57 protein-coding genes and 5 pseudogenes (1 of these 62 cut by a window edge) are annotated in these 57671 nt (G+C 35.3%); 24 read left to right on the top strand and 38 right to left on the bottom strand.

Going from position 1 to position 57671, the window contains the following annotated elements:
* From AC625_RS27775 to AC625_RS27770, 4 genes and pseudogenes are all read right to left on the bottom strand, one after another.
* A pseudogene (locus AC625_RS27775) lies at nucleotides 1-140 on the bottom strand (IS5/IS1182 family transposase); its annotated part reaches 11 nt to the left of the window's first position; the annotation flags it as partial.
* A gap of 368 nt (nucleotides 141-508) precedes the next feature.
* On the bottom strand, nucleotides 509-709 hold the full coding sequence (locus tag AC625_RS12035; protein WP_049681486.1) for an alpha/beta-type small acid-soluble spore protein: 201 nt from the start codon (nucleotides 707-709) through the stop codon (nucleotides 509-511).
* 94 nt (nucleotides 710-803) lie between these two features.
* Complete coding sequence (locus tag AC625_RS12030; protein WP_049681485.1) at nucleotides 804-1019, bottom strand: helix-turn-helix domain-containing protein; 216 nt, start codon at nucleotides 1017-1019, stop codon at nucleotides 804-806.
* 471 nt (nucleotides 1020-1490) lie between these two features.
* Nucleotides 1491-1697, bottom strand: coding sequence for a LysR substrate-binding domain-containing protein (locus AC625_RS27770; protein WP_245644992.1), 207 nt, complete (start codon nucleotides 1695-1697; stop codon nucleotides 1491-1493).
* A gap of 288 nt (nucleotides 1698-1985) precedes the next feature.
* On the opposite strand from AC625_RS27770, the gene AC625_RS26765 reads away from it, so the two are divergent.
* The 6 genes from AC625_RS26765 (at nucleotide 1986) to AC625_RS26760 (ending at nucleotide 4943) form a co-directional block, all read left to right on the top strand.
* Nucleotides 1986-2132 carry a hypothetical protein gene (locus AC625_RS26765; RefSeq protein WP_156187518.1) on the top strand — a complete coding sequence of 49 codons (147 nt, stop codon included), beginning with the start codon at nucleotides 1986-1988 and terminating at the stop codon, nucleotides 2130-2132.
* A gap of 132 nt (nucleotides 2133-2264) precedes the next feature.
* The gene (locus AC625_RS28570) at nucleotides 2265-2429 is read left to right on the top strand and encodes a DUF255 domain-containing protein (protein ID WP_082191066.1); all 165 of its coding nucleotides are present in this window, start codon (nucleotides 2265-2267) and stop codon (nucleotides 2427-2429) included.
* A gap of 56 nt (nucleotides 2430-2485) precedes the next feature.
* The gene (locus tag AC625_RS12025) at nucleotides 2486-2833 is read left to right on the top strand and encodes a hypothetical protein (RefSeq protein ID WP_049681484.1); all 348 of its coding nucleotides are present in this window, start codon (nucleotides 2486-2488) and stop codon (nucleotides 2831-2833) included.
* A 438-nt stretch (nucleotides 2834-3271) separates the two neighbouring features.
* Entirely contained in the window at nucleotides 3272-3454 is a 183-nt protein-coding gene (locus tag AC625_RS12020) for a hypothetical protein (RefSeq protein WP_049681483.1), read from the top strand.
* Nucleotides 3455-3610: 156 nt separating this feature from the next.
* On the top strand, nucleotides 3611-4360 hold the full coding sequence (gene map, locus AC625_RS12015; protein WP_049681482.1) for a type I methionyl aminopeptidase: 750 nt from the start codon (nucleotides 3611-3613) through the stop codon (nucleotides 4358-4360).
* A 427-nt stretch (nucleotides 4361-4787) separates the two neighbouring features.
* Complete coding sequence (locus AC625_RS26760) at nucleotides 4788-4943, top strand: hypothetical protein (protein ID WP_156187517.1); 156 nt, start codon at nucleotides 4788-4790, stop codon at nucleotides 4941-4943.
* 456 nt (nucleotides 4944-5399) lie between these two features.
* On the opposite strand, the gene AC625_RS12010 is transcribed toward AC625_RS26760, so the two are convergent.
* Both AC625_RS12010 and AC625_RS12005 read right to left on the bottom strand, forming a co-directional pair.
* On the bottom strand, nucleotides 5400-6764 hold the full coding sequence (locus AC625_RS12010) for a cytochrome P450 (RefSeq protein WP_053178089.1): 1365 nt from the start codon (nucleotides 6762-6764) through the stop codon (nucleotides 5400-5402).
* Between the two features lie 165 nt (nucleotides 6765-6929).
* A complete protein-coding gene (locus AC625_RS12005; protein WP_049681481.1) occupies nucleotides 6930-7751 on the bottom strand; it encodes an alpha/beta fold hydrolase in 822 nt (273 codons plus the stop codon).
* A gap of 354 nt (nucleotides 7752-8105) precedes the next feature.
* Between AC625_RS12005 and AC625_RS12000 the strand changes: the two genes are divergently transcribed.
* The 3 genes from AC625_RS12000 to AC625_RS11990 all read left to right on the top strand — a co-directional run bounded on the left by AC625_RS12000 (nucleotide 8106) and on the right by AC625_RS11990 (nucleotide 11047).
* Complete coding sequence (locus AC625_RS12000; RefSeq protein WP_049681480.1) at nucleotides 8106-8873, top strand: helix-turn-helix transcriptional regulator; 768 nt, start codon at nucleotides 8106-8108, stop codon at nucleotides 8871-8873.
* Between the two features lie 4 nt (nucleotides 8874-8877).
* On the top strand, nucleotides 8878-9804 hold the full coding sequence (locus AC625_RS11995) for an MBL fold metallo-hydrolase (protein WP_049681479.1): 927 nt from the start codon (nucleotides 8878-8880) through the stop codon (nucleotides 9802-9804).
* A gap of 91 nt (nucleotides 9805-9895) precedes the next feature.
* Nucleotides 9896-11047, top strand: coding sequence for an acyl-CoA dehydrogenase family protein (locus AC625_RS11990; RefSeq protein ID WP_049681478.1), 1152 nt, complete (start codon nucleotides 9896-9898; stop codon nucleotides 11045-11047).
* Nucleotides 11048-11671: 624 nt separating this feature from the next.
* Here the strand turns inward: AC625_RS11990 and AC625_RS11985 are convergent.
* From AC625_RS11985 to AC625_RS11975, 3 genes are all read right to left on the bottom strand, one after another.
* Complete coding sequence (locus AC625_RS11985) at nucleotides 11672-11998, bottom strand: hypothetical protein (RefSeq protein WP_049681477.1); 327 nt, start codon at nucleotides 11996-11998, stop codon at nucleotides 11672-11674.
* Between the two features lie 907 nt (nucleotides 11999-12905).
* On the bottom strand, nucleotides 12906-13802 hold the full coding sequence (locus AC625_RS11980; RefSeq protein ID WP_245644991.1) for a carbohydrate kinase family protein: 897 nt from the start codon (nucleotides 13800-13802) through the stop codon (nucleotides 12906-12908).
* A 288-nt stretch (nucleotides 13803-14090) separates the two neighbouring features.
* On the bottom strand, nucleotides 14091-14270 hold the full coding sequence (locus AC625_RS11975; RefSeq protein ID WP_049681476.1) for a hypothetical protein: 180 nt from the start codon (nucleotides 14268-14270) through the stop codon (nucleotides 14091-14093).
* Between the two features lie 528 nt (nucleotides 14271-14798).
* On the opposite strand from AC625_RS11975, the gene AC625_RS11970 reads away from it, so the two are divergent.
* Both AC625_RS11970 and AC625_RS27285 read left to right on the top strand, forming a co-directional pair.
* On the top strand, nucleotides 14799-15917 hold the full coding sequence (locus AC625_RS11970; protein ID WP_049681475.1) for a tyrosine-type recombinase/integrase: 1119 nt from the start codon (nucleotides 14799-14801) through the stop codon (nucleotides 15915-15917).
* An 821-nt stretch (nucleotides 15918-16738) separates the two neighbouring features.
* Nucleotides 16739-16876 (top strand): hypothetical protein, encoded by a 138-nt coding sequence (locus AC625_RS27285; protein WP_180320096.1) that lies wholly within the window; start codon nucleotides 16739-16741, stop codon nucleotides 16874-16876.
* 258 nt (nucleotides 16877-17134) lie between these two features.
* Here AC625_RS27285 and AC625_RS11965 read toward each other — a convergent pair whose 3' ends face one another.
* The 4 genes from AC625_RS11965 to AC625_RS11950 form a co-directional block, all read right to left on the bottom strand.
* Nucleotides 17135-18718 carry a SagB family peptide dehydrogenase gene (locus AC625_RS11965; RefSeq protein ID WP_049681474.1) on the bottom strand — a complete coding sequence of 528 codons (1584 nt, stop codon included), beginning with the start codon at nucleotides 18716-18718 and terminating at the stop codon, nucleotides 17135-17137.
* Between the two features lie 24 nt (nucleotides 18719-18742).
* A complete protein-coding gene (locus AC625_RS11960) occupies nucleotides 18743-20683 on the bottom strand; it encodes a TOMM precursor leader peptide-binding protein (protein ID WP_049681473.1) in 1941 nt (646 codons plus the stop codon).
* Nucleotides 20683-22623 carry a putative thiazole-containing bacteriocin maturation protein gene (locus AC625_RS11955; RefSeq protein ID WP_049681472.1) on the bottom strand — a complete coding sequence of 647 codons (1941 nt, stop codon included), beginning with the start codon at nucleotides 22621-22623 and terminating at the stop codon, nucleotides 20683-20685. The genes AC625_RS11960 and AC625_RS11955 overlap by 1 nt, the downstream gene beginning before the upstream one ends.
* A gap of 172 nt (nucleotides 22624-22795) precedes the next feature.
* Nucleotides 22796-23020, bottom strand: a complete 225-nt coding sequence (locus tag AC625_RS11950; protein WP_049681471.1) for a heterocycloanthracin/sonorensin family bacteriocin — start codon at nucleotides 23018-23020, stop codon at nucleotides 22796-22798.
* Between the two features lie 568 nt (nucleotides 23021-23588).
* Between AC625_RS11950 and AC625_RS11945 the strand changes: the two genes are divergently transcribed.
* Together AC625_RS11945 and AC625_RS27765 are read left to right on the top strand one after the other, a co-directional pair.
* Nucleotides 23589-24308, top strand: a complete 720-nt coding sequence (locus tag AC625_RS11945; RefSeq protein ID WP_245644990.1) for a class I SAM-dependent methyltransferase — start codon at nucleotides 23589-23591, stop codon at nucleotides 24306-24308.
* Nucleotides 24309-24507: 199 nt separating this feature from the next.
* A pseudogene (locus tag AC625_RS27765) lies at nucleotides 24508-24783 on the top strand (IS110 family RNA-guided transposase); the annotation flags it as partial.
* Between the two features lie 718 nt (nucleotides 24784-25501).
* On the opposite strand, the gene AC625_RS11935 reads toward AC625_RS27765, so the two are convergent.
* The gene (locus AC625_RS11935; RefSeq protein ID WP_082191062.1) at nucleotides 25502-26518 is read right to left on the bottom strand and encodes a VanW family protein; all 1017 of its coding nucleotides are present in this window, start codon (nucleotides 26516-26518) and stop codon (nucleotides 25502-25504) included.
* A gap of 270 nt (nucleotides 26519-26788) precedes the next feature.
* On the opposite strand from AC625_RS11935, the gene AC625_RS11930 reads away from it, so the two are divergent.
* Nucleotides 26789-27007 (top strand): hypothetical protein, encoded by a 219-nt coding sequence (locus AC625_RS11930; protein WP_049681469.1) that lies wholly within the window; start codon nucleotides 26789-26791, stop codon nucleotides 27005-27007.
* 258 nt (nucleotides 27008-27265) lie between these two features.
* Here AC625_RS11930 and AC625_RS11925 read toward each other — a convergent pair whose 3' ends face one another.
* From AC625_RS11925 to AC625_RS25835, 6 genes and pseudogenes are all read right to left on the bottom strand, one after another.
* Complete coding sequence (locus tag AC625_RS11925; protein ID WP_049681468.1) at nucleotides 27266-27505, bottom strand: hypothetical protein; 240 nt, start codon at nucleotides 27503-27505, stop codon at nucleotides 27266-27268.
* A gap of 612 nt (nucleotides 27506-28117) precedes the next feature.
* Nucleotides 28118-28399: an ArsR/SmtB family transcription factor gene (locus tag AC625_RS11920; protein WP_049681467.1), complete on the bottom strand. Its 282-nt coding sequence runs from the start codon at nucleotides 28397-28399 to the stop codon at nucleotides 28118-28120.
* A gap of 240 nt (nucleotides 28400-28639) precedes the next feature.
* Nucleotides 28640-29179, bottom strand: coding sequence for a cysteine hydrolase family protein (locus tag AC625_RS11915; protein WP_049681466.1), 540 nt, complete (start codon nucleotides 29177-29179; stop codon nucleotides 28640-28642).
* A 323-nt stretch (nucleotides 29180-29502) separates the two neighbouring features.
* Nucleotides 29503-30504, bottom strand: a complete 1002-nt coding sequence (locus tag AC625_RS11910; protein ID WP_049681465.1) for an LLM class flavin-dependent oxidoreductase — start codon at nucleotides 30502-30504, stop codon at nucleotides 29503-29505.
* 933 nt (nucleotides 30505-31437) lie between these two features.
* Nucleotides 31438-32118, bottom strand: coding sequence for an HAD family hydrolase (locus AC625_RS11905; protein WP_049681464.1), 681 nt, complete (start codon nucleotides 32116-32118; stop codon nucleotides 31438-31440).
* Between the two features lie 232 nt (nucleotides 32119-32350).
* A pseudogene (locus AC625_RS25835) lies at nucleotides 32351-32467 on the bottom strand (recombinase family protein); the annotation flags it as partial.
* A gap of 178 nt (nucleotides 32468-32645) precedes the next feature.
* Here AC625_RS25835 and AC625_RS11900 point away from each other — a divergent pair.
* The 3 genes from AC625_RS11900 (at nucleotide 32646) to AC625_RS11890 (ending at nucleotide 34676) form a co-directional block, all read left to right on the top strand.
* Nucleotides 32646-33626 carry a hypothetical protein gene (locus AC625_RS11900; protein WP_049681463.1) on the top strand — a complete coding sequence of 327 codons (981 nt, stop codon included), beginning with the start codon at nucleotides 32646-32648 and terminating at the stop codon, nucleotides 33624-33626.
* A 52-nt stretch (nucleotides 33627-33678) separates the two neighbouring features.
* Nucleotides 33679-33876 (top strand): hypothetical protein, encoded by a 198-nt coding sequence (locus AC625_RS11895; protein ID WP_049681462.1) that lies wholly within the window; start codon nucleotides 33679-33681, stop codon nucleotides 33874-33876.
* A gap of 455 nt (nucleotides 33877-34331) precedes the next feature.
* A complete protein-coding gene (locus AC625_RS11890; RefSeq protein WP_049681461.1) occupies nucleotides 34332-34676 on the top strand; it encodes a hypothetical protein in 345 nt (114 codons plus the stop codon).
* 204 nt (nucleotides 34677-34880) lie between these two features.
* On the opposite strand, the gene AC625_RS11885 is transcribed toward AC625_RS11890, so the two are convergent.
* Complete coding sequence (locus AC625_RS11885) at nucleotides 34881-35336, bottom strand: hypothetical protein (protein WP_049681460.1); 456 nt, start codon at nucleotides 35334-35336, stop codon at nucleotides 34881-34883.
* Nucleotides 35337-35699: 363 nt separating this feature from the next.
* Between AC625_RS11885 and AC625_RS11880 the strand changes: the two genes are divergently transcribed.
* A complete protein-coding gene (locus AC625_RS11880) occupies nucleotides 35700-35915 on the top strand; it encodes a hypothetical protein (protein ID WP_049681459.1) in 216 nt (71 codons plus the stop codon).
* A gap of 515 nt (nucleotides 35916-36430) precedes the next feature.
* Here AC625_RS11880 and AC625_RS11875 read toward each other — a convergent pair.
* Complete coding sequence (locus tag AC625_RS11875) at nucleotides 36431-37018, bottom strand: LysE family transporter (protein WP_049683708.1); 588 nt, start codon at nucleotides 37016-37018, stop codon at nucleotides 36431-36433.
* 136 nt (nucleotides 37019-37154) lie between these two features.
* Nucleotides 37155-38060: a LysR family transcriptional regulator gene (locus AC625_RS11870; RefSeq protein WP_049681458.1), complete on the bottom strand. Its 906-nt coding sequence runs from the start codon at nucleotides 38058-38060 to the stop codon at nucleotides 37155-37157.
* Nucleotides 38061-38574: 514 nt separating this feature from the next.
* Here AC625_RS11870 and AC625_RS11865 point away from each other — a divergent pair.
* Together AC625_RS11865 and AC625_RS11860 are read left to right on the top strand one after the other, a co-directional pair.
* A pseudogene (locus AC625_RS11865) lies at nucleotides 38575-38869 on the top strand (IS66 family transposase); the annotation flags it as partial.
* Nucleotides 38870-39045: 176 nt separating this feature from the next.
* Nucleotides 39046-39336 (top strand): hypothetical protein, encoded by a 291-nt coding sequence (locus tag AC625_RS11860; protein ID WP_049681457.1) that lies wholly within the window; start codon nucleotides 39046-39048, stop codon nucleotides 39334-39336.
* Nucleotides 39337-39520: 184 nt separating this feature from the next.
* Here AC625_RS11860 and AC625_RS11855 read toward each other — a convergent pair whose 3' ends face one another.
* From AC625_RS11855 to AC625_RS11825, 7 genes and pseudogenes are all read right to left on the bottom strand, one after another.
* Nucleotides 39521-40054 (bottom strand): GNAT family N-acetyltransferase, encoded by a 534-nt coding sequence (locus AC625_RS11855; RefSeq protein ID WP_049681456.1) that lies wholly within the window; start codon nucleotides 40052-40054, stop codon nucleotides 39521-39523.
* Nucleotides 40055-40715: 661 nt separating this feature from the next.
* Nucleotides 40716-41774, bottom strand: coding sequence for a sensor histidine kinase (locus tag AC625_RS11850; RefSeq protein WP_049681455.1), 1059 nt, complete (start codon nucleotides 41772-41774; stop codon nucleotides 40716-40718).
* A complete protein-coding gene (locus AC625_RS11845; RefSeq protein ID WP_049683707.1) occupies nucleotides 41771-42457 on the bottom strand; it encodes a response regulator transcription factor in 687 nt (228 codons plus the stop codon). The genes AC625_RS11850 and AC625_RS11845 overlap by 4 nt, the downstream gene beginning before the upstream one ends.
* Nucleotides 42458-42695: 238 nt before the next feature.
* Nucleotides 42696-42950 (bottom strand): ribosomal protein L7/L12, encoded by a 255-nt coding sequence (locus AC625_RS11840; protein WP_049681454.1) that lies wholly within the window; start codon nucleotides 42948-42950, stop codon nucleotides 42696-42698.
* Between the two features lie 434 nt (nucleotides 42951-43384).
* Complete coding sequence (locus AC625_RS11835; RefSeq protein ID WP_049681453.1) at nucleotides 43385-44350, bottom strand: DUF418 domain-containing protein; 966 nt, start codon at nucleotides 44348-44350, stop codon at nucleotides 43385-43387.
* Between the two features lie 36 nt (nucleotides 44351-44386).
* Nucleotides 44387-44944, bottom strand: a complete 558-nt coding sequence (locus AC625_RS11830) for a class I SAM-dependent methyltransferase (RefSeq protein WP_049681452.1) — start codon at nucleotides 44942-44944, stop codon at nucleotides 44387-44389.
* A gap of 196 nt (nucleotides 44945-45140) precedes the next feature.
* Nucleotides 45141-45535, bottom strand: a pseudogene (locus AC625_RS11825) (tyrosine-type recombinase/integrase); the annotation flags it as partial.
* Nucleotides 45536-45693: 158 nt separating this feature from the next.
* Between AC625_RS11825 and AC625_RS11820 the strand changes: the two are divergent.
* A complete protein-coding gene (locus tag AC625_RS11820; RefSeq protein WP_049681451.1) occupies nucleotides 45694-45906 on the top strand; it encodes a hypothetical protein in 213 nt (70 codons plus the stop codon).
* Nucleotides 45907-46436: 530 nt separating this feature from the next.
* Here AC625_RS11820 and AC625_RS11815 read toward each other — a convergent pair.
* Nucleotides 46437-47516, bottom strand: a complete 1080-nt coding sequence (locus AC625_RS11815) for an NAD(P)H-dependent flavin oxidoreductase (protein WP_049681450.1) — start codon at nucleotides 47514-47516, stop codon at nucleotides 46437-46439.
* Nucleotides 47517-48093: 577 nt separating this feature from the next.
* Here AC625_RS11815 and AC625_RS11810 point away from each other — a divergent pair.
* Nucleotides 48094-49248 (top strand): FAD-dependent oxidoreductase, encoded by a 1155-nt coding sequence (locus AC625_RS11810; RefSeq protein WP_049681449.1) that lies wholly within the window; start codon nucleotides 48094-48096, stop codon nucleotides 49246-49248.
* A 365-nt stretch (nucleotides 49249-49613) separates the two neighbouring features.
* Here AC625_RS11810 and AC625_RS11805 read toward each other — a convergent pair whose 3' ends face one another.
* Nucleotides 49614-50003, bottom strand: a complete 390-nt coding sequence (locus tag AC625_RS11805; protein ID WP_049681448.1) for a YybH family protein — start codon at nucleotides 50001-50003, stop codon at nucleotides 49614-49616.
* Between the two features lie 814 nt (nucleotides 50004-50817).
* On the opposite strand from AC625_RS11805, the gene AC625_RS11800 reads away from it, so the two are divergent.
* Nucleotides 50818-51648, top strand: a complete 831-nt coding sequence (locus AC625_RS11800; protein ID WP_049681447.1) for an AraC family ligand binding domain-containing protein — start codon at nucleotides 50818-50820, stop codon at nucleotides 51646-51648.
* The gene (locus AC625_RS11795; RefSeq protein ID WP_049681446.1) at nucleotides 51648-52280 is read left to right on the top strand and encodes a LysE family translocator; all 633 of its coding nucleotides are present in this window, start codon (nucleotides 51648-51650) and stop codon (nucleotides 52278-52280) included. The genes AC625_RS11800 and AC625_RS11795 overlap by 1 nt, the downstream gene beginning before the upstream one ends.
* 1261 nt (nucleotides 52281-53541) lie before the next feature.
* Here AC625_RS11795 and AC625_RS11785 read toward each other — a convergent pair.
* The 6 genes from AC625_RS11785 to AC625_RS11760 form a co-directional block, all read right to left on the bottom strand.
* Nucleotides 53542-54132 (bottom strand): sugar O-acetyltransferase, encoded by a 591-nt coding sequence (locus AC625_RS11785; protein ID WP_049681445.1) that lies wholly within the window; start codon nucleotides 54130-54132, stop codon nucleotides 53542-53544.
* 288 nt (nucleotides 54133-54420) lie between these two features.
* Nucleotides 54421-54627: a hypothetical protein gene (locus AC625_RS11780; protein ID WP_049681444.1), complete on the bottom strand. Its 207-nt coding sequence runs from the start codon at nucleotides 54625-54627 to the stop codon at nucleotides 54421-54423.
* A 57-nt stretch (nucleotides 54628-54684) separates the two neighbouring features.
* Nucleotides 54685-55041 (bottom strand): hypothetical protein, encoded by a 357-nt coding sequence (locus tag AC625_RS11775; RefSeq protein WP_049681443.1) that lies wholly within the window; start codon nucleotides 55039-55041, stop codon nucleotides 54685-54687.
* Between the two features lie 1130 nt (nucleotides 55042-56171).
* Nucleotides 56172-56630: a putative iron-sulfur cluster-binding metallochaperone gene (locus tag AC625_RS11770; protein WP_049681442.1), complete on the bottom strand. Its 459-nt coding sequence runs from the start codon at nucleotides 56628-56630 to the stop codon at nucleotides 56172-56174.
* Nucleotides 56631-56643: 13 nt separating this feature from the next.
* Entirely contained in the window at nucleotides 56644-57060 is a 417-nt protein-coding gene (gene merR, locus AC625_RS11765; protein WP_049681441.1) for a mercury resistance transcriptional regulator MerR, read from the bottom strand.
* Between the two features lie 177 nt (nucleotides 57061-57237).
* The coding region (locus AC625_RS11760) for a group II intron maturase-specific domain-containing protein (RefSeq protein ID WP_281177211.1) at nucleotides 57238-57671 on the bottom strand (434 nt) is incomplete at its 5' end.

The raw sequence follows: 57671 nt of genomic DNA, 5'->3' as shown, positions 1-57671 counted from the left end.
CATAGTTGAGTTCAGCAGGCTTACCAAAACGTGATTTCTTCGTTACCACAGCGAAGATTTGATCAATATCGATAGCTGAAAAAATCACTTTAAAATCGTTGGGTAGGTTCTAAATCATATAAATCTTGCAGGTCAAACAGGCTTTCTTGTCATATAAGAGGCATAGGGAGTCTTCCTCCAGTCTTATGAGTTTGTGTGGTACTTACTCCATTCGACATTCTGGGAGGTATTTCTTTTTTTGCGTCTCTGGACCCTTGAGACTCTAAGGTTCAAATTTATGAAATTGATTCTCATACAAAGAATTTAGATATACTAAGTGGCAAGAGGACTGATTTTGTGTTTAATTTAACAGGAGATAAAGAGATAATAGAGTATTTTAGAGGTATGAGTAAGTTTTAATAGTAAATCGACTGAATAAAATCAGTGTTTCAAAAAGTACAAACATAAGAGGAGAGAAAATTAGTAGGTAATCTCTCCTCATCATATAATATTTAATATCAGTTAAATATTAGCTCTTATATCCACCTAGTTGCTGTTCAGCCATTTGTACTAAACGTTTTGTAATTTCTCCACCTACAGATCCGTTGGCACGTGAGGTTGTTTCAGCTCCTAATGTAACTCCGAACTCTTGTGCAATTTCATATTTCATTTGATCTAATGCTTGTTGTACTCCTGGAACAACTAAATTATTACTGTTGTTACTTGTCATGATGTACATCTCCTTAGAATTTTAGAATATGGTGTTGCAAGAATAGTTTGTGTTAGTGGGAGAGTTTTATACATAAAAAAAAGAATGAAATTAATCACTCTGTTTTGGTCCATTTATATAGATCTTCCATAGTACAGCCGATTTCTTTTGAAATCGTCATTGCTGTATTAATATTCATCACTGTCTTGTTGTTAAAGTCTGACAATTTCTCGATTGAGATACCTGTATTTTCAGAAAGTGTTTTAAAATCTATATTACTTTTGTTTAAAAGGGTCGTAAGGTTGCTCTTTCTTGCTTTATAAATAGCCAATAATAACACCTCGCTTTAATCAAGTCTAACAGAGTGTAGGTAGAAAAGATAGGAAACCAAGTATTAAAAGGTAAGAAGATGATATTACATAATTAAAAGGAGTGAATGTTTGTCTAATGAATTGTAGTTAACTTTGAACAGGTTCTTAATCAAACATGAAAAGATAACCTGCTTGTGAACGCTTATCTTGCTTTTAGTTAACCTGGTTTTACATTAAACTAGTGATCGTAGCAAAAATCGCTCCTTGAAATTGCAGTTTTTGTTGTGCAAGACCCAATTGGGAGTGTAAATTGCTCGAAAAGCAGGAACAGGTCGTGTAATGTCCGTATAAATCCGTGAGTATATTGGTTATTTAAATGGACTCTTGATTCAACAAAGGGATAAATTGAGCTGCGGGTGAAAGATGTGTACCTCGATGATAAACGTACCTAATTCCTCTTTGAAATTTTACTCCTTCTATTGGAACCTCCACTAGTAATCCGGTTTCGATTCCAGTTTAATTGAAAAATTGGAGACAAGCGAGACGCCGAGTCCGTGAATTCCTCCTTGTTTAATTGCTTCCAGGCTACTAATCTCCATATACTTTGGTGAGTTGAATCCGTATTCTTTAAATACCCCTTCCAAATAATTTCGGGTAGCCGATTTATTAGGTTCTAAAATCAAGGTTTCATCGATCAAATCCTCGAATGTGCACTTATCTTTTTGAGCAAGTCGATGTTGGTTATTGACGATTCATACAAGCTCATTAATGAAATAATGACTCCGATAAAGTATTGCTTAGGGAAAGAAAAAACTATCTACCTCAAATTAAACTAAATTGCGTTTTAGGATTTCTACCTCTTGTTTCAAACATAGTTTTCCCTTTTGAATGGCAATTACATCTTAGTAAATTAGAACTCTTAGCTCGATTCGATATTATAGGATTCACGATAATCAATTAATACCCTCAGGTGGATCGCGGAATGCTTGGAAACTGGCACGTTCCGTGTGAAGCAAGGGGTAAGTCAGAGATTACTTCAAATTGCTAACGATTTGTACAAAGGTAAGCGTAAAGAACAAGAAGGGATAGATGAAACAAATAAATCGATTATAAAACGTAGTAAAGATAAATAAGAAAATATCTAATATTCTTTTTGAGCAAGATAATAGTATATATTTAACAATTAACCTTGATAGAATATGTAAACTGCACTTAAGCAACAAATATAATAAAAATCGTAGTATGTAACATTTAAGTATAGTTAGGTGGTTATTCCGAGCACTTGTCATTCGTATCTTGCCAGGGAACGAAAAAATTTTGAAGATCAGGGAGTTTCTGATCTATTAAATGAAAGATTTATTTCAATCAAAGTGGATTGTGAGGAGCGGCTGGATATTGATGCGGTGCATAATGGCTTGTTTGTCAGATGATAGCGGATCATGTTGGCTGGCCGCTGAATTTGTGTTTGACGCTAGGTGGACTATCAATGCTGACGGTTGAAGCTTGTTTTCGCGATTTTTATTCGGCCGAAGATGTAGATTCAGAAGGAATTGAAGGTGAATTCTACGTTTGGATATCAGATGAAGTACAAAGGGTTTTAGGAGAAGAGCTAGGTCGCTTGTATTGTGACGTATATGATATTACAGATGAAGGGAATTTCGAAGGTAAGAATATTCCGAATTTAATTGGTCAGTCTCTAAATTCAATCACTATGAAGTATGGATTAAATCAAAGTTCACTTTTAGATAAGGGAAAATCGCCGAGAGAACAATTGTTCTTGTATCGAGAAAAACGGCACTATCCGCATAAAGATGATAAGATTCTGACAACTTGAAACACTTTGATGATTGCTGCTCTAGATAAATCAGGACGTGTTTTTTAAACTTAAAAATATGTCGAAGTGCCTGATGATTCGACACCGGGATGGCGAAGTAAAGCAGTGCAGGTTTATTGATGATTATGCCTATTTACTATGATCCTATATTGAAATGTATGTAGTGACGTTGGAAATGGATTATTTAACAAAAGTAAAAGAAACTGCTAACCAGATGATTGAGCTATTTTGGGATGAAGACCATAGTGGTTTTTATTATTAAGGATTGCTAGTCCGTCAGAAAGAAGCGTATGATGGTGCTCTGACGTTTGGATATGGTGTAGAGCCACCACATGCAGTTTCTAAGGCTCGCAAAGATTATGTTTTGCTGGTGAGCTTATTCGTTATTCACTGGGTCATGCTGACACGCTACAAGCATATTTGACTTCACAAATGAGTATGAAGGAAGTTTTGATTTTAACAGGAGTTAAAGAAGCATCTGTTCTTAAAAAACTACAACAGGACTTTTACCCAGAAGTCACATATTGGGCAGGGGATTCAAGCAATAAATTGAGTGAATTTGTACTTTTTGCTGAAGGGTATGAGAAAGAAGGCATTTATATTTGTGAGAATTTTGGCTGAGATCAGCCTGTCACAGAGTTTGATGAGGCCGTTCAATTATTAACCCTATGATTTTCGCCGGGCTTTTTGTTGCTTTTTATAGAGGAAAAGGCATATGATAAGGAGGGATTGCCTGAGCGGCAACTGAAATAAGATTTTAAATGAAAGAGGATTGTCATGATTACATTAAAAAGCGAACGTGAAATAGAAAAAATGCATGAAGCTGGTAAGTTATTAGCAGCTACTCATAAAGAAATTGCAAAAATGATGAAACCGGGCATTACACCAATGGATATTGAAAAATTTGTTGAAAAATTTCTAGCTGATAATGGGGCTACACCCGAACAAAAAGGCTACCAAGGGTACCCATATGCAACATGTGCTTCTGTAAATGATGAAGTATGCCACGGTTTCCCTACAGATAAGCCATTAGAGAACGGGGATATCGTTACGATTGATATGGTTGTACGATTGAACGGTGGCTTAGCTGACTCTGCTTGGACTTATGCAGTTGGGGAAGTAACTGAAGAAACACAGAAATTATTAGATGTGACAAAAACGGCTCTTTATAAAGGGATTGAAGCCGCTGTAGTCGGTAACAGATTAGGGGATATCGGCCACGCTATTCAATCGTATGCAGAAGGGGAAAAGTTCTCTGTCGTACGCGATTTTACCGGTCATGGCATCGGAAAAACAATGCATGAAGAGCCGACTGTGCTTCATTACGGGAAACCAGGTAAAGGAACTCGTTTAAAAGAAGGTATGACCATTACGATAGAACCAATGCTGAACGCTGGAACATGGCATTGTAAAATGGATAGCAATGACTGGACAGCAAGAACAGCTGATGGTAAGCTATCTGCTCAATATGAACACACGATTGTCATTACAAAAGAAGGTCCAGTTATTTTAACAGACCAAGATTAATGTGAAAAACGCGAAGGGATTATGACTTCGCGTTTTTATTTTTTTAGTGGATGTGTTATTTATGTTAATTGAGTTTAACGAAACCATCTTGTAAGAGCTTAGGTTTCATCTAAGATTTTTGCCCTAATCAGCTGATTTATGTTCATGTCTGATCGATTTATTTTGAAGATTATGATGGTTGTCCAATCCGATATGATAAGGAATCATATTTTAGTAGAGGTGTTCTTAGCACCGAATATTTTAGATTATAGAGTTGGACGACAAGTAAAAGAATAGGAAACGGCTTCTAAAAGCGGCTGTCCAGCTCTAAGAAACACCTGTGATGTATCTGATCAAATTACTAAATGGCTGCCTGTCATTTAATAGCCAATAAGTCTAAGGCATATATGATGAGGTTCTGCCAATTATCAAAAGGAGGGGCTGATCCATGTATATGTTAACAACTAGTAAAAGTCACATCGATCCCGTGATTGAATATCTAGGCATGGGAATACTTGTATACTCCAGTTTCTTTGTACATCTAAAGGAACTTGACGATTATGCAGAAAACGATTTTCTACATGAAGAAATATTTAAGAGTTGAACGTGAACAGTATTCACCATTAATGCTGCGGTAGAGCGGGGGAAAATGTTCTAAAGTTTAAAATATAAATCATGAAAATTTGTATGGAACAATCGTATTTAGAGAAAAAATGGTTGTCCCAAAATCGATGGGTCAGACTACAATACTTTTTATAAATAGTTTTCATTATAAATTGTTTATTAAGTACGAGGTCAGATCTGTATTTGGGGCAGCCTCTATTCATGTTTACTTTTAAGAGATGATTGCTGAAACTCGATGTAATATGGCACAAAATGAAATGAGCGCATGCTATAATTGTTGAATTTCTAACAAGTAATAAGTAAACACATCAAAAAACAGGCTGTCCATTTATGGCAGCCATTTTAATTGGTCAGTGATAAAAAAATTTGGAAGATGAATGTCTAAAGGGATAGATGTTTCTACTTTTTAAAATCAAAAGAGGAACTCGGTGGTGTTTCAATCTGATTTTCTTTCTTCTACTACCATTCGCAATCCTCGCCTTGGCCTGAGAGTAATAGTAGGGAAAGGGACTACCTCATGATGGTCTGGCGCAAGTTTGATCCGGTATCGTTGGGCAATACATACTAGGACAAGTACCGCTTCCATCAAAGCAAAATGATTTCCGATGCAAACTCGCGGACCTCCACCAAAGGGAAAGTAGGCGTATGACGGGATCGTTTTCAAAAAGTTGTTTTCAAATCGCTCCGGAATAAAAGAATCTGGATTGTCAAAATACTCTGGTTTACGGTGCATCACATACTGACTTACCATAACCATTTCTCCTTTTTTAAACTGATAACCTCCTATCATTACATCCTCTTCGACTTCTCGTTCTACGATAAAGGAAGGTGGGTATACGCGTAGAGATTCCCAAATAATATTTTGTGTATACGTTAAATTTTTGAAATCGTCAGGAGTTGGGGGACGACTACCAATTACGGTATCTATTTCATCAAAAAGTTTCTTTTCCACTTCAGGATGCTGAGAAAGTAAATACAAGGTCCAGGATAGCGCGTTTGCAGTCGTTTCATGACCGGCAAGGAAGGTGGTCATTAATTCATCACGTACTTGCCTGTTTGTCATACCCAATCTATTCTCATCATCTTTGGCATCCATAAGAATTTTAAGCATGTCATCATGATCATTTGGATTTTCCCTACGTTTTTCAATCATGCTATTGATTACTTGGTCGAGTTCTTGGATTACCTTTTTATATTGACGGTTATTTTTTGTAGGAATCCATAATGGAAGTTGAAAAATAGTTCTCATCCTTTTGACGGCCATTCTAATGACTGTTTCAACTGATTTACCAAGAAGTTCATATCCTTGCTTCAAATCCATACTGAACATCGTCTTACAAATGATTCCGAGAGTGATGCTCATCATATCCTGCGTAATCATTCGTTCTTCCCCATCTTTCCAAGTTGAAAGATAATCCGTCGTAATATCAATCATATTTTGGCCATAACTATTAATATGTGACTTTTTAAAAGCGGGCTGTATAAGTTTTCTTTGACTCATATGAAATTCTTTTTCACTCGTGAAAAGACCCTTGCCCAAAATGTCTTCTAAAGAATGCATGGCCTTTGATTTTATGAAGAATTTTTGTTTTGTTACAAGTACTTCCTTTATTAAATCCGGATTGGATATCAGATATGCATTCTGAAAAGGTCCGAACCGAAATTTTGCAACGTCTCCATATTCGTTTGCTAAATGAGTAAAATAGGCAAGCGGGTCAGCTTGAAAATCCTTTGTATGACCAGTAAATAGTCTTCCTTTTGGTCCTTGTGGAATATTAGATGAAACATTTGAATCAGCCAATTGAGTGTTTCCTCCTTTTGTGAAATACTCCTATTATGCTATGACAATTAAGAATATAAGCTTGGACTAAGTTTGAAAACATAGATCAAATTAAGTAAATTGGCTATTTCCTCAAGTAAATAATAAAAAGGATGCCTAATAGAGACCAGGCATCCTTTTTTCATTTTATACGTTTTGAAAATGCTGTTGAATATAAATGTTTACTTCATCAGGAACTTCGATTTGGATGAAATGTCCTGCATGTTGAATAATATAAACGTTTGCATGTGGTAGACCTTCATTCTGAAGTTTGTAGGCAAACTCATTAGGGATATACGGATCATTTTCTCCCCAAATGATGGTGACTGGTATTTTGATATGATTGAGTTTTTCATTGTACGTTTTTACTTTGTCTAAATTTCCCGAACGGTATAAATCTAAGATTACTCTGCTTGATTCAGGTGTTCGAAAGACACGATAGAAGTCTTCCACAGTTTCGTCTGGTATGTTCGGAATGGTCTTTTTCATTTCATTTTGAAAATGTAAACGATTAGCCATCAGTTCCATTACTTTTTCTCCGGTCCTAGGTGTTTGCCAAATCTGTGCAAGCGAGTGCCATTTATACTCCTCTGATAATGTAGTATTGGAAACAAACAGACTTAGAATATTCTCTGGATGATCACATGCCCATTTCAAACCAATTAGACCTCCCCAATCATGTACAATTAAATGGAATTTGTCCAAATTTAATTTAGTTGTGAAATCCGAAACAAACTGCTCAAATCGCTCCCATGTTGAGGGTTCATCAAATGGGTCACTGTCACCGAATCCTGGGAGATCTGGTGCAATGGTTCTATATCCACAAGACACAATACATGGGAACATTTCTCCCCATACTAGGCTCGATTCAGGCACCCCATGCAATAGAAGAACAGGTGGGTCATTAACGTTCCCGCTCTCAATATACGATACTTTTTTGCCATGTAAAAATAGACTTTGCTTATCCAACCTTCATCCCCTCCAAAAATACTGTATTGTATTAGTTCTATAGGTGATAAAATAGGTTTACAAACAGTAAATAACTTCAAAATCAACAGATTATAAATCTCCCTGATTGAAAGTGAATACTATCGAGCTCCTCATTTTATTTTTATGTTAAAATGCAATTAACTGCTTGTGGTTTTTAATAAATTTTTAATAGGAAAGTATTGAAAAACACATATCTTGATACATATTGAATTTGAAACGTATTAGGCATATGCGAGGTAAGAAAACCCTATTTACGTGCTATTTACCAGTAAATGTAGGATAATAGATTACAAGAACCGAACGAGTATTCTAATAAATTAAGGGGGCTTTGCCATGAAAAAAAGTGATACTACTACTGTAACACTGGAGACAGTTGGTTTAAGTCAACGAGAGTTTTTAACGATGTATTTGCTGCAAACGCTATCCAACCATTCAAATTACCCGCGTGCGATTCATCAGGAACTGCAAAAGCTATTTACAGGTAAAATTCATAGCTATGATTATTTATGTAAAACATGCAAACAACTTGTAGGTTCCGGTCACTTAAAGTTTCACACAGTAAAAGGAAGGCATTATTATCAAAATACGGAAAAGGGTAATGAGCTTTATAAATGGTATCAAGATAATTTCTCAGAACGATTTCGTGAAGTGAAGCATGTGATTGATCGTTTCATGTTTGATTTGAAGGGGTCAGGTGAAAACCCACCTGTGATCCATGAACTTCCTGAAGAGTATCGCTCTTATTTTTCAAAAATCATTTCCGTAAAGGATTTGGTTCGCTACGTTACTTTAAAAGCGGCTTTTACGAAAAGACCGATATATATGGGCGAGATCGGTGATTTATTGAAAATCAAATACGGCTGGATTGCTAGTAACGGCTATTTGTACGATCTTTCTCATGAAATGGAGGAAGGCGGACTAATGGTTGGTCGATGGGAAAGCGAAAAGCGGACAAAGCGTTATTTGAGAATAACAGATGAGGGGCAGCATCACTATAAACAAATTGCTGATTCTGCTGCTTATCAGGTTCAAGAAGTTCAGAAATATTTAGGAAGTGTTCTCTCTTTTTTAGAACGAGAAAGTACGAATGTGAGAGGCTAATTAAGTGAATATAAAATATGAAAATTTAGATGGCATTATAAATACGAAATCTGTTAAAGAATTGCTTCAATGGAATAAAGAACGACGCGCGAAGAAAAAGGATTTGAACACATTAATACCTCAAGCAAACGACAAACAAGTTACGGAGATTAAAAGCAATCGAAGTGAACCTAGTATTACTTGGATTGGTCATTCAACGTTTCTGCTTCAATTAGGTGGAGTGAATATCTTAACAGATCCTGTTTGGGCAAAATGGCAAGGTACACAGAAGCGAATGACAGAGCCTGGTCTTTCTTTTGACGAGTTACCGGACATAGATATCGTGATTATTTCACATAGTCATTATGATCATCTTGATTTTGGAACAATTCGTCGATTGCCAGGAAATCCGATTTATTACGTTCCTTATGGTCTGAAGCAGCTTTTTTTGAAAAAAGGGTATAAGAATATCAGTGAGGCGAATTGGTGGGATTCATTCCAGTACCAAAACCTGAAACTTAGTTTCGTTCCTGCGCAGCATTGGACACGTCGCAGTCTATTCGATACAAATTCATCACATTGGGGCGGGTGGATTATTGAAGCGATCGAAGCGGATCATTCTATCTATTTTGTAGGAGATACTGGTTATTTCCGTGGATTTAATGAAATCGCTAAACGATTCAATCTTAAGCATGTATTAATGCCAATCGGGGCATACGAGCCTGAATGGTTTATGAAAGATTCTCATATTAATCCGGAAGATGCAGTGAAAGCTTTTCAGGAACTGGGGGGAACTACCTTTATTCCGATGCACTATGGTACTTACCGTCTTGCTGATGATACAGGTCCAGAAGCTTTGGATCGTTTACAGCGGGAATGGCGAAAACAAGAGCTACCAGAAAAACAATTACAGGTATTGGATATTGGTGGAACACTTTGGTTGGAAGATTAATCAAAATGCACGGATTTTACTTAGGTGGATGGAAAAAAATCAATACAATGCAATGCGCTAACGTGAGGCAAAGTATAATAAAGGAGAGGGAATACCGTTGTCATTTTTTCAAACAGAAGAACAAAAAACATATATTGAACAGTTAGGCTCAGCGATTTCGGATTTTGCTTCGCGTGCAGGAACGTTAGATGAAACGAGAGGATTTCCTTTTGAAAATATCCAGAAATTAAAAGATTTTGGTTACACCAAGCTAACATTAGGGAAAGAATATGGAGGTCTTGGAGGGTCGCTATACGATTTTATTTTGGCACAAGAGCGGATCGCGATGGAATGTGGACCTACTGCGCTTTCTATTGGCTGGCATGTTGGAACGGTTCTTAGTTTAATGGAAAAAAAATCTTGGAATGAAGTCGTAATGGATGAATTTTTAAAAGAAATTGGTAATGGAGCATTAGTAAATACCGCAGCAACTGAACCAAAAACGGGTAGTCCAACACGAGGGGGAAGACCTGAAACAACAGCTGTAAAGGATGGGAACAGCTGGATTATTACGGGGAGAAAAACGTTTACGACATTATCACCTGTACTTGATATTTTTCTAGTTACCGCTTGGGTTCCTTCAGAGGAATGTGTGGGAACGTTCCTCATCCATCGGAATTTGTCAGGTGTTAGAATCGAAGAGACATGGGATATGATTTCCATGCAAGGTACAGGTAGCCATGATTTAATACTTGAACACGTTAAAATTCCTGAACGTTATTTTGTTGATCATAAGCAAACAGCCAATAAACCTGGAACGGGTTGGATGTTGCATATTCCGGCATGTTACATAGGGATTGCTGCTGCAGCAAGAAACTATGCAGTACAATTTGCGAAGACTTATGCTCCCAACAGTATAAGTGGACCAATCAGAGACTTACCCAACGTACAGCGTACGATCGGTGAAATTGAATTGGAATTAACAGAAGCTCGTCATTTTCTTTACTCAGTAACGAATAAATGGCAAACACAACCGGAAAATAGAGAAACGCTAACAACTGACTTAGCAGCTGTAAAAGTAGCTGTAACTAACAAAGCGATTCGAATTGTTGACCTAGCCATGCGTGTTGTAGGAGCACGTAGCTTACAAAGAATGAATCCTCTGCAACGCTATTATCGCGACGTTCGTGCTGGTCTGCATAACCCACCAATGGAAGATATGGCAATAATCACATTAGCCAAACAGGCATTGTTTGATAAATAAAGTTAAAAAGTCTGTATAAGAGGAATTATTCCTTTTTAGCAGGCTTTTTTAGTGGGTTGTTAACATTAAATCGTATTTATTCCGTTTTATGTTACAAATACATGTAGTAGTGACTTAAGTAGACTCAAGATATGTATCATTGAACGAACATGAAATTTCGATAATGGAATTCAAGTCCTGATTTAGCGATTGGGAGTAATGAAAAATATATAATATATAATTTTTCATTATAAAAATGATTCAAATTTAATCACAAAGCATTATGATCAATAAGAAAGAATTACATTAAATAAGATTTCAACTTTTTTCAGTTGTACAGTTAATTTATTTTGCAATTGTATAAAATGACTTACGGATCCGTTAGTAATAAGAATGACGTAATACAAAAAATTAACTAATAATCTTAATTAGGAATAATTGAAAACAAATTGATTGTAACTTATAGTAAAAATTATTCTCTCGTCTCATTTCATTAAGTATTCTTAGTATGTGAGACAAAATATAAAGAAATAAAACGACTTCCTATAATATATATTATGTAAACTAGAAAAAATAATTAAAATAAAAGTAACCCCCTTTATCTATGTGCTTTCCTTTTTATAGCTAAATGCGCCATTTGGTAAATCAATTCCCAACAACTGCTTCTTTATCCAGATCAACAAACACCATAAGTTTTCCTGAAGAATCTGTCTCGGTATTATTAAATGTAACAGAATAAACTTGATCTTTGTCATAGTCCTTATCAATTAAGGATATGTTTTCATTATTAACTGTTATTTTCTCTACGATTGAATCCTTTGGACTTACAGGAATTAAATCTTGTTCTTCATCTGTAAGGTCATTAAATGCTATCATTTCAATCGACAAATTGTTCTTAGATGGAATCAAATTACAACCCATCAAAATAACAAATAAAAGAATCAACATTGGAGTTAATACTAACTTTTTCAATATTTTCTCCCTCCTTTTCAGAATTGATGGATATACTTGTTGTTTAGTTACTTTATATCTAATAACATTTACAACGTTCGTGTTTTTCCTAAAGTATGCTGTGTTCCGCTGGTGGAGGAATCGCATTTTTGATATATAAATACGAATATTATTATATATATTGTAAATTTAATTCGTTATTTGTTTTTTGAAGCAATGTTAAACAATCAAATAAAATCATTCATTTCAAGCTAACTTAACAATATTAATATTAATATTAATTAGGGAAACCTGGTTGTAATCACACAGTAATTTAACTATATTCTAAAATCTATTCATAAAAAATCAGTGATTTACTGCTATTTCTTATGACGCTAACATTCCTCGTTTCAGATTAAGATTTAACTACTTGAATTCACGAAAAAGACAAAAAGGAACGGTTATTGCCGCTCCATTCGAACTTTGTACCAATTTTGAAAGCTTACAGAGATTCTTTTTTAGCCAATTTAAGTCCCTTATGTAATTCGTTTTGTAGAAGTAATAACCTATAATACAGTTATTGAATTTGAACATTTCACACCAATATCTAGATTTATGTTTCTGAAAAATTGCTTAGGACCAATTTTTCTCTATGTAATACGGTTACTTCGAGAGTAATCATAGCCAATGCTCATTTTCATTTGGATAATGAATGTGATATTTCTTGCAACGCAAAGGCGTTTATTTGGACTTCTTGGTTGTGATGGTTTTTGATTTATTTTCAACGATAAGAATACATCCTTTCGCTTTGTTGGTATAACTTATTCTTCATCCTTTTGGCAGCTAGATCTATAAGGAAAGCTGCCCTTTAGTTTGAATGTAATACTTTATCATTAGATCGTGTAGAAGAAATCCCTTCAATAATTAGCCTTTTCCTTGATCAGTATAATTACAATGAACCAATTTTTGTCGTCGCAATTGCACCTACTTTATTGGCAAAATGAACATACTCCTTTAATTGGCTATCGTCCACTGGCACTCCCTCTTTGTGAAAACGAGATAAAATAGCTGCGAAAAAAGCGTCTCCCGCACCAGTTGTATCTACAGCCTTAACTTTGATTCCTGGAACATCCATTATGTTTCCATCATGTAAAACACATGCTCCCGCTTCCCCCATTGTAATGAACAGAAACGGAATGTTCAGGCTAGACATTTTAACTAGACCTTCCTCCATTGTGCTTGCTTCTGTCAGGAACAGCAATTCATCCTCCGTCACCTTCACAAGATCAGCTCGTTTCATAAAAGAAGAGACCCGCTCCCTGCATTCTTCTTCACTTTCCCAACGCTTTAAGCGAATGTTCGCATCAAACGCCACCAGCATGTGGTATTCTTCTGCATATGCTAACGCCTGTTCTGTCGTTTTTCGTGCTTTATCATTGAAAAGTGTCCCAGAGCTAAAATAAAAGATTTTTCCAACATGAAAAAGCTCTTGCTCTAATTCATCAACGGTTAACCATTCATCCGGAGTCTCGTTCACATATTTATGAAAATATCTGTCACCATCCTCATTAAGATGTATGTACACACTACATACCTTTTTCTCAAAAGAAGGAACACAATAGTCAATATTGATGTTTTCCTTTTTCAGTGCCTTTGCGACAAACAAGCTGTTTGCATCTGTCCCTAATTTACATAAATAATAAGAAGGAATGCCAAATCTACTTGCCCTCACTGCAACATTCACTGTTGCCCCTCCTACGAACTGTTGATACCTTGTATTTGTCTGATCAGCGGAAATAAGATCAACAAATGCCTCACCTAAAGAAATGATTCCTTCTTTGCTCAAACTACTAGTCCCACCTTTTAAACATTCTATAAATTCGATGATTATCATTCTACCAGCATTTTTAAAATTATTCATTATAATTCTGTATCAATATCGGCACGCCCATTGTAAACGAATTTTTCTTACCTATAAAACGAGTGTCTATGAAAGGGTCATAGGCATTCTTCAGAGTTATAAATGCACCCCCACTATGGTAGCGGTCAAATAGCATAAAATAAAAAAACTATTCACACGTATCAGGTGAGTAGATAAATTCTTTTTCTAAAACATTCATTGATCATAGATGTTCTAGATAATTTTTCCCTTTTCTGCCTCTGCTTTCTTCTTCTTTAATTCATCTAAATATACTCTATGTTTAAACGCTTCTTCTCCACCAAAAAAGTCGGCAGGTTCAAAATGCTGAATTCCTTGATATTCAAATCCCATTTTTTGAGACGGGACATAAATATCAAGCGATTGGTTGCCCAACCATTGGACTCTGTATTGATAAATCGCATCAGGGTGCTTTTCTTAATAAGTTGATATAATGACCATTCAGAAATCCATTTTGCTGAGATTTAAAAGTTCTTCAATAGTCTCTGATCATAGCATCTGTATTTCTTCGTCATTCACTCCTATTTGAAACCTATCTCTTCGTATGTTCACATGAATATACTTCACAACCATTAACTATTAATTAATCAAGGCTAACATAATCCTTTCAAAAAAGAAGTTCCTTTACCCTCCTTGACTATCAAGTAGAACCTTTTTTTGGAAGAACTCGCAGAAACTACTGAGAGCTTCTGTAATGAAATGAATGACCAATGGTATTAAAAAAGAAAACTAATTTCGTCTGAGAGCGAATCTCAGACATTAGAAAAATAGATATTTTTGTGAAAGAATCCCCTATATAGAACGAATATTCTATGTTAAAATAGAAGTAAAGATAATTAGGTATTATCAATACTATACATAATAAAATTATAATAAATTTAAATACATATAGGAGTCTAGCTAATGAATGACTTAACTAATTTTAATCATTTGACAAGTGAGCAATATTTAACTCAGTTGCAAAATAAATTAGAACATCGACACTTGCTTGATGAACATCGAAACCTTTCTCTTTCGGATAGTTCTGAGCAAGATTTTTTGGAACTATTTTTTTCAGAAAAAGTATTTACTCCAGATAAGGAGTTTTCCCCACACACGATAAGAGCTTACCGTTCGGATGCCAAAACGTTACTACAATTTTTAATGGAGCATTCTCTGTCTTTTCGAAACATAGGTTTTCCGGAAGTCAAAGTCTACAATAAATATATTAAAGAAAAGTATGCCCCTAAATCTGCTATAAGAAAACTAGAGTTTTTTCGGAGACTATTAGACTTTGGATATGAAACGCAATTTTATAAAGCACATCTTTCCACTTGGATCTCCAAGCCAACATCTAAAAAAGGACACTATATAATAGAAGAAACTCGTCTAGAAGCGGAGCAAACTCGTGTCCAAGTCAGAGAATTGAATCAGAAAGATGCGGAATATCTGATTTCCTGCTTCCCAAAAATTGTGAAAGCAAATACCAATCGTGAACAGTTGGAAAAACGTAATTTATTGATTGGATATCTCTTATATACCACGGGTCTTCGTGCCAGTGAGCTAGTAAGTTTGAATTGGGGAAGTTTTCGTTACAATCGTCAAGGTCATTTATATGCGGATGTGATTGGTAAAGGGAAAAAACCACGATCCATTCCCGTCAAAGATGAGACTATAGAGCTGCTATTCGATTATCGAAAAAGCCTTGGAGAGTCTGTTGAGATAAATCCAGAAGATGTCAATCCGCTTTTCTTCGCTTTATATAATAAGAAAGAACCTTGTGAACATAAAAAACGGTTAACCTATCCAAGCCTTTATAAGATTGTCAAGGAAGCCGTTCATTTGGCAGGAAAAAATTCAAAAGTCTCACCTCACTGGTTCCGACATACCTTTGTCACGATGTTACTTGAAAATGATGTTCCGCTTGCTGTTGTTAAAGATTGGGCCGGTCATTCGGATATCTCGACCACAAATATCTATTTAGAACGTGTGAATCAGGATAACACGCATGTTTATTTAAATAAAGTGAATGTGTTTAAGTGACTGATTTAAAGTATATAAAATAAATTCCCCGTAAACCTTATATACGGGGAATTTGCATTGTCTTTAAAGTCTGTGGATATAAGTCTGATACAAATGAAGAATAGTATACAAAAAAAGTTCATTTCGTCTGAGAGAAAACCTGAAGCATACTAACTCACTGTTTTTTGGTCTATACTAAGTTTTAATAAAATTTCAGCATATTAGTAATTTAGATAAAACGATTATTTCCTTTTATCTAATAATTAATCTATCTTGATACAAAGGAATTTAATAGTATTTTACAGCAGAGCTTATATTTACTACTTTGCAATAGCACCCCCTTAGTAAATAAAATTAATTTTCGAAGGATATTCGGAGATAAAATGATTAATATATATTCTATCGATATTTTTACTAAAATATACTTTTTTGGTTTTTTTATGAAAGACTTCACTATCATTACAGCATTAAGGGGTTCCCAGCATAAATATCCCGATTTTATCTATTAAATAAAAAGATAAAATCGGGATTTATTTTTTACTAAAGTCCACTTATTTTCTAAAAAAATTAAAAATTCTTAAAAGAACTTCTTCAAAGACTAGAATTTTAAGAATTAGAAATTATACTATTTTAAATGTTTGAGAAATTATTATTTTGTACTAAACCACTTTAAGGAGAGATTTACAATGAAAAAAGTTATTAACGGCAGGTCTATAATACGAAAACGGCAGTAAAGATTTATGATTACAATAATAACCTTTTTGTAACTGATTTTGTATTTTACAGCAACTCTATATAAAACAAAAAAGGTGCCTATTTTCTTTTAAGAAAAGGTGGACTCTATGTCTTCTGAAGCACATAGCGACGGGCAGAATACCTTTGGCGGCATGGGTACTGAAGCATTAATTCGAGGAAAAGAAAAAAAGAACGTCTCCTTCCCCTCCATCCAATTGTTTTACCCCGTTATTTCATGTCTATAAAGAAACTCTTTTAGACGTCAATAGAAATCTATACCCATGTAGAATTTGAACAGAAAAAGAAAGCGATTGATTCGTTTAACATATTTTAAACCTTATTTAAAGTTTAAATGAATCCACACAACCATTAAACAACGACTCTAGGATTCATTCCTTTTCTAAATATTAAACCCCGTTGTATTTGACATTGTGCTCTAAACAATATAAAGACACCCCCAACCAAAATGGTTGAGAGCGAAATATAACGTACTTTTGTCTCTCCTAGCTAAGCATGATCCCTTTTAACCAATTACGGGGACGGGATGGACCCACCGGAATTTGAATTAAGCTGGTTTTTCCTTTCGATTCGATTCCATAAAGTTCATCACATTGCTTCGTATCGAATCCTAGCAGTGGATGGCCCCCCATTCCTAAGGCACACGACATCAAGAGCAGGCGTTGTACGAGAATGCCCGCTTCCATCTGTTGAATGCGATATCCTCTATATCCCAATTTCTCTTTGAGGTGATTCTTGTCTCCAACGACATGCATACAGAGTGGAACTTGATACAGATTCACATTGGTCGCTGTTAATCCTAATTGTAAAAACTGCCGGTAATCTCCCTGGGTTATTCCCTGAAGTGCATGAGCGTTTTTGTCATAAGAGTAGGCACCACTTGGAACTCCCTCCACATTATATAAACTGCCATACAAAGAAACACGAGCACAAATATTTCCATGTGTGTCGTCAAGGTCATTCTGATACGTGAAGGAACATGTCTCTTTTAACAAAGTGGCTAGTTGTGTTTGACTCACTTTTCCCATCATAAAATCGATATCAGGAGAATATCGCTTCCTGCAAATCGATGCGAGATCGTATGGAAAGTATTCTGTAACGGGAAGCATAATCATCTCCGTACCTAAGGAAGGTTTCACACTATTATTTTTCTTTATCTTTACAAATGACTGCGTTGTTTCAAACATGGATGTTTCGTTAAGTTTTCTCAAGCTAGGATAATCAACGATCCTCTTTGAACGGTTATAAGAAACATGCTTCAACAATGGCACTTCCCGGCACAATTCTGTAGCAGAAATAATTTCTTCTCGATTATGATTGTTGTCAACGCTATGGATAGGTGGATTAATAGATAATGGGATAACCGCATATACACTTTCATCCTGTTCGGATAGCCCAAGCAAATGATTAATAGACCGATCAAGAAATTGGTAGCAAACCTCTGAAGAGAAACCCATCTGATTGGCTACTTCTAACGATTGCCCAATTATCACACCTGCATCTAACCCTTGCAGCCTGTAGGAAAAATTATTGTATTTATAGAAATTTTTCCAAAAAATTGTCGAGACAAGAACAGTGCAAAAACAGTCAGAAATTTGATAGCTATTTCCAAGACTTCTAGATAAGTAGACATCGTAATTTCCTTCTCGCACCAAAACTAGGCGGTGATGTGCCACATCGTAATGGTAAATTCCTGTTGGAGCGTCCGCAAGCTTTATATACACATATAATTCATTGGGATACAACGCCCCTCCAGAAGGAACAAATCTCCGTACTGACTCGGAAAAGCTCACAGTTTTTTCCTTTGTTCCCTCGTTTAAAGCGAATTGAGAGTATTGAGTAAGACCGTAAATATACCATAAGAAATGACCCAGTTCCGCTAAGCTGGGTTTTAAATGAGCTTCTCTTCTCTTGAGTGCTAACGGTACATCTGCGGTAAGAGGAATCTCTGGTAAGCCGCGGTACAGTTTATAGGGAAGTGGTGCGTCTTCCCAGTCCACCTGCCAATCCGGCGGACAGATTTTATCCGTGTCAAAATGTAAATGGTGTAGAAATGTATCTAGCTCCAAATCTTTTGTCCTCCTACTCTTCTATTATGGAAACGGATGAGGATATGGATTAAGCTGTTCAAACGATAACGGCATCTTCTTAAATCCTAGTTGCATTGGTACCGTAAGCACCCTCTTTAGCCCTTTCACACGGGTAAGGTGATGCCCAAATGTCATTGGTAACATTCCAGGAATCAAGACCTTTACACAAAATAATCCATTTCGTTTGATTATAGGTGTTGTTTGGTCAACCACAATGACTTCGAGGTTTAACCGGCGGAACCTATTAAGAATATCTTGAAGATCATCCTTTAAATCAGTATTTGCTGGCGGCTGCTTGAATTCCTCAGCAAACGTACGTAATGGACGTTGATCATCCAATAAAAAATTCAGTCGTTCCTCTGCTTCTCGCAGACCATACAACATGCCATGGTCCTCCATAGTACGTACTGCGAACGAATTTTGTAACATACTTTCATATTTCTGCCGGTTTTTCTCCAATTTTTCATCATCCCTAAACATCATTCCTGCCAGCTCATAAATTGCACTTTTTACAGCCCGCACTGGATCAGGGTTAGCGCCAGCTGCACAAATGAGGTTTACACCCTTGGCTTTTCTATTTTTTGCCACTGCCCACACGCTTGGAATCTCATGTTCCATCGTAGAATTGTAAAAATAAAGGTCATATCCCGCCACCTCACGTATCCGGTCGGCCATCAGCTGTAATTCTTTATCGTTAGCTGAACTAAGATCAAGACGAGGAAGCGGGAGCCTGGCATACCAGGTTAATAAGAATGAATCTCGCTCGACGACCTCCATAATAGCATGAAAAATAGCTTCCTCTAAACTCCCCCCTAATGCACATCCATTGGAGGTTTCATAAACAAAGCCCTCTCCATAGCCCAAACTGTAATAGGCGAGTAACTCTGGAACTAAAATAGGGCGTTCTTGTATGAACGAATAGCCCCAAACCCAATTCATTGGATCATCAGGATTAAACGGTTTAAACGGAAAATGAGGCTTTTCGTATTGATCCTTTTCATGTAAACCGACTATTGTAGGATTTAGTGCTTGATTTTCTAAATTATGATAACTATCCCGAACTACCTTTCTTTTGCCTCGAGGCTCAATTCCGCAATATCGTTCCAATCCTTCCAAAATAGCAGTTGACTCACTCATTTCATAAGAATTAGACCTTCCCGCTACTCCCTCATCTGCTCCAAACAGTGGCATGTTCATTAAAACATCAGCAAAGGGCAGCGTGAAATCTTGCATTTTTCCATTCAGGATTCCAGTACGATTATCAAGATAATCTTTGACAAGCACTGTTTGTAATTCATCCATTGAACGGCAGCGATAACCATCACCATTTAATTTAGGACTAGATTCTAACCTAATTTGAGCTAGTTCCGGTGTGTCATCAGGTATTGAACTGCACAACGGGCACAATGGATCAAGCATGAAAAGGTGACTTGAGTTCTTCAACGTTCTCAGATTAGTAATGAACACTCTTTCTTCTAAGGTGTTGGGTTCACCTTGAAGAAACTGCTGTACTTCTTTACATATCAAAGTTGCCATTTGCGATAGTCCCGTTCGTGATGCCCATGCATCTCGCTGTACACTTTTTCCTGAAACCATTCTCATCTGAAACTGCCACATTTCTTGGCGATCAGGCCCAGCTATAATTCGCCGTATGTCAGCACAGCGAGAACATCCGATCGTATCGGGATGTACTAATGGGCCAATGACTCCTTCGCCAAATGAAACAAACCCTCGAAGCCAAGGGATACCTGTGCCCCTTAACTTTTCTTCCGCTTTTTGATGAACCGATGGATGCCAGGCATCATTCAGCACCAGAGCTAATTTTGTTTCTTTAGGAACAACTTCTAATATGCTTTGACGTGTTACGGGAAAATTTCCGGACAATTGATCATAGACAAAATCCGCCAATAAACCATGTCCGTCAATTAAAATATGGGCAGTCATTAGGATTCCTCCTCTCGTACCTGCACACCAAACACCCCTGCCAGTTCTTGCTTTAAAAAAGGTTCAAATGCAAGATCATAGACAAAGAGCCTTTTGCTGTTTCCGTTCAGGATTTGAAGAGAGGATTGTAATAATTCCAATTGTGTTATTTCTTCACAAGAAGGGATTTCGAGTTTACCTTCCTTTTCTTTCAGAGAAACAGCTGATTCCGTTTCCCGATCTGTTGAATTCACCTCGTTTTGAGTATCCATAAGCGCTTGTTGCAATGCACTCCGTAAGGCCAACGTTGTATTTAAACCAGCGCTAGTGTACCGACGGCTCTGCGACCTTACACATACCACAGGGAAGCCTAGCAATTCATTTTCCAGACCGATTGTTGGTGCACCATTTAAGGTAGTCAGGGCATTTAAATAGTACCTGCAGCGAGGATCTTCTATCTTTTCCAGTTGTACATGAAAATTCGTATTTCGCTGATCGATCCTTCTGTTTTTCAATTCCTCCTCTAAATGGGCTTGCAGACCACGACAAACAGCCTCTTCAATTGTTTCTCCTGCACCAATGCCGATAAATCCCTCTGCTATGTTCACATCATCTTTATCTTTCTGATCGCTTGCTTCCTTGATCATTTGTGAAACATACATTTCAATACCAATCAGTCCGGCTTCCCTTTTTACCTCCTCATGTGTAAAACCCGAACAGACAACCTCTGTCAAAAGGTCTGCCGGTCCCTCTGACACTGGATTTACTGCCTGAACATAACATTGCGAAAGAGGAAGCTGTTTCAAGTTTCGTTCCTCCCAGGTATGGAAAATCCCTATTTCATCTGAAGTTAATAGACTGAAGTATTCCAAGAGGTTTTCAGACGTTTCCTTTTTACCCCGTTCTTTCTTGAGCATTATATCAAGATCTTCAACCAATCTAGGTGAAACACGTCTATTCTTAACCAATGGATGTGTGATGAATGAAATCCAGTCTCCTTTTTGCGTTTCAAGACCAAGCAGGTAAATTTGATTATTCTGCCCTGTAATTCCTGTAGCCTTCTTGAAAAATTCGAAGACAATGATATTCGCCAAAAGTGCCCCCGCTGTTGATGAGTAGGCTTGTAACTGCCGATCTTCTTGCAGCGTAGATTGATGGATGCGGCGCCATGCGGACTCCCAGCATCCATCCGATTCCGGATGCACCAAAGGACCCGCAAGCCCCACTTGATCTAAACAGATAGCGGGTAGAAATACCTTTTTTTGTTCTTTGCAAACCATGTTTAGATTTCTAAGTTCTTTTACATTTCCATCCTGAGAGACATATAGAATCCAATCATATGGCTGCACAGCTTCTTGCAAAAAGCCTCTGCCCTCCCTTTTTTCAAATGGTACCTGTTCTACCTCCACCTCAGAGTCAGCCTTGTTGGCATTGTGTACCAACTCATTGATCCTCAACAAATTTGTTGACACTGAATCCGTCACCATGAAATGAAATTTGGGAAGTCCCGATTCAATTAATGCAGAGACCAATGAAACCATAAAGGGACCAGATCCGACGGCTAGTACTTTTGCCTGACGGTATTCTTGAAAACGATATCCACCTGAATCTACAAAATTCTCGATAAATTCAATTTGTGAAGCATTCTTTTCGAGAACTTCTGCTTTTAATCGATGTGGACGATCTTGACTTGCATCTCGAACAAAGCCATTCTTGTACAACGTTTCTCCAATCTCATATACCCTGCTCTGATACGGGGCTGTTAATCCTTCTGTTAATTCTCCCAATGTATGCTCCCCGTTGAACATCGGTACCAGCTTTTCAATCCACTGATAGATTGTACCGCCCTCCATACGGAATGAGCTTTCGTTATTCCGAAAATACACACCACCTTGTGGATCAGGTAGATAAAATGTATCCCTTTTTACCTTGGGACGTGAGTATGAGTTCAGTTTCTTCATTCAGCTCCTCCTTAATCTCTAATCGCTCCTAATTATGCACTACCATTTTATGTTCTTTTATTTGTCCATTATGATTAACAAAAAAAAGAAGTGCTCCTGCGGCATGCAGGGGCACTTCCTTTCATAAAATAACCTAAATTTTTTTGAAGAACTACCACCAATCTCCCAACAGCTAAATAAAGAAGCCCCCAAAACAGCCAAAACAGCCGAAACCACAACCGCCACAACGAAAACCGAAACCGCCACAACGACCAAAACCGCCACAACGACCGCAACCGCCACAACGACGCATATCGCTATACTGGAACGGTTCTTGGCGATAATCTACAGGCATTACCTCACCAACTTGATAATTACCCATTTCCAACATTTGTAGATCATTATGAAAATTATACATTTTATTCTCTCCTTTATATTTAATAATCAGGTTAAATACCTGAACAGAAAGCTGAATGAAGATAATTTGTGTTTTTTATATTTGAGACCATCAGATACCACATGTACTCTCTTCAACAAAGTATGATTTTTTTAGGTGGTTGTTACTGTATTAAGAGCCTATTTCACGTTGAAAGATACGATAAATGAGCAAGATACACAAAATTTCAAAGGTACACTGAGTTGTGCTATGTAGTCATAGTATTTTTCAGGCAATAAACAAACTCCCAACCAAAATGGTTGAGAGCCTTGAAATGTAGCTATTAACGTTTTGAGAACTAAGGAGCACGAGGTGTACCTTTAAGTCCGTATTTTTTTACGTTCTTTTATATGCGCATATAAGAAATATGAAATAAAACAATCATTTCAAAAACGAGGTCCAATTTTTATTGAAATCCACCACAAGCTTACCAGACATACTCTCACTCCTTTTTTGTATCCCTTTTTAGTGTTTTAAATATCTTTATGCCATTTTGGGATGAACATCTTATTTGTATTTTCATATTTTATACAAATAAGAATTGAAGAAGGTGATTCTAATTGGTAGGTCGATATATTTAGATTTTTTGTCCAAATTTGGTGTTGGAGGGGCACACCCTGGTGGCATTGATCTAACCAAGGAAATACTTAAGACTGAAGAAATTAACAAAACTTCCCGCATTTTAGATGTAGGGTGTGGTACTGGCCAAACAGCTGCCTATCTAGCTGAACAATACGGAGCAAAAGTAACGGGGATGGATATTAACCCTATAATGGTGGAAAAGGCAAAAAACAGAATGAGGAAATACCAATTACCAGTGGAAATTATTCAAGGCTCAATAGAGAAATTTCCAGTAAAGGATGGGAATTTTGATTTTATTATTTCCGAATCTGTTCTCTCTTTTGTAAATAAGCCAACAGCTCTTAAAGAAATATTTCGATTATTAAAAAGCGGTGGTCGTTTTATTGCAAATGAACTTACCACTAATAAACGGCTTTCCCCAACTAGTGAGGAAGAAGTAAAACAATTTTATGGATTAGATTCCGTCCTTATGGAAAAGGATTGGATCACTTTACTTGAACAGACTGATTTTAAAAATATAAAAATTCGCATGCAAAAACAATCTATGCTCCAATACAATACAAATTCAGAATTCCAGTACTCAGAGTATATTGAACCTGAACTTTACGCGGTAATGCATGAACATTTTAATATAATAGTAAAGTATGAGGATGTTTTGGGCTATAGAATATTTTCATGTACTAAATAGTTGGTTTTTAGAGCTTTAATATGGCTTTGTTTATGCATCGCACCCGTTAGATTTCCTGTAGATTGTTAAATTTCAGCTTTGAAAAAAATAAAGCCCCTCAGTAAGATGATTATACACACATAACACAAAATCAATCTTAGGAGAAAGCTCTACTATGAAGTTCAAAATGCAAGACAAACAAAATCAACTAATTTAAAGAATTTCAAATCATCATCTCGTTGTTGGTGTGGATATAGCACAAGAAGTTCACGTCGCTCGTGCTGTTAACTTTCGTGGGATTATAGTCGGTGATCCACTCTCTTTTAATAATAATGAAGTTGGTATGGAACCAACGGATCATTACTGGATTAACCTATCAAAATGGCCATATGAACAAGATATTGAAGTAGTAACTGTTAACCCCCATCTTGTAAAGAGGAACAAAGAAAACCGAGAAAACTCCCAATCAAAAAGAGATAAAAGAATGGATCTTATTGCCCTGATAAAGTGCAACCTATAAAAACATTGGCTGCATTAAGAGTTCGAAAAGGAAAAGGGTTAAATGAATTTGCGAAGGATCTTCATATGTCAGCAGGATATTAAAGAAAATTAGAAACAAGATTTTCCCTTTCGAGAGGTTCTCATGTTTAAGACAATGCCACATGATAACCCTTTTCCTACTAAGCTCTTGTTTTCAACTCACATTTCGCGCTCACATCCAAGTTAATCATTTTTAGACCCAGCCCCCCTATAGACTATATACTTCCTATATTCAGCAAATGGAATACTTTGGTTTTTTTTCAATTTGTTCCTCAAGTTCAAAATACACAACCATATAAGTGATTATTACAAATCCACTTTTTTATTAACATCAAAATCCCCCATTATGGCACCTTTGAATTAAACCCGTTATTGAACAACTCGGTGTTGGAATAACAATTAGCCATTCGAATGAATAATAAATGTGGAATATATATAGTACAAAAGATGACTAGCCGAGATGCTGGTAACATCTCGGCTAGTAACCATCCAAAGTGATTGATTGCTCCTAAAACTTAATGTTTATTGTGTTTAGAAAATCTCCTGCTTCTCTTGGATGAATAGCATGTGGTTTTCTTTTTTTGTTTTTTAGTGGAACACTTTTTTAAAAAATAGATTAACGTTTGTGCAACGATTGTCTTAACCTGTTGTAATTCTTTCAAGCAGATTGAAAATTAAATTTTTCCAATCTGACTTGCATATAATTTTGATGATCTAACTTCAATTGTCACTTTCCCTTTTTCTTTATCTACACTTGCCTTTAATAATAGTGGTACATTTACTGTATTTTCAAATCGAAAATCAGGACCTCCCCATGATACAGTTGCATCTCTTCCCTTAGGGACATAGCCAACATGGAGTGAATGATTATGATGCTCCACATACTTGATCTTTAATTTGTCCACTGCATTGTATAGTGTAGAGGATGTCTGACAAATTCCACCGCCAATCCCTGCTACCATTTGCTTATTCACAATCTCTTTTGCTTTTTGATATCCTCTTACTTCAGTCCGTTCTCCTACAGCTGTGTTGAAGGAAAAAACATCTCCGATTCCTAATATAACATTATCAATAGCTTGAGATGATAACTCAATATTTCGGACTCTTCCGGTCACACTTGGATCAAAACTAGTCGTGAACGAACTTATCACCACTTCATCTAACGTATTTACTTCTTCAAGCTTATATCCAGATTCAAACACCGTTAACGGTAATTCAACCTGCCCCCCTTTTGCTGAGGCGTCCATAATTCGATTCACTAATTCATCTTCTGATAAGATTACACGTGGCGTTCCTTTGATGATTACTCCGTCCGCGCCAATTTTATCAGGGAACATTCTCTTGTCATAACCATTTTCAGATCTGGCTAAATCTTTTACCCAATCGGAAATAACTTTCTTATAAGTTTCGACATTCTTCTGAAAGTCCATTTCCATTGGATTTATTCGCTTAATTACTTTTCCTGTATTTGGTTCTAATATGGCTACTTCAATAGCTTTTTTTGCTTCCTTTTGATCCAGATTAGCTTGATACTGTTCAATGGCTTTTTGTTGTTTTTTTACTTTTGTCTCCAACTCTTTTATTTGCTGCTCCAACTGTTGCTCATTCCTTACCTCTTTACTACAGCCGCTCAACGCTATGAATCCAACTAAACTACCTAACAATAAACCTATCGTAGCCAATTTACGCAAACTTACATCCTCCTACTTAAATATCTCTTTATGAATACAATTGGATCGACCCTTTATTTATTTATTTATTTATTTATTTCTTCGTTTTTAGATTGACTTTTTCAATATATTCAAATGGCCTTTAGTGTATTCCATATAAACTTAGCTCAATAGATAGTAGGAAATTTAATCAAACCTTAAATGCATGACTTCGGTCTAAATTTAAGGTTTACTCAATATTTTATAAAAAGGTATTGTAAATAAATTCTAATAATAAGGAGAGTACAAAAGATGGTTACAATTCATTTTTTTGAAAATAAATCTATAGTATTAAGTCAGCTGCTAAAACATATTCCTTCTGTGGATGAGGATATAAAAATTAAAGGTCGCAAAGGAAAAGTTTTAAGTGTTAAGAAAATTGAAGAAAACATAGTTCATGTACATGTGATTTTTGAACAAGTTAATAAAAATCAACCAATATCAAAAGATACTAAAAAGAAAAAACGATAACTTATCTCAATTCCTCTTATTTGTAGAATAAATATAAAAAGCCCCACCTTACAGAAATGTAAAGTGGGCACAACAACGAGAATTTTCAGCTTTAACTACAGAAGCAATCTGAATTGCTCTAATGCATTTTTTAGTTCATTATTCATTATTCCGATATTCCTGATCAATGAATTGGAGATCTGAAACTAATGAAAGATATTTCTGCTCTTTAGATGATAACTCCCGCTCGTCCTCTTCCAACATATCATAATAATCAAGTTAATCACCGTTCTCTAATTTATGGTGATAGTTTACCGATATCGCTTCATACACATCATCTAAATCTAACATAAGGTCATCCGCAACCATAAACGGCACTTTGCCTATTTTATCATATTGGAAAAATACGGGAGTGCATTCTAAATCAGCGTTCATTGCATAGCTATTCCCCATATGTTCGAAAAATAAATATTCTTCCATTTTTATAAATACGATCAATGTAACTTTTAACGATTTCATATAGCGATTAGGACCCGATCCTTCAAAAAAACACTATTTATCTCCCCTGTTCTGCCTGCCTTTTTACAATCTTTACAAATGTTTTGTCTATGTCCCTTTTCCCTAAACTTTTCGTTAGCTCGATAACGTTCACAAGCTTTACAATAATCGCCGCGTTTTTTCTTTGCCATCTAAAACTCTCCGAATCATACTTTATATAATTAACTACCTTCCTATCGAAAACGCTTTCAAGTCCATCTTAAACTATTCATATCATGTTAGTTTCTATGTAATAATGGCCGGCTGAGTAATAATTTTGTATTCCCATTACGACCGTATTAAAATGCCAAACTATTTTTGCACAAGGTCGCTTTTGAATAGCTTTGATAGATTCCCTTATTTTTATCAGTGCGTTAGATTTTACCTTTTTCGTCATATTGGACTGCGCTACAAAACCTATCCTTTTTTTAGCTCGGAATGCAAATCCAAGAGGAGGGGTTCAGAAAAGGACGAGTTTTGGAACACAGAAGGTAGATGAGTCTATAAATGTACAAACGAAAAAGCATCACCAAAAGTGGACAATGCACTTTTGGTGATGTTGGGTATTATATATACCATTTTATCACATTGAAATCAGAGTGAATTATTATCTGGGATTAAAGTTGGTGCGTATATCTCTAATATATTACGTTGAATACTATAATAACGGTAAGTACCTTCTCTTCTTACAGTTAGTAAACCGCAATCTATTAATAATTTTAAATGGTGAGTTAATGTAGAATTAGCTTGAATATCTAGCTTATTAGCCATTACTGCACAAGCCATTTCCGGTTCAGAAGCTAATGCTTTTACGAGTCGTAAACGAGTTGGCTCACCAAGTGCTTTATATACTTTTACTGCCACTTCATCGTTCACATTCAAAACCTCTAATCTGTTTTAATTTCAATATTTATAGAAGTTACTATACACTTCTTTGTGCTTATTTTTCAACAATTAAAGCTTGAACCTCTTTAAACCATTTTATAGAGTTTTGGAAATTTCAGATCAAGACCTCTGTGTTAAAAAAACAACAAGCGCACTTTAGGACGAAACCTTTAAAATGCGCTTGTTGTTTAACATTACATGATTTTCTTAGGATGATTAAGACAATTAATATCAATTCAAAGTGCCTAACCAAGCGTCAACAGTCTGCACATCTGCTTTGATAGGTAATACCTTTTCGATAAGAACACGTTGAACTTCAGGATCATGTTCAAGACATGCATCCGAAAGTACCTTCAATGTAGATAGAACAACACCACTTGTAGAAATCCCAGTGAGAACAAGTGTATCGATTTGTTGTGATCGAAGGATGACTTCGAGATTGCTACCAGCAAATGAGCTAATTCGATAATTCGTCACAACCGATTCGTTTGGTTTAGGCTGTACAGATTCATGAACTTGTGTTTCTGGATCGGAGACAGTCGTAACGCCAACTCTATTTTTAACTGCTGAAATTAACTTGTTGTGTGGGTTGACCTCTGGATAACCCTCGCTAAACGCGACCCTGACATGAATAACTGGAATATTATTTTGACGGGCAGCTTCTACAGCTTTGTGGAAAGGTTGAAGAATTTTTGTATCTCCGAAATGAGATACAATACCATTTTGTACATGCATTACTAATAACACGGTTTTATTATTTTGATTTTGCATACGTTGGAACTAGGTTAAAATTAAACGTAGAAATCTCTTATTGGATCTGTCGCTTGAACGTATGTACAAGAGTACTTTATCTAATAATCTCTCAGTTTATCGTTCATATTTCTTAACCAACTTATAAAAATCCAGCTTCTTTACGCCTATCTCTTGCATAGCCTTCACAGCCGTCATTTCTCCTGATTTCTATTGATCATATACTTGTTCAAACTCTTCCGTAACGGTGGCTTTCGGTCGACCAAAAGCTGCGCCATGTTGCAAAGCTAAGTCAGTCAATGCTCTCACGCAAAGAATCTGCAAAACGAGATCGGCAATAAAAATTAATTTTCATCAACAATTTCCTTCAATATTTCATATGAACGTTTTTGTTTATCTGGATCAAAAATATAAGAAACCACCATCAGCTCCTGAACATCATATTTTTCTTGAAATGCTGTCAGCTGTCTACGGATAGAGTCTTTACTGCCTAATAGCATGATATTCGACTTGGATTGGGCCATTTCTTTTTCAGCGGAATTCCAAATTTCATCCATGTTATCAACAGGCGGCTGTAACGGTGTTTTCGTCCCACGGATAACATTTAGGAAAAATTGTTGCATTGTGGTTGATAGTTTTGCTGCCTCCTCATCGGTTTCGCCTGCAATCACATTTAAGCAGACTATCATGTAAGGACGGCTCAAATACTTCGATGGCTGGAAGCGTTCATGATAAATCGAAATGGCTTCCTCCATATATTTTGATGCAAAATGGGAAGCAAATACATAGGGCAGACCCAGATTTGCTGCTAAGTATGCGGAATCAGTGGACGAACCCAGGATATAGATTGGGATATTTGTACCAACACCTGGATAAGCTTTCACATAACTTTGCTGTTCTTCCGGACCAAAGTAAGTAAGCAGGGACTTAACATCCTCCGGAAAGGTATAGACAGAATCATTTTTTGAACGTCTCAGCGCGCTTGCAGTCAGTATGTCTGTACCAGGAGCTCGACCAAGACCAAGGTCCAGTCGATTGGGATAAATCGTGGCCATTGTTCCAAATTGTTCGGCTACGACTAACGGCGAATGATTCGGTAGCATAATACCGCCTGATCCGACACGAATGTGATCGGTATGTTCTAATGTATGTTTAATCAAAATAGACGTGGACGAACTGACTAGGGTTGGAGTATTATGATGCTCTGCAATCCAATAGCGTTGATATCCCATTTTTTCTACAGCCTGCGCAAGATCTACCATTGCATCAATGGCCTGTTTCATATTTTGTCCCTGGCGGATGGGGACGAGATTTAATACAGAAATCGGTATATTTATATTTGCCATTTATATCATCCTTTCATATTAATACTATAGTAATATTAAGAAGATAGATAACAAACTAAGATGGTTATCCACTCTATCATTCCTCGAAATAAAATATTTACACGTAAGCTCCTCAACGTTATTTTCTACAAAAAGGTCCAAACGGATATACCTCTTTAAAACGTTGATAAGGTTACATTCACAACCTGTTTAACTTCGAGTTATATAAGAAGTAAGCTTCCACGTAGTACTTGAATGACGCATTTAACTTGCGAAATCTTTATTTCTATATTTATATAAATATAGAAATAAAGATTAAAAATGGAGCGTATTTCTCTAATCTCGTACGTAGCAGACTATAGTAACGGAAGTACCTTCTTTTCTTACTCTTAATCAACCACAATCGCTTAATAATTTTAAATGGTGTGTTAACGTTGAATTAGCTTGAATATCTAACTTATTAGCCATTACTGCACAAGCTATTTCTGATTCAGAAGCTAATTCTTTTAAAAGTTATAGACGGGTTTGCTCACCTTTCGTTATTATTTCTACATTTATAGAAATAACAATACTCCTCGTCGTCGTTATTTGTCAAACATTAAAAACCAGATCATTTTAAAGTCATTTTTTAACCCCTTTCAAAAATATCTACTTATTCAATAATATGGCCAGATTGTGAAAGATCAAAGGGCGTTGAACCAGTTCGTTAAAGAAGGGGGAGGTTCTGAATGTATGATTATAATTATTTTCGAACATTGAAAAGACCACCAATTTGGTGGTCACGCTGTCGAATTAAAGCACCTTGTTAGCCATCCATATAGCCCTGCTTCACCACAGTTTGTGTAAGAAAATATCGTTCTTACATGGTAGAAGAAAACATGCAGTTTAAACCCGCTCCTGTGTAATCACTAAATTTTTGAAAGTTTTCATATACAAGTTCTAATGCTTTTTCCGTTACACTTTGAGAATACAATTCCGTTGTTTCATTTTAGGTAATATTGTTTTTAGCTCAATTAAGTCATCTATTACTAAATCAGCCTGAGCGAGTTCATCTTCCTGTGCAAAATCAAAATTACATCCAATTGCAATTAAACCATTATCTTTGGCCGCATTAATATCAGATAGACGGTCTCCGACTACAGCTGCTTTTTTTATATCATATTTTTTTATAATTGTTTTAACTAATTCTCCTTTATCGAGCGTTTGAATTTGTTGAATACTAAATGTTTCAGTAACCCAATTATCTAAATTATAATGACTCACAATTGCTTTTAAATATTCCGTTAAACCATTACTCGCTATGTAAATGGAACAATTATTCTCTTTTAAATAACTGAAAATTTCCTTTACATGAGGATATAAGGCACCTTTCCCACTCCTTATGTTTTCAACTAATCTTTCCAGAAAATAAGCATCCGTTTGTTCTCTTACTTCATTGGAATGGTTAGGTAACAAAGCTTCCCATACTTTCGGTAAAGGTACACCCATAATTTCACGGTATTTATCAATAGGGGTTACTGTATCCCATATATTTAGTGACCGTAAATGATTAAAAGTATCATCAAGTGATAATTCTAAAATTTTATCTGTTTGAAATAGAGTTCCATCCATATCAAAAATCAGTGATTGTAACATTGCTTTCTCTCCCTTTTTCCCCTTGCTAAATAACTTCTAATAAAGTGTAACATATAGGCAGGATAACTTAACCAATCCCTATCTAATTGCTTAGTTTATTACGTACAACCCTTCACAATCTCAATAGAGTGAAGCCTATTGGTACATAATCAAATCAACGTTAGATAGGAATTCATAATGTCTCATATTGCTTGTATCAGAATACTTATCGTTGTAAATTTGATTTCCTGACTCTACCCTTTGCTCTAGCTGCCGTCAATACACCTTTCGTTCTTTCGCTAATGATATCACGTTTTAATTCAGTTATGCTGGCTAGCAATCTGAAGAAGGATCTTCCTTTAGCCGTTGATATGCCTGATTGGAGATCTATAAGCATTTACCAATAAAACATCATCTGGTCTTAGCTCTAACTCTTCCGTACAAATAACCCCAAATAATAAACTTTTAATATTGAATCGTTTACAATATTATTAGATAGAAAGCATTTCGATATAATAGTAAAGAGGAAAGGAAGAATTGTGCCTTGCATGAATAATAAAAATGCGGAAAGAAGATCATTTTTTCAATGGATTCATTTTTTAATCCCTTATTTATACACTACGGGAATTATTCTGATTTTAACATGGATGACGGTTGCCTCCCTTCTAATTGGTATTAAGACTATCAATGAGAATCCAGAGAAACTCTTTTTACAGTCAGAAAAGAATGTATCCTCTGTACATACGCCTTCTAATGCACCATCTTTAAAAAGCGATGAAACAAAACCGGACGTTCTAGCAGTTGAAAATTCTTTAAGCAGCAATACTCCAGAGAAGGAAACGTGGTTAAATATTTTAGTTAAACCTATTGTAGAATCAAACTTTAATAAAATTATCTTTCGAGGTCTCTTTTTACTTTTAATTTGGATGCTTTTATTTTTGATCATTCCTGTTGCCTTTAAACGCCTAAAACGATTTAAGTTTTTCAATATGGAATTTGAAGTAGATGATATTGAGCAAGCAGCAATTGAAACTGTTGAAATCAGCGGAACTAAAGCTAAACTAATGGCCTATTTAGCTAGTGATCATGCTGCTGGAAGAACGCTAGACTTTTTAAATGATTCAATTATTGATTTTAAAGAGGTATTAGAATATTTTTTAGCAGAGATTCAAGCGGGATACAAAAACCACCCACTCCATGCTACATTTTCATATAGTGTATACAATGGATCTGTACCTGAAGAGTTAAATGAATTAGTCGAAGAAACTAAAGAAACAGGGGAATCTGCAATTTTCAACAAAAATAATCAAGAAAACTTATTTAAAAAGAATTATCTCGTTTTCTATTTTTGTTACGGCGTAGATGAATATGTTACTGTTATTAGCAGTTATACATATCCTTTTGACATTTTAGACAGATACCTTTTCGAACTATTACATAATACGATCAGTAAGAATATTGAAAATATCGAGTATATGGTGGCTTTGACAAGCAATGATGGTAACGTTGGAAACGGAATAGGAGTCTAGTCTTGACGAATGAAAGGTTATTCATATATCATTGAATAAAGGAGTGATCTATATGGAAAGCGCTAAAACTCCAATTAGAACACAAGATATTAGAGATCGGGCAAAAAGAAAATTGGGTGAAACAAGTACTAATCGGAATGCTAAACAAACTAATCAAGTAAAAATAACTGGTAGTATAGTTAGACCCATTCATGTTAGTAAAACGGATCCATTAGTAATAAGAATGACGCAATACAAAAAAATCAACTAATATTATCATCCCCCGTTTATACAATTAAGCGGGGGTCTATTTATTATTTAAATGTTTTGAATATTTTTTAGCAAGGTCTTGCATAATTGGTGAGCGACCTACTAAATCAGCTGGTCGTTTTATAGGTAAATCTCCAAGATTAATTTCACGTATACTCTTAAATTTCTCCCCTTTTAAATACCTTTCATATATCTTAGATATCTGCATAATTTCCCACTCACTTTCTTCGTAAGCATGATCAAATTTATTATCTTATTATATTCAACCCACTTCTCTTTCTATTCACACCAACAAAGAAAAAGTGGTCAGTTTCAAACAACACGCTTAATCTGCTAATGGTTTTATTTTATATGTGCCTTTTCGTATCAAAGCAGGGCTGAAAATTAAATTTTGATGAATTTCCTTTCAGTCAACTTTCAATTAATCTAAAGGCAAATATTGAAGGGGGGATACGCATGATTAAAGTCGTAAATGATGTGGACATTTTGCTAGTAGACGAAAGGAGAGAATTCGAGGAACAGGTTTTGATCTTGGCCTATAGGAACAAGGTGTACTTTCATAAGCTCATTCTTGTAGATTTGCGTATGGTAATAGTAGTTGGACAAATTGAGCCCAGTTGGATATACGTAATCAAACAGGTGGGTATCGAAGATTATCGTATCAATCGGGCATCTTATTGTGAAGTTGTGCGCGAAATTCACAGTCGCGTCGAATCATATTTAGAAGAAACTTATGGTGGTAAATTTAGTCGTTACATTTTGGCAGATCACGAATATAACGTTTACGTTCAATTGATTTAAACTCAAGACAAAATCTGTGTATTGTTGCGAGTTTGATAGAAGGGCAAGGGACCAGGTAAAAACACGAAATAGTTCAGATAATGTGGAGAAAATATTAAATAACAATGGATTTTTAGTATCAAAAAGCAGTGTAAATTGACTTGAAATTAGCATACGATTTAACACACAAAACGCTTGGAGAAAATCCAAGCGTTTTTCATTCTATCACTGAATAACAACATTACCTACATATTGAGCATACCCTCTATCAGTATGAAGGTTAACCTCAATTACATACTTACCTTTTTCTTTTGGAAAATCGAAGGAACGGTTATCATTCAGTTCTAAATCTATCTTTTTATCATTTTGCGATACTGAAACATTTAACTCTTTAACTGCAAAATCTTCACTGTCGAATAGTAAATCAACTTGTTTCCCAGCACTAAAGTAAATTTGTTTTTGTTCTTTTGCCAATGATAAAATGTCTTTTGTTTCTTTTTCGAGTTGTTTATTATTTTCTCCTCGCCAATTTATATTGGCTTCTTCCAAATCTTCCATTTGAGTATCATTAGGATTTGAAAGTGAAACAGTAGGTGGGGTAAAATCATAATTTTCTCCAATACATCCTGTTAAAGAAAAAGTGAAAAACAAAGCTATTATCAATTTTGAAAATCGTTTCATAAAACTTTACTCCTACACAATTTTTACCTTAATTATATACAATGTTTTACAATTTGTGAATTCATTTTAACATAAATATAATATTTTCCTTTTTTATATTGAAATTAGGCGAACTATCTAAGATAAATAATATCTTTCAAATCGAAGACTTTATTGGTTATTCCCAATCTTTGTACAAGAGTAAGTTCTTTGCCATCGGCAGATTTATAGGTTCCATAAAAGTTGTAAAATGGTTCTAAGAATGGTTAAGGCGTACTGAGCATACTTTGGATTGAAAGCTGGTTACAGTCATTATCACATGTTCGAAATAATTGTGCTCACTATGGCCGTTTATATAATAAAACGTTAACATTCAAACCCCGCTTGTTTAAAGAAGAAGGAAAGAAATTTGAAAATCGGCTTATATATGCTGCAGTATATATAACTCAAAGGTTGTTAACTAAAACTGAAGGAAATAGATTTATCACTGATTTACAAGCACTTATTTTAGAATATGAAAATGATATAGATTTTACACATATTGGTTTTCCTTCTAATTGGAAAGAAATTTTAATAAAAGTAAATAGCAAAAAACATTAAACTAAGAGAGTGAAATTATATTAATCTCTTTTAACATAGCGTTTTAACTCCAGCTCAATCCACTGTATCCTATCGTCGTTAATATTGTCTTATTCTACTAAGTTCAGGTTACAAAATGCGACCTTCTTTATTGAAAAATTTCTCCCGATTGCGGATACGATAGAATGGCAAGGACCTAACCAACTGTTCTAATTTTTGTTCGTGAACTTGATGTTGTCTGGTATTATCTATATATTATCTCCTTTTGTTTAATGTTTTCATTCATGCATAAAATTTGTATTTTACGCATAGTTTAAAATCTCTCTGCTTCCCTAGGTTGTCTAAAGTTTCGCTAAATTGGTGTTTAACGCAAAGTTAATCTTGTTAATTTTGTTCCCCTGTTGTACAAGGTAACAAAATTAACAAGTGACACAAAAGTTAAGACTTTTAAACAGGAATTCTTAAAAATGACACAGTTGTATGTTTGCGTTTGATTTTAAACAGCAATCTAATCCCTAAAAATCCCCATTTTTCCTTTACTGTAATAAAAGTCCAACTGCACATTGCAAGAGTAATAATGCCAATATAATATTTATTACTCGAAAATGTTTGAAATATGCCTTTTGGAATAATCCACCGAAGAATATCCAAGTCACAGTAGCAAGAGTACCTATTGCAGCAATGATCATTTCAAAAAATAATAGCATCCCCAACGATGAATAATAAGGAATAACATATCCTGTTAAAGAGGTAATCCCAAATAAAAATATCTTTACATTAACAATTTGTAAAACAAAACCAATCCAAAAAGAAGGCTGTTTCTCAGATGCTTTATTGTTAGGCTTACTAATAGCGACCTGATAGGCAAGCCATAAAATATAAATAACTCCTGTATATGTAAGGACAGACATTATTGGGGTTATGAAGTTATCTAATCCATAAATAAATATGGCACACAATGCTTGTACAAAAAAATAACCAGTAAAGATCCCGAAGAATAAAGGTTTCCCCCTTTTCCATCCATTATTAGTCATCGTATTTAATGCTAGTATATTACCCGGTCCGGGTGTAAAGGCATTTACTAGTACGTATATAACAAATGAAAATAATACTTGAACTCCCATATCAAAATTCACTCTCCAATTTATGACTTTCATCATTCATATTATAGGGAGTTTCCTAGATATAGCATAATACCAAAACGATATAGCCTGATATAATTAAAAGTTATATCAGGCCGATTATTAAGTGGATTTTCATTTATAATTCCTGTGCAATCCGTTTTAATGCATCTACATAAATTTTACCAAGTCTCGTTAATGTGACATCGTTATGCTTTATTATTCCAACACGTATGACTTCATCTACATTAAGAGGCACAGCAATAATATCATCTCCATGAAGATATTTAGGGAAAACTCCTGAAGAAATGGTATAACCATCGAGACCAATCATGAAATTAACAATAGCTGCTCTGTCACTTACCTTGATACTTTTCTTTAAACTTCGTGTACTTAAAATTTCTTCTGAAAAGTAAAAAGAATTGTATTCTCCTTGCTCAAAAGAAAGGCATGGATAGTCATCTAATTCATCCAAATTAATAGATTCTTTGTCGGATAATGGATGTCTTTTACTAATAAACACATGAGGTTTTGCCGTAAATAGTTCCGAAAAGGTTATGTTTCTTTCTCTTAATAGTTTCAATAATACTGATTCATTATAGTTGCTTAAATAGATAATACCTAGCTCACTTCGTAAATTTTTTACATCTTCAATGATTTCGTAAGTTTTCGATTCAAGAAGTCTAAACTCATATTCAGAAGCACCAAATTCTTTTACAAGTTCCACAAAAGCATTGGCTGCAAATGTATAATGCTGGGTTGAAATACAAAAATGTTGCTTAGCTGGTTTTTCACTTATATATTTTTCTTCAAGCATGTTAAACTGCTGTAATACCTGTCTGGCATAAGCTAGAAACTCGGCTCCTTCATTAGAAACAGTAACCCCTCTATTCGTTCTAATAAATATATTAATTCTAATTTCTTTTTCTAATTCCTTAATCGCATTCGATAATCTTGGCTGAGAAATAAATAAACTTTTTGCTGCTTCATTCATGGATCCCTTACTTGCTACTTCTAATACATACTTTAATTGATGTAAAGTCAAACTGAACGCCACCTTTTCAAAGCCCCTTTAACTCCCTTTTTTAGCACTTCTTTTAGAAGTTATTTTACCATTTTTTCTTTCTAACACTTTTATTTCATTAAACTCGTTACAATAGTTTAAGTGAAGTACAATCCTTTACGGCCTCATCTACATTTCAATATGAAATATCCGGTTTTCTTTAAAGTTGTTACTCAATTAAATGGCCCGATTGTTCAACAAGCACAGTGTAACAAAATCCGTATAAATATTAGTGCGTATACAGTTTCTCTTTGAGAAAAATAACTTTTTTTATCTACACTCTCTTTTAAGTTATTGTTAATTACCGTCCATTCACTTTTTTTATTTTTATAATGAATAGGTGTTTGAGATATTTCTGAAGCATATATGCCATCATTATTCAAAAAGGTCTTCGAATTAGCTGTTCTTAGATTTTCTACTTCTACTCGTTTAGGCTTAGTCCCCTCATTTTTCTCTTTTTTGATAGTTTGTTTGTCCTGATTGCCTTCAGCATGGGCGTCTAGAGCACAGTAAACCTGTGTTAGATGTGTTTTTTAGCTTGGCTAAAAACACAAAGAGCCCGAGTTACACCAAAAAGTGCTCTTGGCATGGCCATTTCGTACAGTCTGAATCAATGGACTCGACTCACAACCTTTATAGAAGATGGTCGCTTAGAAATTGATAATAATCGAAGTGAACGCACCATCAAACCATTTGTCATCGGCCGAAAAAACTGGATCTTTTCCCGATCAATGAGGGGTGCAAAAGCAAGTGCGATCATCTATAGTTTGGTCGAATTAGCCAAAGAGAACTAATTGAATCCATCCCACTATTTAACACATGTATTGGAACAATTACCACAAATTTTTCTGATGATTATGATCTTAATTTCTGGGAAAATAAATACTTTCTTGAAAGCTTTGCTACTGAGATATCTAAACCTGTATCAGATAGTGAAGCTCCCATTGAATACCTTCCAACGCAGTTATTGTCAGAGTATCTAAGAAAAGAAGGTTTTGATGACATCTGCTATAAAAGTAGTCTTACTGGAGAAAAAAGTTATACATTATTCTGTGGCCCTCAAGAAGAAACCTACCCATTTTTTAAAGGTAACGACATTCCTACGGAATTTACAGAATGGCTCTATTTAGTAGAATATACAGAAGGTGTCATAAATAATATCGGTTATAAAGATTTAATAGATCCTAGAGTAATTGATATTACCGAAAATCCGATACCCTCTTCAGAGGAAGATCATATTAACAAAGATCTATTCTAAAATAGTCTCCTTAATTTTTTCAATATCTGACGAAGTTGGCTTAACCTCTTCCATATGACTAATGATGGCCGTTTTAAGTGATACAGGTGCTGCATTAATTGTTATTTTAAATGCAATATGAAAACGATTAATAAAGTTGTTTAATCCGTGTATCGAATCTTTAAATTAAGTCCCCAATACACTATTACTTATTTATTTCACGCCACTCGTTTTCCAAAATACCCATTTCAATCAAGTTCCAGTATTCATCACCATTTTTACGAGCATCTCTTAAAAATCCTTCTCTAACAAATCCAACTTTTTCATAACAACGAATCGCAGAAGTATTAAAATCAAATACACCTAATGTTACCTTGTGTAATTTTAGTTCTTCAAAAGCAATTGTTAAAATAGCTTTCATCATTTCAGAACCAATCCCTTTTCCTCTTACTTCTGTTGAACCGACTAATACTTTTCCTACTCTCGCTGATTTATGTACTCGGTCTATGTTACCTAAAGAAATGTGTCCAATCACTTGTTGTAAGTCATGGTCTATTACTTTGTAAATATATATATCGGAATCTTCTTTGTTCGCATGTTCGAGGTATTTTTCTAATTGTTCTTCCGTTAACGGATATTGGAATGCTGGACCACCCCATTGTAATACAAATTCTGCTGAAGGTATCCAGTTAATTAATTGCTCCATATCAGAACGCTCAAAATATTGAAGTTCAATCATCATTCGTCTTCCTTTCATATTGCTTTTTTAAATTTCTGCCCTTTCGCTATCCATGCAGCTATGCTTTACCACCTAATATATAAGAAAATTTTTCTTATGGTAATTGTACACGAATTGTAAATAGCCGACACCATATTTATTTTGGTATCGGCTTCCGTTTTTAACAAACTTTTTTCTTTTTTGATAAAGTAGTTTTCCTGTCGCCAATTCCATTTCATATGCAACCTTTACCATATGGGTATATTTAGGTCTTTGCAAGTTCGAATAAAAAAGACCGTCAATAGCCGATCTCTTAATGTTTAAATATTGGCTGGCTTAGTTGAAGAAGCTTTCGTTTAATTTTTCTTGTTCTCTAGCCTTTCAGTTAAATCATTAAAGTCTTGGACTACTTCTTGCATTGATGATTTTTAGCTAACGAAATCCCCTTTTGAATAGATTTAGAAGCTTCTTCAAATTCATTGGCTTTAATTGGGTCATCTGCAAGGCAATACCAATAAAATCAGGCATCCATTTCTGAAATTTTATCGTTATAAAACTTTTCGATTATCGGATGGTATTTAGAATATAATTCTTTATCATAAACCAACTTTTCACCATTCCATTTTAATATATCCACTAAATAACTATCACCAATATACATTTTCCGTTTCTCATAAAGCCACTATTCTTTAATGATATATTCAATTGTAAAGGTTAACCAACCTTCTTGATAATCAGCCTCAATTGTTCCACCATGGAGTTCTATAATTCTTTTAGAAATGGCAAGTCCAATACCAGATCCTCCATCGTCCGTTCTTGCCTTATCCGCGCGATAAAAGCGTTCAAATAATTTAGTAACGTCTTGTACGGGTAAGTTCTCTACTTGATTGGATATAGACAAAATAGCTTTTATGCCAACTGTATGAAGATTTACTTTTAGTAGAGAGGGTTTCATGCTGTATTTTAGTACATTCATTAGAAGATTATCATAGACACGCACCATTTTTTCAATATCCATCGATACATATATATCTTCTTGCGTTATTGATTTTTGAATGTCTAGACCTTCCTTTTCTAAAATCGGCATGTATTCTCCTATTATTTGTTCTAATAATCCGCCTAATTCAACTTCAGTAAAGTTTAATTGTAAGTCATGACTTGTAAGTTTGGTGTATTCAAATAGTTCATCAATACGATTCCTAAAACTTTGTGATTTAGAATAAATGATTTCCAGATACTCATATAATTGTTCACCGTCTTGATATTCTTTTTGTTTCAATAAATCTACATATCCAATGATAGACGTTAAAGGTGTACGCAAATCATGAGAAATATTTGTAATCAGTTCATTTTTCTCATTCTCTATTTGCCTCTCATGTTCGAACTTATTTTCCAATTCTTTTGACATATAGTTGATATTCGCAGCAAGTTGACTTAACTCATCATTACCACTTATTTCAATCGTATAACCTAGTTTTCCATTTGCAATGGTTTGAACACTTTCGGTAATATGTTGAAGGTATTTTATCTTTTTTCGAATCATGACTAAAAGACTGAGTATAAAAGTTAAGATAACAGCAGATATCCATAATAAATTATAGAGCGTCACATCAAGAAAATCGGCACTCCCCCAAAAATATTCCATGACACGTAGTAAAATGCTACTCACAATTATGACTGAGATGATAAAGCTAATCGCTATTGCTGTAAGGAGTTGAACACTTAGCTTTTTACTCCTCATATTTTATACCCCACTCCCCAGATGGTTTTGATATAAATAGGGTTTTTCGGTTCATCTTCAATTTTGAATCTAATTTTTGTAATATGAACCATCACAGCGTTATCAGATTTTAAAAAATTTTCCTTCCAAACAGCTTCATATATTTTCTCAACACTCAGCACAATGCCCTTATTACGAGCTAGAAGTTCAAGGATATCAAATTCTTTTGGTGTCAGCCTTTCTTCGTTATTCTTAATCCATACTTGGCGAGTATCTGTATTTATGGTTAAATCGCCAATTGTAATGACACTTTTATTACTTTCTGTTTCAATATTATATTTTTTATACCTTCTGAGTTGAGATTTCACCCTGGCTATTAATTCTAACGGGTTAAACGGTTTGCTTAGATAATCATCTGCACCTGAAGCTAGACCTTGAATTTTATCGATATCCTCAGATTTAGCTGATAGCATGATGATTGGCATATTACGGCTTTCCCTAATTTTCATACATGCCTCGATTCCATCCATTTTAGGCATCATAATATCCAAAATAATCAAATCAAAACGATAGACTTCCAATAATTCCAATGCTTCAAGTGCGTCACTCGCCTTAATTATTTCTAATCCTTCATTTTCTAAATAGATGGCAATTAGATTTCTAATTTCTAGATCATCATCAACAACTAAAACCTTTCCATTCAAACCTATCCACACCCTTCCGTAAAATCCCCTAAATGCACATATTAATTACTATAACGGAATACATACGCTGGTGGCATATTTCTATACTTATTTCACTTCATTTGGCAGATGATTTGTTTTTTATTAAGTAAGCAAATGAATCAATTTCATAATAGACCAATCAGCCTTGAAATCCGAACAATGTTGATTTCAGGGTTTAGTGTTCTATTACGAAATTGATTCAAATAGATGACCATTTTTATTCTTTAAGATTGTCTACATATTTTTTTGCTTCGACTAGCCCTAAACCAGTTTTTTGTCTAACATATTTTATTATTCTAGCATTATCTGTGTTACATTTAATCATATATGGAATTTCTGAAATAAGCTCATCGTTATCAGAATTGTTAGTAGTAAGTTTTGTCTGATTTAATTTTTTATTCTTATTTAAAAGAATTCCTATAATAACAACTGCACATAGAGTTATTATAAATAAGGATAATTGTGAAGTCATATCTTTATTCCCATCTTTTTATTAATGTTTCTTTGTATTTTTATAATATTCTCGTACAGTACAAATTATAGACGTATCTATCAACGCCAATGGTTTGGTTGACTTTTATCAGGGGTGAGGACTTCAGCCTTATAGACTTTCTTCAAACCTTTCATCCCCCTCTATTTACTTGAATTCCCATACATACTTCGGATTGCTCGTGTATATAGAACCTTCTTCCTCATGAATTTCCATAAGCAATTAACTTTTGAACGTTATCCCATTTAACGTAGCACAGTTACTTACTGCTTCTTGTGTTGAAACTGCTTGAGCTGAAATTCTCTTTTTTGAATATAATTTTCCTTGTTTCACTTGTCTGTTTCGACAATCACCTTCCTTCCCTCTATCCATTATGTAATCCCTCGAAATCACTATTCTTGTACAGTACTTCCAATCTACTTTGTCTTACTCTGTCGGTGCCAAGACCAATTTGTCCACATACGAAGTAGCGATTCAAATGGTCCTTGTTTAAATTTCTTTGCATAAGCAAGGCTAAACATACATTGCAAACTGTAAAGAACGATGCCAAATAAAATTCCGTCAAAGATACCTAGTTTTCCGGATAACCCTAAACCATATTCGTAAAATACAGCTGTACAAATAATCGTTTGCATTAAATAATTCGTTAATGATAGTTTACCGACACTTTCAAACGCAGGTGCTAGCATTTGTACAGGGCGAGTTTTATATAATAAAGCTGCAAGGCAGATATAGCCAACGGCAAGTATCTCTGAACCAGCCGCCATCAGCATACCCGAAAAAGTACCCTCAATAAAACTAAAAGATTTAACAGCTAGACCTATAGGAATAAGTAACGCCCCAATCAAATACCATTTCTTTTCGCTCTCCATATTTGCAAAGGCTTGCTTTTTCGCGAGTCCCATTCCAATAAGTAATAAGGGATGAACAATCATTGCTTGAAATTGTGCATATAGAAGGAAGATACCAGCCCAAATAAACAGCGTTTTTGGTTTACAATTAATAAATGGGAGTAAAAATAAAGTCATGATTCCATAGGATAATAAAAAATCGCCTTCCCACAATAATGAATGGAGCAAACCTAAAGCAATTAGCCCCGTTCCACGGCGTAAGATGGACCATAGACTTTTCCCCTTTTTCCTACGGATGGATTCGACAAGTTTAATAAATGAATAGCCGAATAAAATACCGAAGATCGGCATAAATGATCCTCCTATAAAGATGTTCACAAAATACAAAGCCCCACTATCGAGGGCGGATAGATCTTTTATGTCGATTGTGCCAGCTATGCCATACTGGAAACTTAGTAAATTCGCCAGTAAGATGCCCAATAAGCTAAAGCCACGCAGTGCATCGATGAAGATAACACGGTTTGTTATCATTATATTTTATTTCCTTAATTAGTCATGATTTACATATTAATTACTACAACGGAATACATACGCCGGGGGCATATTTCGATACTCACGTGTTAGATGAATATGCTTAAAATAGTGATGAATAAAGTCTTTCTTAATTAGCGTGTATTGGAAAGTAATAAAAACCCCATTTTTTCTTAACAGCTTTTTGGTTTTAATTAAAATAGTACTTGAAACATTTTTCGGTAAACTCGCAAAAGGAAGACCAGAAACTACATAATCAAGATAAGGGATATTAAAATCCTTTGTATACTTGTCGATGTCCTCAACAGAACCATTAATAATAATCAGATTCTTTTCGTCCTTATACTTTTCTTTTAATAACGCGCAAAATTCTGTATTACTCTCAATCAACATAACAACTGTATGTTGAATTCTGCTTTTAATAATTTTATCTGTAAAGACTCCTGTACCTGGGCCAAATTCTACGATGTACTTCGCATTGTGGAAATCAACACCTTCTACCATTTTTTCTGCAAGATACTTTGAACTTGGCAGGACTGCACCAACTTCCCTTGGATTCAACATATATTGGAAGATGAAATTGAAAGGTTTCATGTACGCCACCACTCCATAGCTTTGAATTTTTCTACAGTTTTAAGGATACATTTCAAACCTAAAGAATCAGTGGGAAAAAATCTTAAGAATCCTTAAGTTTTTTAAAGTACATAGGTAATCATATTGGCTATTTTTTTATTAATCTCTGTACTAGCGATAAGCTTTCGATTAGTTGCTACACTTGGAAATTTCATTGTCATGTTTCTCTCCCTTGAAGATCCTTTTTATATTCATTTTTCATATCTTGATTGGAAAGATGAACATACGTATCAAGTGTTGTTTGTACATGGGCATGCCCTAATCTTTTTTGTACGTATTTCTAATAAGCTCTGTGGCATGCGTATGACGTAACATATGGGCAGTAATCCCTGTCCGTTTTACCAGTCTTCTTATAAGGTATAATCCACTTTGATATTTTAGAGGGTGCCCAAAATAAGAATCTTTAAGATTGATAAATATATAATCATGCTCTAAATCTTCCCCATATTCATGCACTAATTAATCGGTATATAAAGCCATTACTTCCTTGCTCACATCGATAGTTCGTTCTTTTTTTAGTTTAATAAAAGCGCCATTTAAATGAACCTTCCTGAAAAATAATGAATTAACATGGATATGTAACAGATTCTCATTGATAACCAGAATAAATTCTCGTTTTATCCTTTTCATATACGATAATCGGATATAATAAATTCAGAGCAACATTTAGGTTTTTATTTGTTCTACGAGTTGATAAAGGGGATGCCTCAATGAATAAAGAGAAACTATTAAAAAAGATTCAGAGTGCCCATCAAGGTAATTTATTTTCACTAGAAATTCCTAAGAATACTAAAGAAGATGAAAACAAGATTGAAGATTTGGTTAAAGAATTAGAAAGAGAAGGAAAAATTAAATTAAGAGAGTATGTGCAGCGAGAATACTCCGTTTATTTACATGGAATCATTAAGTATGTATCCGATTAATCGGGTACTTTTTTTATTGGGGTTAAGAAAAAACTTTAACAGAGACTTTTGAAAAGAACTGAGTATATATAACCCGTCTTATATGTACTGGTACCTCTTTTGTGGCAATAAAAAAACAGAAGCCTATTAGCTCCTGCTCCTACCTAGCTTAACGACTTTGCCTGTATACGTGATCTTGATCATCTGCTAAGGCACAATCACCAATATCTCCGTACATCTCTGGTTATGAATCTCATATAGTGTAGGTTTGGAATAAAGTTCGATCAAATTGATATTAGTTACTTTAATAAATGAACAAAAAGAAAGAGCGTGTTTTGAAAAAAGATTGATCAAAACACGCTCTTAATATATCCCGGTGAATCATTCTTTTATAAAAAAGATTGATCATTTCTGTGTTTCATCTTCAATTAAAGCGCCCTTTTCTGGAATATCTAATATATGATCTCAGTCTTAAAATCAATTAATTCTTTCCACACTAACGCTCCTTTAGTGGAAGAGATCCTCTGTCCCTAAATAATAAATACCTTCACTTATCCCAAGATTTTCTCAGCCTCGTCCATAAGTTCCTTTATAATCATTTCTGCATGATTTTCACGATGAATTAATCGAAGACCTTGACCAGCCCACAGGGCCATATACTCAATTTGATTTTGTTTGAAGGCTTCTTTTCTAATGTTACCGGTTGCTGTATTTTGAATAGGATAAGCTAAAGGATGAACGCCTGCTCGATCAAATTCTTCGATAAATTTATTTTTTATTCCTCTCGCAGGTCTTCCTGAGAAGTTTTTCGTAATGACGGTATGTTCTTCTGTACTCTCAAAGAGAGCCTTCTTGTAGAATGGATGAACGCCTGACTCTTTCGATCCCAAGAACTTTGTCCCCATCTGAACACCTTGAGCGCCTAAAGCAAGTGCTGCCACTAATCCTCTTCCATTCATGATCCCTCCAGCAGCTACAACTGGCACATTGACATTTTCCACCACCTGCGGAATGAGTGAAAAAGTTCCTATATTTGCTCCCTGTGGGTGCTCTTTTATATCAAATGTGCTTCGATGACCACCAGCATCACTACCTTGAGCTACAATGACATTAACTCCTGATTTTTCTGCAATTACTGCTTCCTTAACTGTAGTAACCATCGAGATTACCTTTATTTTTCTTTGTTTTGTAGCTTCCATTTTATCAACTGGTAAAATTCCAAAAGCTGTGCTTATGATTGGTACTTCTTCTTCTATTAAAACTTGAAACCTCTCGTTAAACAGGTCAGGTGTTTGGAATTGTATATGCTCTTCTTTAATCCCTAGATTTTTCCCGAGGCTTATTAACACCTCTTTTACCTCGTGTTCGTGTTTCTTTTCATTTGGATCGTTGATGTCCTCTACACAAAACAAATTGACCGCAAAAGGGCGATCTGTTTGCTGTTTAATGTCCCTAATTGCCTTCCTTATGTCGTCTGGCATCATGTACGCAGCACCCAAGCTTCCCAATCCTCCAGCATTACATACATTCGCTATTAGTTCCACTGTCGTAGAGCCTCCAGCCATGCCAGCTTGTATAATAGGATATTTAATATTTAATACATCACATAAAGGTGTTTGTAAAGTAATCATCTTTCTTCCCCTTTCATTTATTTCAAATGAGATTTCAAAAAAAAAGCAGAGTTCAGAATTATAAAGATGTATTTATTATATTACTTTTTTATGGAGGATTCTATCTCCAAGTTTGTTCTATTAAATGGCCCGATTGCTGAACAAGATAAAATCCTACATATCAATACAGGACTTCCATTGTAGGGCGCTATTGTGGAAAAAGAAGTAAGAGGTTTTATGTAGCCCCCATGACTGCCCGTTCATCACGAGACAATTCATGTTTGGATTATGTATCCCTGCAAGGGTTATTACAAATTCATATTTATTGAAAAAACTCCTCTTATTTTTATTTCAAGAAGAGTTTACATAATCACATGTTATAGGAAATAAAAAGGATCATCGGCTGGAAGATCTTTTTAGCTGCTTGTTTAATTAAATTCAGTTCATATTCGGTTCATATATTTGAGATATGATATGTGAAGTAGTTAGGGAATTGCATCATTCACTGATCAATCCCACTCTTTGCTTTTGAACGAACAATGAACTTGCAATGTGAATTAAACAATACCATTATGCTAAATCTGAGGAGCTAGTCATTATGCCAACATCAACAATCAAGAAACAACTACGCATCGCAATCATCGGGGGAGGCCCAGGTGGACTGACACTTGCATTAATTTTGCAAAAGCACGGTATTCAATCCGTCATATATGAACGCGAACCTTTCGACACCAACGCCCAGAGAGGCGGGTCCTTGGACATTCATGAAAATTCCGGACAGTTCGCACTTAAAGAAGCGGGGCTATACGAACAATTCCAATCGATCGCCCGTTATGAAGGGGAAGACTTCCGCCTCCTCGATAAAACCGGAAAAATATATATGGACGAATCGGCGGATGCCAAAGAAAAAGGCGGACGTCCGGAAATCGATCGCGGAACGTTATGCGACCTGTTGTTAAACGTTCTCGATCCCTCTTGTATTCGCTATGGTTACAAGCTTGTTAATGCGATCCCTCTTGCTAACGGCACTCATGAACTTCACTTCGAGAATGGGCACACGGATATCGTCGATCTGGTGGTCGGTGCAGACGGTGCTTTCTCCCGGATTCGTCCGCTTCTAACAGAAGCTATAGCAGAGTACACCGGTATCACTATGATAGAGCTTAACGTAGAAATCGAATCGAATCGCGATCTGGCCGCTTTTAACGCCCGGGGCAAACTGTTCGGTCTTGGCGATAATAAGGCGATCATGGGGCAGTTGAATGGGGCCGGGCTCATCAAGTCAGGCTTATGTTTTAATGTCGGTCAGGAATGGCTGGATACTTGCGGTATTCCATTCGATCAGCCCAAGGAAGCAAAACGGCAACTGCTGGATCATTTCAACGACTGGGACGAGTCGCTAAAAAATTATATCCGTTACGCCAACGACACCATCCTTCCAAGACGCATCTATATGCTGCCCATTGGTCTTCAATGGACCCACAAACCGGGCGTTACGCTTATCGGTGATGCAGCGCACCTGATGTCGCCTTTTGCGGGAGAAGGCGTGAACTTGGCCATGCTGGATGCCGCAGAATTGGCGCTCGCAATCATTCGGAATGATGATGTCGACAAGGCAATCGAAGGATACGAGGAGAAGATGTTCGCATATTCGTCTAGGTCAGCCGAGGCATCGAATGACAATCTCAAGATTATTTTCTCTGAGAATGCAGCATCCAAGTTAAAGGAGCTGTTTGATCAGTATATGTCTTGAATGAACAACACGGGACCATCTTTCACAGGATGGCCCTTTTTAACCTATCACGCCGCACATGGCCCACTTTCTGTGCCCCATGAGCGTTTAATGCAATATAGTCGAATGGGAAAGTAATTCGGTTGCAAATAAATGTACAAAATCTTTCAGAATAAGTTCTTTCAGAAAAAATGGATCATCTGAATTGACTAACTCTCTATTTTTTGAAATAAACCTGCTCATTAAAAAGGCCGTCATTTGGCAGCCTTTTTATGGTGCTATCGCACCCATTAGTTAAACAAGATAAATTACCTTTGTTATATATAAAAAGAACTTTTCGACATAACATAAATGCAGATTATACTCATAAACAATAGCATAAAAGTCTACATATTGATTAAGTCTGTACCATATGAGTTGTCGATTGCACAAAGCCATTCGCCTTGTGAATTTTTCTTAAACACATAGGTTGACCTTCTATCCATAGAATATTCCGTTTCATTTTTATCAGCCTCAAGTAGCGTTTGGGAAATAACTAATGCAGTATCTCCAGCTTTTAAAATAATCATTTCTCCCTGTGCTGGGACAAGACTGTTATTAAAATATTTCGTAATTTTAATAAATGCTTGTTTGATTTCCTCTTTTCCTCGTGCAATCATATCTGGTTTTACTACCAGAATTGCATCATCAGTATAGTAATTCTTCAGAGTATCAAAATCTTCCTGTTTTATTGCTTTATCACACTTCTTGATAAACTCCTTTAATTCGTGTTCCAAAATACACCACTCCTTATCTTTATAATTTTAAATTCTCCAATTAAGTTCTAATACCTTTGTTCAACTAACTGCTTCGTTAGTTGAACAAATTTTTTGAATGTATGATTTTGTATATTTTCGCACATTGAAAAGACCACCAAGTTGGTGGTAGCGTTGTTGAATTAAAGCACATTTTAATTTAAGTACAATTCTTCACAAGATAAACATCATTTTTTACATAAAAGTCCAATAAAAAAATTATCTCCAATAATAACTAAAGAATTGATTTTTATCAATCTTTATTATAAACGATCAACCTTTTTTACAAAGCTACGATTGCTTCAGTAGAGTTTCACAGTTATTAAACCAGTCTATGTAAAGTTTCATCTGCTTTATTATTGAAGCCAAACTTATATTGTTTGCCACATATATTTAAATAAATTCCCAGGCTCGTTTATTAACCAAATTCACCATTAATATAAAAGCGATAGGTCGATTTCCGTTCCGGCTGGGCGCTTTCCGGGGGGCGCCCAACCTCCACTCCAATCAACAGGTAATCTTTAAAATATGCTACCATGATTTATATGCAGGTATCTTTAACTTAAGTAATCATTAATTCAGGCATCCGACCTCACTTTTTTTAATTCACAATCGTACTATCGGTATTTTTACACAAATTGAATAGAGATGGCTTATTTTTGGCTATACCAGTAGCTAACTTCATACAATGCCTTTAAAGATGCGGGACAAATCAAGGGTGCATAAGCGCAATATCATACAAGAAAAGCTTTATCATAAATGATATCCTAAAAATGTCATTACGAGGGGGATCGGAATGTTAAATGAAATTCGAACGGTTTATCTAGATTTTGATCTAAACATCGAAGCATATCGATTTAAAGGAATCATGCAAAAGTTCCCTTCTCATTTTCATGAATATTATGTGATTGGATTTATTGAAGAAGGTCAACGTTCTTTAGTTTGTAAAGGTGAAGAATACATAATTAATCCCGGAGACTTATTATTATTTAACCCTTATGATACTCACAGTTGCGAGCAGATAGATGGCAAAACACTTGATTATCGGTGCATCAATGTGACACCAGAAATCATGAAAAAGATGGTTTTAGAAATCAATGGCAACGAATGCCTCCCGCGTTTCAACCAAAATGTTTTATATCGTAGTGAGCTTGTAGACAATTTAAGAGAACTACATTTAAAAATCTCGCAGGGTGAGAGTGAGCTTAAAAAGGAAGAACTCTTTTTATGCTTATTGGAAGAGCTTATTCAGAAATATTCTGACCTGGCAACCCTTTCTTCACCAGCTTCTGAAAACACTCTTGAAATTAAAGCAGTGTGTGCCTATTTAGAGGGGAATTATACGAAGAAGATTACACTTAATGATTTAAGTGCTATTTCAGGATGGAGCAAATACCACTTACTAAGAACTTTTACAAAAAAAATGGGCATCTCCCCTAACAGCTACTTGGAAACAATTCGAGTAAATCATGCCAAAAAGCTTTTGGAAAAAGGTATAAAGCCCATTGAAGTAACTTTCTTAACAGGATTTAGTGATCAAAGTCATTTGACTAAATTCTTTAAAAAACAAGTTGGGTTAACACCAAAACAATATATGAGAATTTTTGAAAATGGAGGAGGTTCATGATGGACAACTTATTAGCATATATCTTAATGGCCCTTATGATGTCTATGTTGCCCGGTACAGATACGGTACTTATTATGAAGAATACGCTTAGCCACGGATCAAAAGCAGGACGCTATACGATACTCGGCATGGCAACGGGTCTTACTTTTTGGACCATTATTGCAGTTTTCGGTTTGTCAGTTGTCATTGCGCAGTCTCTATTTCTTTTCAATGCCATCAAGTATATGGGAGCTGCCTATTTACTTTACTTAGGTATAAGAGCATTTTTTACGAAAAGGACTCTTTCATTAGAAGCTGTTCAAGTAGAAAGCCAGCATTCTAATGACAAGTCAGCCCACCATTATAATAAAGAACCCTATTTACAAGGAGCCATTAGTAATATCCTTAACCCAAAGACGATTTTGGTCTATATAACGTTTATGCCACAATTCATTGATCTTAATGGAAATACAAATCAACAATTGATCGTTTTAAGTTTAATACTCACTATAATAGCCGTGGGGTGGTTTATGATTTTGGTTTATCTAATAGATCATCTGAAGAAGTGGTTGAATAAACCTAAATTCCTAACAATCTTCCAAAAGTCTACTGGCGTAATGTTAATCGGATTTGGAGTTAAAACAGCCATTTAGCGTGTTTAAGGAAAAATAGTTTTATTACTTTTAGCACCGTCACATGCTGGCGGTGCTAAACATATTAATTCCCTACTTACTATTGTGACTTACTGGCGTTAAGCATACATTAGACTTGAGATATACTAAAAATGTCTTTTACTACAGAAAAGAAGGAGATAACATGTTTGGTATTGCAAACTATGAACTCATGAAAAAGCGACTACTCTATTGACCAATAGCCCCCTTTAGTTCAATGAGCATTCGTTTAATTTTTCTTGTTCTCTAGCCCTTCAATTAAATCATTAAAGTCTTGGACTACTTCTTCCTATTCAGTTATAACAATTCTTTGTTCAACTATCCTGCCTGTTTGTTCAATAAGAAAAAGGCTGCCGAACCCCTGTTGTTGAGGTAGTCGAGTAGAAGGGAACCTCTCTACCTTGCGGTAGATTGTGTTCCTCCCCCCTCACAGAACCGTGCTTGCGCTATTTACGCACACGGCTCCTCCTAGTCACCATTCACAAAATATAGCTAATCTCTTTCGCTCAGATTTTGCTAATTCTGCTATCCTTAATAGTTTTGTGTCCATTTATTATCCCTACCTCTGCGTGTAGTAAATGTGTCCCTAGTAAGGGTGATAACTTGGTAGCAGCCTTTCCTCCATCGGCATTACCCAACTTCATTGGTACTACGCTGCTATCCGACTCCCTACAACGGCATTTGGCTTCCTTGCTTATTATCGCTTGTACACCATACTCTTCTATAAGAAGAAAAGACCGGTAGGGTCTCCCGAGTTGCCGTATCATATCAATGTGTGACGTGCCAAGGTCTCTGACTCCAGAGAGGTTCTATCCTTCTTGCCTTTAACGATGGATAAAATGTAGCTTTCTGCTGTGCTTAAGGCATCAGCCCTCTCGATTTACTAACATTATGGAGCTCAATCCCTTCAACCATTTGGCTTTCGGCCCGCCACCTAACTGTCTACGCTTAAAGGCTAATGTTACCATTAGCCCTCCAAGACTCGCTACGAGTGAATGGCTAGTTCTTTCTCGACGGGAATCCCACCCGCTATATGATACGACCTAGGCTCGGCCGCACAAGCACCTGTTAGCCATCCATGAAGCGCAAAAACCAGCGCTTCACCACAGAGAAAAATGTTCGGAACCGTCAATACTGGTTCTTAATCCAGTCAATCCAAGCCATAGTTCAATGATTTGTGGCTCTCTCCATTTTTTTAACGAATGAGCAGGGTCTTCTTCGGTATTGTCTTTTTTCGAAAAGACTATACTTCAAACCCAGTTCTATCTTTTTCTGTAATTTCTCGAATTACTCTACAAGGAACACCAGCTGCTATTACATTTGTTGGAATATTTTTTGTAATTACACTGCCAGAACCAATGATTGTATTATCCCCTATTGAGACACCTTGATTGATATGTACCCCTGCTCCAATCCATACATTATTTCCAATGTTTACAGAGTTAGCATAGCAACCTCCAGCTATTCTTTCTTTGGAATCTATTGCATGATTAGAAGTATAAATTCCAACTCTAGGTCCAAATAAAACATTATTTCCAATATTTATCTCCGCACCGTCCAACATGATACAATCAAAATTGGCATAAAAATTATCTCCTACTGTAATATTATGGCCAAATTCACATCTAAAAGTTGGTTCAAAATGAACTCCATTTCCGATACTTTTCAACAGCTTTTTTAATATGTTTTCTCTTTCATGCTGTGGTTTGCCAAAACTATTGTTATATTCATTTGTGAGAAATACTGCATTTTCTCTTGCTTTGACTAATTCTGGAGTTAGATCGTTATACATTTTACCTGATAGAATATATTTTTTCTGTTCTTCCAAATTCATTAGATTCCCCCCAAACAATATATGTTTTTTCATTTATAAACACCGTTTTTAAAATATCATAAAAGGATGCAGCTTCATCAGTAATGTTATTATAATTGTTGCCAAATTAATAACTTATTCCATTAATTGGCCCTTTAGTTGAATAAGATCCCAAAGTTTCTAATGAACACTCTATACAAATCTAGTTAACATAAAGTGACTTATCGGTACTAAAAAAGGATCTTTGGTTAGAATATCCTTTTAATTGCTTTTTCAATTAAAGCGCCCTTTATGTAATAACACTTTTTATTAACCTTGGATCATACCCTTGTAAATTTTCTCAAACAGGTCCACTGGAATGGTGATTTTGGTTGTTTTCTCATTACGCCAATATGTAACTAGTTCTATCTGATTCCCTTTTCTTTCTACTTCCAACAAGGAATTCTCACCCTTATCCCTAATCGATACAAATTGATTACCATTTTTATTTACTTTCTCTTTATACTCATAATTCATAAAGAACCCTCCCCTTATTGTTGAAAAAGATGTTTTCAGTTTATTTTCGACTTACAATCAATGCGTAAAATAAAATGTACCAATAATCGTTTTACCATCTTGTAAATATAATGGTGTCGATTCTTTGAATGATTTATTATATGCATCTAACTCACTTGGCGAAGATATACCTTCAGGCTGATAAATATATCCTAATACACCGTTCGCACCTTCTGCCAACATTAAATCAGGTTCAACAAGCATTAAGTTTTCCATATTAGGACCATAAGATTGCCCGTTTTCATTTGTTGGATAACCATCGCTTATAATACTATCCTTAGTAGGTATAACTAAATCTGAGGTATCCTTAATTGATTGACAGGCAAACAACATTGATAAAAGTATTGTGGATGCAAGGATTAAAACTTTTATCAAAAAGTCCACCTCCGTTATAGCCCAAAGCTAGCGCTTTTTAATGTATTCGTTGTATATCTGCACTTTCCTGACGATACCTCAACTAGAACAAAACCTAGTAATAGCAAAGGTTCGAACGTTCCGAAATAAGAATTTCTAGAGGATATTGATACTACTTAGTAATAGTTACAGAATAAAGAAGAATGAGGCCCAACACACTTAAAATAGCTAAAAAACAGTAGCGAAAAGGATTTTTTCTAATAACTAGCGTTATGTTAACCTGTTGTGTCTGGCGTATACAAGCCCGTTCAGCAGATGAATCTCATGGAGCTTGCGGTCTATGACAAGAACCCTGTCATTAGGCTTAACGGGACGCTTATAGTCGATTTTGTTTATTACAAAATAAAAACAGACAATTTAGTAGTTAATTTCCTACAAATTGTCTGTTTCGTCTTTTATTTTTAAGCCACGCACTTCTTTTGCTACAGCTTTTGCAGCTTCTTTTTTTGTATCAAAAATACGCCATTGATTATTAATCATTGTAAGAATCATTTTTACATCATCCTTTATCTATAATTTTTTTAAAAGAAATTAGTCCAATAATCCCAAACGATAACAAAAGCTTCTTATTTTGTTTTTTTGCTTCTTTCTATTTCGTTTCTATGATTATATTATCCAATATAGAGCTTTTTTAATCAAAGTCCTAGAAAGCGCAACCATTTCTCATGAAAACGGAAACATTATCCATGAAAACGCAATTAATTTTATTATTCTTAAAATTTCGTTATATATCTCTTGTTTTCGTGTATTTTTAAAATAAAAGGGCACTTAACATTAAGTAAGTGCCCTGGATTAATCTAAAAAAGCCTGGTAGCTGCATAAAAAAGGGGTATTTCATGCAAATTCTTCTTTCACTAAGCCCCCGTTAGCCATCCATGCAGCGGAAAATCACCTCTGCACCACAGAGAATGAAAATATAGTGAACTGTCCATACTGGTTCTTAATTCAGTTAATCCAAGCCATAGTTCAATTATTTGTGGCTCTCTCCATTTTTTTTACGAATGAGAAGGGGCTTCTTTGGTATTGTCTTTTTTCGAAGTTACGGGAGTTTATTTTCATGGTAGTTGAAGAATTTATGTTACAACTTTTTGTTAAGAAAGGCTTTTTATATACTTCGTAACATTCCCCAAACAGCAACTTCCTTGTGGATTGTTTACTTCGCATCCACATCTGTCTTCTTTTACATTTTCTCGGATATGTTCAATAGGTTTAGGGGTAAGTTCTTGTTTTACATGTTTCTCAACTTTCTCTTTTGTCCAATCAAAACAATAGCAAATCGGTGTAGTTGTTGAGCCCTCTTTTTGATGAACAGCTACCTTTATGTCAGATACAAGGTACTTTTTATTAATGGTATCAAAATAGACTACATCACAATCTTTGCTTGAACAAAAATAGTGATTCGATTTAACGTTTAATGTTTCTAATGCAGGGGATTTAAGCAATGATTTTAGTGTAATCAACTTGATTTTTTTAGCTTTATTTTTACAAGATGGACAAACACCGTTAATTTCATTTTCTATTTCCCTTAGGTTACTACAACACTCTTCCACTATTCTTCCACCTTTACATTTTACTATTTTTTTCTTCATTCATTAAAATATCGATAATAGGACATTCATATAAAGATTTTTCATCAGGGCAACATTCTTTTAAATTTATAAGCATACGTTCAATTCTTTTAAAATCGCTAATTTTCTTTTGTACTTCATCTACTTTTTGATTTAGAAAATCATACATATCCATACATCGTTCATTGTCTTTATCAACGACACCAAGTAATTTGTCAATTTCCGCTAAAGAAAATCCTAAGTCTTGCATCCGTTTAATGAACTGCATACGATGAACAGTTTCTTCTGGATAAATTCTATAACCAGCATTTGTACGAGAAGGTTTGGAAAGTAAACCTACCCTTTCGTAATATCTTATTGTTTCTTTATTGACACTACACTTTTCAGCAAGTTCACTAATACGATATCTCAACTAATTCACCCCATATAAATTATAAACCCTGTACCATAGTACAGGGTAAAGGATATTTTAATTTATTCAGCTAGTCGAGTAGAAGGGAACCTTTCTACCTTTCGGTAGATTGTGTTCCTCCCCCCTCACAGAACCGTGCTTGCGCTATTCACGCACACGGCTCCTCCTAGTTATCATTCACAAAATGTAGCTAATCTCTTTTCTTAAGTCATATATATTGACCTTAACTCTTGGTGAAGGTAGTGGATATTTATCAAGAAATAGTCTGAATTTATCCCATGTAAAGGATTTCCTTTGACTTCTTCTGTTGAGCCATTTATACAGTATGTATCCGATTTTGTCTTTGAATTTGTTTACACTTTGGATGTTATCTGTGATGCAGTAATAGTTGTAATAACCTATTAGTGAGCGTTTAAATCTATCCATAATCATATGAATATCTTTATTTCTATTATTCTTCAACCATTCTTTTGATTCCTTAAGTTTGCCTTGGACTTTCTTCCTGCTTGATTTCCTTTTCACTCGAAAATTTCCCTGTTTACTCTTCCCACAATAGTGTGTAAAACCTAGGAAATCAAAGGTTGCTGGTTTTCTATTTCCCTTTTGTTTCG

This window comes from Peribacillus loiseleuriae (genome assembly GCF_001183985.1).
GTDB classification, from domain to species: domain Bacteria; phylum Bacillota; class Bacilli; order Bacillales; family DSM-1321; genus Peribacillus; species Peribacillus loiseleuriae.
Note: the sequence above shows the minus strand (reverse complement) of the source record. Positions and strands in the feature narration are given on the sequence as shown.

Bases quoted from the DNA above. Each gene is read 5' to 3' on its own strand.
- AC625_RS12035 (WP_049681486.1), bottom strand. From the start codon at position 709: ATGACAAGTAACAACAGTAATAATTTAGTTGTTCCAGGAGTACAACAA.
- AC625_RS12025 (WP_049681484.1), top strand. From the start codon at position 2,486: ATGCTGACGGTTGAAGCTTGTTTTCGCGATTTTTATTCGGCCGAAGAT.
- AC625_RS12020 (WP_049681483.1), top strand. From the start codon at position 3,272: ATGAAGGAAGTTTTGATTTTAACAGGAGTTAAAGAAGCATCTGTTCTT.
- map (WP_049681482.1), top strand. From the start codon at position 3,611: ATGATTACATTAAAAAGCGAACGTGAAATAGAAAAAATGCATGAAGCT.
- AC625_RS26760 (WP_156187517.1), top strand. From the start codon at position 4,788: ATGTATATGTTAACAACTAGTAAAAGTCACATCGATCCCGTGATTGAA.
- AC625_RS12000 (WP_049681480.1), top strand. From the start codon at position 8,106: ATGAAAAAAAGTGATACTACTACTGTAACACTGGAGACAGTTGGTTTA.
- AC625_RS11970 (WP_049681475.1), top strand. From the start codon at position 14,799: ATGAATGACTTAACTAATTTTAATCATTTGACAAGTGAGCAATATTTA.
- AC625_RS27285 (WP_180320096.1), top strand. From the start codon at position 16,739: ATGTCTTCTGAAGCACATAGCGACGGGCAGAATACCTTTGGCGGCATG.
- AC625_RS11960 (WP_049681473.1), bottom strand. From the start codon at position 20,683: ATGACTGCCCATATTTTAATTGACGGACATGGTTTATTGGCGGATTTT.
- AC625_RS11955 (WP_049681472.1), bottom strand. From the start codon at position 22,623: ATGAAGAAACTGAACTCATACTCACGTCCCAAGGTAAAAAGGGATACA.
- AC625_RS11950 (WP_049681471.1), bottom strand. From the start codon at position 23,020: ATGTATAATTTTCATAATGATCTACAAATGTTGGAAATGGGTAATTAT.
- AC625_RS11930 (WP_049681469.1), top strand. From the start codon at position 26,789: ATGGTTACAATTCATTTTTTTGAAAATAAATCTATAGTATTAAGTCAG.
- AC625_RS11925 (WP_049681468.1), bottom strand. From the start codon at position 27,505: ATGAAATCGTTAAAAGTTACATTGATCGTATTTATAAAAATGGAAGAA.
- AC625_RS11915 (WP_049681466.1), bottom strand. From the start codon at position 29,179: ATGCAAAATCAAAATAATAAAACCGTGTTATTAGTAATGCATGTACAA.
- AC625_RS11910 (WP_049681465.1), bottom strand. From the start codon at position 30,504: ATGGCAAATATAAATATACCGATTTCTGTATTAAATCTCGTCCCCATC.
- AC625_RS11905 (WP_049681464.1), bottom strand. From the start codon at position 32,118: ATGTTACAATCACTGATTTTTGATATGGATGGAACTCTATTTCAAACA.
- AC625_RS11900 (WP_049681463.1), top strand. From the start codon at position 32,646: ATGAATAATAAAAATGCGGAAAGAAGATCATTTTTTCAATGGATTCAT.
- AC625_RS11895 (WP_049681462.1), top strand. From the start codon at position 33,679: ATGGAAAGCGCTAAAACTCCAATTAGAACACAAGATATTAGAGATCGG.
- AC625_RS11890 (WP_049681461.1), top strand. From the start codon at position 34,332: ATGATTAAAGTCGTAAATGATGTGGACATTTTGCTAGTAGACGAAAGG.
- AC625_RS11885 (WP_049681460.1), bottom strand. From the start codon at position 35,336: ATGAAACGATTTTCAAAATTGATAATAGCTTTGTTTTTCACTTTTTCT.
- AC625_RS11875 (WP_049683708.1), bottom strand. From the start codon at position 37,018: ATGGGAGTTCAAGTATTATTTTCATTTGTTATATACGTACTAGTAAAT.
- AC625_RS11855 (WP_049681456.1), bottom strand. From the start codon at position 40,054: ATGATTGAACTTCAATATTTTGAGCGTTCTGATATGGAGCAATTAATT.
- AC625_RS11850 (WP_049681455.1), bottom strand. From the start codon at position 41,774: ATGAGGAGTAAAAAGCTAAGTGTTCAACTCCTTACAGCAATAGCGATT.
- AC625_RS11840 (WP_049681454.1), bottom strand. From the start codon at position 42,950: ATGACTTCACAATTATCCTTATTTATAATAACTCTATGTGCAGTTGTT.
- AC625_RS11835 (WP_049681453.1), bottom strand. From the start codon at position 44,350: ATGATAACAAACCGTGTTATCTTCATCGATGCACTGCGTGGCTTTAGC.
- AC625_RS11830 (WP_049681452.1), bottom strand. From the start codon at position 44,944: ATGAAACCTTTCAATTTCATCTTCCAATATATGTTGAATCCAAGGGAA.
- AC625_RS11820 (WP_049681451.1), top strand. From the start codon at position 45,694: ATGAATAAAGAGAAACTATTAAAAAAGATTCAGAGTGCCCATCAAGGT.
- AC625_RS11815 (WP_049681450.1), bottom strand. From the start codon at position 47,516: ATGATTACTTTACAAACACCTTTATGTGATGTATTAAATATTAAATAT.
- AC625_RS11810 (WP_049681449.1), top strand. From the start codon at position 48,094: ATGCCAACATCAACAATCAAGAAACAACTACGCATCGCAATCATCGGG.
- AC625_RS11800 (WP_049681447.1), top strand. From the start codon at position 50,818: ATGTTAAATGAAATTCGAACGGTTTATCTAGATTTTGATCTAAACATC.
- AC625_RS11795 (WP_049681446.1), top strand. From the start codon at position 51,648: ATGGACAACTTATTAGCATATATCTTAATGGCCCTTATGATGTCTATG.
- AC625_RS11785 (WP_049681445.1), bottom strand. From the start codon at position 54,132: ATGAATTTGGAAGAACAGAAAAAATATATTCTATCAGGTAAAATGTAT.
- AC625_RS11780 (WP_049681444.1), bottom strand. From the start codon at position 54,627: ATGAATTATGAGTATAAAGAGAAAGTAAATAAAAATGGTAATCAATTT.